The 57,671-nt window shown below is 44.5% G+C and carries 58 protein-coding genes and 2 pseudogenes (3 of these 60 only partly in view); 2 read left to right on the top strand and 58 right to left on the bottom strand.

Translation table 11 applies throughout. The features are described 5' to 3' along the window. Positions 1-25 carry the 5' end (the start) of a DNA translocase FtsK gene (locus tag DW085_RS01300; protein ID WP_243033879.1) on the bottom strand. Its footprint begins 2,255 nt before the window's first position, so the window shows 25 of its 2,280 coding nt (coding positions 1-25); its start codon is at positions 23-25; its stop codon lies beyond the left edge, outside the window. Further along, positions 1-267, bottom strand: partial view of a hypothetical protein gene (locus tag DW085_RS19480; RefSeq protein ID WP_243033878.1) — the 5' portion only. Its footprint begins 33 nt before the window's first position; 267 of the gene's 300 nt are visible here — the first part of the coding sequence; the start codon lies at positions 265-267; its stop codon lies off the left edge, out of view. The genes DW085_RS01300 and DW085_RS19480 overlap by 58 nt, the downstream gene beginning before the upstream one ends. Continuing rightward, positions 264-1,040, bottom strand: a complete 777-nt coding sequence (locus DW085_RS01295; RefSeq protein WP_243033877.1) for a DNA translocase FtsK 4TM domain-containing protein — start codon at positions 1,038-1,040, stop codon at positions 264-266. Before DW085_RS01295 ends, DW085_RS19480 begins: the two co-directional genes overlap by 4 nt. A gap of 139 nt (positions 1,041-1,179) precedes the next feature. Next, entirely contained in the window at positions 1,180-1,986 is an 807-nt protein-coding gene (locus DW085_RS01290) for an ATP-dependent Clp protease proteolytic subunit (RefSeq protein WP_106999969.1), read from the bottom strand. 324 nt (positions 1,987-2,310) lie between these two features. Further along, a complete protein-coding gene (locus tag DW085_RS01285; RefSeq protein WP_118482179.1) occupies positions 2,311-3,990 on the bottom strand; it encodes an SH3 domain-containing protein in 1,680 nt (559 codons plus the stop codon). Between the two features lie 15 nt (positions 3,991-4,005). After that, positions 4,006-5,685, bottom strand: coding sequence for a C40 family peptidase (locus tag DW085_RS01280; RefSeq protein ID WP_106999971.1), 1,680 nt, complete (start codon positions 5,683-5,685; stop codon positions 4,006-4,008). A 379-nt stretch (positions 5,686-6,064) separates the two neighbouring features. Next, entirely contained in the window at positions 6,065-6,862 is a 798-nt protein-coding gene (locus DW085_RS01275) for an ABC transporter ATP-binding protein (RefSeq protein WP_117795542.1), read from the bottom strand. Beyond that, positions 6,862-7,778, bottom strand: a pseudogene (locus DW085_RS01270) (ABC transporter permease). The gene DW085_RS01275 and the pseudogene DW085_RS01270 overlap by 1 nt, the downstream one beginning before the upstream one ends. A gap of 130 nt (positions 7,779-7,908) precedes the next feature. Then, positions 7,909-8,931, bottom strand: a complete 1,023-nt coding sequence (locus tag DW085_RS01265; protein ID WP_106999973.1) for an ABC transporter substrate-binding protein — start codon at positions 8,929-8,931, stop codon at positions 7,909-7,911. A gap of 182 nt (positions 8,932-9,113) precedes the next feature. Next, on the bottom strand, positions 9,114-10,049 hold the full coding sequence (locus tag DW085_RS01260) for an ATP-binding protein (RefSeq protein ID WP_347474942.1): 936 nt from the start codon (positions 10,047-10,049) through the stop codon (positions 9,114-9,116). After that, the gene (locus tag DW085_RS20330; protein ID WP_347474941.1) at positions 10,049-10,513 is read right to left on the bottom strand and encodes a hypothetical protein; all 465 of its coding nucleotides are present in this window, start codon (positions 10,511-10,513) and stop codon (positions 10,049-10,051) included. The genes DW085_RS01260 and DW085_RS20330 overlap by 1 nt, the downstream gene beginning before the upstream one ends. A gap of 7 nt (positions 10,514-10,520) precedes the next feature. Further along, entirely contained in the window at positions 10,521-11,249 is a 729-nt protein-coding gene (locus DW085_RS01255) for a response regulator transcription factor (RefSeq protein ID WP_118472683.1), read from the bottom strand. Next, the gene (locus tag DW085_RS01250) at positions 11,249-12,922 is read right to left on the bottom strand and encodes a Na/Pi cotransporter family protein (RefSeq protein ID WP_022358706.1); all 1,674 of its coding nucleotides are present in this window, start codon (positions 12,920-12,922) and stop codon (positions 11,249-11,251) included. The genes DW085_RS01255 and DW085_RS01250 overlap by 1 nt, the downstream gene beginning before the upstream one ends. A gap of 166 nt (positions 12,923-13,088) precedes the next feature. Beyond that, positions 13,089-14,189, bottom strand: coding sequence for a tRNA-dihydrouridine synthase family protein (locus DW085_RS01245; RefSeq protein ID WP_118491174.1), 1,101 nt, complete (start codon positions 14,187-14,189; stop codon positions 13,089-13,091). Between the two features lie 5 nt (positions 14,190-14,194). Then, positions 14,195-14,761 (bottom strand): precorrin-6Y C5,15-methyltransferase (decarboxylating) subunit CbiT, encoded by a 567-nt coding sequence (gene cbiT, locus DW085_RS01240; RefSeq protein WP_118490816.1) that lies wholly within the window; start codon positions 14,759-14,761, stop codon positions 14,195-14,197. A gap of 39 nt (positions 14,762-14,800) precedes the next feature. After that, positions 14,801-15,763, bottom strand: coding sequence for a hypothetical protein (locus tag DW085_RS01235; protein WP_243033875.1), 963 nt, complete (start codon positions 15,761-15,763; stop codon positions 14,801-14,803). Between the two features lie 2 nt (positions 15,764-15,765). After that, a complete protein-coding gene (cobK, locus tag DW085_RS19475; RefSeq protein WP_243033874.1) occupies positions 15,766-17,904 on the bottom strand; it encodes a precorrin-6A reductase in 2,139 nt (712 codons plus the stop codon). Further along, the gene (gene cobJ, locus DW085_RS01220) at positions 17,897-18,580 is read right to left on the bottom strand and encodes a precorrin-3B C(17)-methyltransferase (RefSeq protein ID WP_117795792.1); all 684 of its coding nucleotides are present in this window, start codon (positions 18,578-18,580) and stop codon (positions 17,897-17,899) included. The genes cobK and cobJ overlap by 8 nt, the downstream gene beginning before the upstream one ends. A gap of 29 nt (positions 18,581-18,609) precedes the next feature. Continuing rightward, positions 18,610-19,850, bottom strand: a pseudogene (locus DW085_RS01210) (cobalamin biosynthesis protein). Positions 19,851-19,971: 121 nt separating this feature from the next. Next, the gene (cobM, locus tag DW085_RS01205; protein ID WP_022358712.1) at positions 19,972-20,745 is read right to left on the bottom strand and encodes a precorrin-4 C(11)-methyltransferase; all 774 of its coding nucleotides are present in this window, start codon (positions 20,743-20,745) and stop codon (positions 19,972-19,974) included. A gap of 23 nt (positions 20,746-20,768) precedes the next feature. Next, entirely contained in the window at positions 20,769-22,001 is a 1,233-nt protein-coding gene (gene cbiD, locus DW085_RS01200; protein ID WP_118490810.1) for a cobalt-precorrin-5B (C(1))-methyltransferase CbiD, read from the bottom strand. Positions 22,002-22,324: 323 nt separating this feature from the next. Further along, positions 22,325-22,558 carry a hypothetical protein gene (locus DW085_RS01195; RefSeq protein WP_022358715.1) on the bottom strand — a complete coding sequence of 78 codons (234 nt, stop codon included), beginning with the start codon at positions 22,556-22,558 and terminating at the stop codon, positions 22,325-22,327. 127 nt (positions 22,559-22,685) lie between these two features. Here DW085_RS01195 and DW085_RS01190 point away from each other — a divergent pair, with 127 nt between their 5' ends. Beyond that, positions 22,686-24,101 (top strand): alanine/glycine:cation symporter family protein, encoded by a 1,416-nt coding sequence (locus DW085_RS01190; protein WP_118472688.1) that lies wholly within the window; start codon positions 22,686-22,688, stop codon positions 24,099-24,101. 65 nt (positions 24,102-24,166) lie between these two features. Here DW085_RS01190 and DW085_RS01185 read toward each other — a convergent pair whose 3' ends face one another. Both DW085_RS01185 and DW085_RS01180 read right to left on the bottom strand, forming a co-directional pair. Further along, a complete protein-coding gene (locus tag DW085_RS01185) occupies positions 24,167-25,345 on the bottom strand; it encodes a phosphoribosylaminoimidazolecarboxamide formyltransferase (protein WP_118490808.1) in 1,179 nt (392 codons plus the stop codon). Between the two features lie 300 nt (positions 25,346-25,645). Further along, the gene (locus tag DW085_RS01180; protein WP_117795557.1) at positions 25,646-26,359 is read right to left on the bottom strand and encodes an IMP cyclohydrolase; all 714 of its coding nucleotides are present in this window, start codon (positions 26,357-26,359) and stop codon (positions 25,646-25,648) included. A 568-nt stretch (positions 26,360-26,927) separates the two neighbouring features. On the opposite strand from DW085_RS01180, the gene upp reads away from it, so the two are divergent. Next, positions 26,928-27,557 carry a uracil phosphoribosyltransferase gene (upp, locus tag DW085_RS01175; protein WP_022358719.1) on the top strand — a complete coding sequence of 210 codons (630 nt, stop codon included), beginning with the start codon at positions 26,928-26,930 and terminating at the stop codon, positions 27,555-27,557. 347 nt (positions 27,558-27,904) lie between these two features. Here upp and DW085_RS01170 read toward each other — a convergent pair whose 3' ends face one another. The 34 genes from DW085_RS01170 to DW085_RS01000 all read right to left on the bottom strand — a co-directional run. After that, a complete protein-coding gene (locus tag DW085_RS01170) occupies positions 27,905-28,423 on the bottom strand; it encodes a hypothetical protein (protein ID WP_118472690.1) in 519 nt (172 codons plus the stop codon). Positions 28,424-28,435: 12 nt separating this feature from the next. Beyond that, positions 28,436-29,587 (bottom strand): AAA family ATPase, encoded by a 1,152-nt coding sequence (locus DW085_RS01165; protein ID WP_118490806.1) that lies wholly within the window; start codon positions 29,585-29,587, stop codon positions 28,436-28,438. A gap of 97 nt (positions 29,588-29,684) precedes the next feature. Further along, positions 29,685-29,906, bottom strand: coding sequence for a hypothetical protein (locus DW085_RS01160; protein WP_118490804.1), 222 nt, complete (start codon positions 29,904-29,906; stop codon positions 29,685-29,687). 188 nt (positions 29,907-30,094) lie between these two features. Further along, positions 30,095-30,367 (bottom strand): hypothetical protein, encoded by a 273-nt coding sequence (locus tag DW085_RS01155; RefSeq protein ID WP_147353135.1) that lies wholly within the window; start codon positions 30,365-30,367, stop codon positions 30,095-30,097. Positions 30,368-30,478: 111 nt separating this feature from the next. Continuing rightward, on the bottom strand, positions 30,479-31,252 hold the full coding sequence (locus DW085_RS19470) for a hypothetical protein (protein ID WP_243033873.1): 774 nt from the start codon (positions 31,250-31,252) through the stop codon (positions 30,479-30,481). Position 31,253: 1 nt separating this feature from the next. After that, complete coding sequence (locus DW085_RS01145; RefSeq protein WP_118490802.1) at positions 31,254-31,637, bottom strand: VOC family protein; 384 nt, start codon at positions 31,635-31,637, stop codon at positions 31,254-31,256. 177 nt (positions 31,638-31,814) lie between these two features. Next, complete coding sequence (locus tag DW085_RS01140) at positions 31,815-32,102, bottom strand: hypothetical protein (protein WP_243033872.1); 288 nt, start codon at positions 32,100-32,102, stop codon at positions 31,815-31,817. A 53-nt stretch (positions 32,103-32,155) separates the two neighbouring features. Continuing rightward, positions 32,156-33,031 carry a hypothetical protein gene (locus tag DW085_RS01135; protein ID WP_118490800.1) on the bottom strand — a complete coding sequence of 292 codons (876 nt, stop codon included), beginning with the start codon at positions 33,029-33,031 and terminating at the stop codon, positions 32,156-32,158. A 38-nt stretch (positions 33,032-33,069) separates the two neighbouring features. Then, a complete protein-coding gene (locus tag DW085_RS01130; protein ID WP_118490798.1) occupies positions 33,070-34,227 on the bottom strand; it encodes a P-loop NTPase fold protein in 1,158 nt (385 codons plus the stop codon). Between the two features lie 162 nt (positions 34,228-34,389). Beyond that, positions 34,390-35,007, bottom strand: coding sequence for a VanZ family protein (locus DW085_RS01125; protein ID WP_347474940.1), 618 nt, complete (start codon positions 35,005-35,007; stop codon positions 34,390-34,392). Continuing rightward, positions 35,008-35,913: a sugar phosphate nucleotidyltransferase gene (locus DW085_RS01120; protein ID WP_347474939.1), complete on the bottom strand. Its 906-nt coding sequence runs from the start codon at positions 35,911-35,913 to the stop codon at positions 35,008-35,010. Positions 35,914-36,076: 163 nt separating this feature from the next. Beyond that, entirely contained in the window at positions 36,077-36,304 is a 228-nt protein-coding gene (locus DW085_RS01115; RefSeq protein ID WP_207663886.1) for a DapH/DapD/GlmU-related protein, read from the bottom strand. Between the two features lie 275 nt (positions 36,305-36,579). Further along, complete coding sequence (locus DW085_RS01105) at positions 36,580-38,046, bottom strand: oligosaccharide flippase family protein (protein ID WP_118491166.1); 1,467 nt, start codon at positions 38,044-38,046, stop codon at positions 36,580-36,582. A 14-nt stretch (positions 38,047-38,060) separates the two neighbouring features. Further along, complete coding sequence (locus DW085_RS01100; protein ID WP_347474938.1) at positions 38,061-38,789, bottom strand: glycosyltransferase family 2 protein; 729 nt, start codon at positions 38,787-38,789, stop codon at positions 38,061-38,063. Positions 38,790-38,828: 39 nt separating this feature from the next. Then, on the bottom strand, positions 38,829-39,227 hold the full coding sequence (locus tag DW085_RS01095; protein WP_118490792.1) for a capsular biosynthesis protein: 399 nt from the start codon (positions 39,225-39,227) through the stop codon (positions 38,829-38,831). Further along, positions 39,220-40,866, bottom strand: a complete 1,647-nt coding sequence (locus DW085_RS01090; RefSeq protein ID WP_118490790.1) for a capsular biosynthesis protein — start codon at positions 40,864-40,866, stop codon at positions 39,220-39,222. The genes DW085_RS01095 and DW085_RS01090 overlap by 8 nt, the downstream gene beginning before the upstream one ends. A gap of 15 nt (positions 40,867-40,881) precedes the next feature. Further along, on the bottom strand, positions 40,882-42,018 hold the full coding sequence (locus tag DW085_RS01085; protein ID WP_118490788.1) for a WavE lipopolysaccharide synthesis family protein: 1,137 nt from the start codon (positions 42,016-42,018) through the stop codon (positions 40,882-40,884). Between the two features lie 3 nt (positions 42,019-42,021). Continuing rightward, positions 42,022-43,278: a hypothetical protein gene (locus DW085_RS01080; protein WP_118490786.1), complete on the bottom strand. Its 1,257-nt coding sequence runs from the start codon at positions 43,276-43,278 to the stop codon at positions 42,022-42,024. A gap of 20 nt (positions 43,279-43,298) precedes the next feature. Then, a complete protein-coding gene (locus DW085_RS01075) occupies positions 43,299-44,438 on the bottom strand; it encodes a glycosyltransferase (protein ID WP_118490784.1) in 1,140 nt (379 codons plus the stop codon). Continuing rightward, positions 44,435-45,664, bottom strand: a complete 1,230-nt coding sequence (locus tag DW085_RS01070) for a Coenzyme F420 hydrogenase/dehydrogenase, beta subunit C-terminal domain (RefSeq protein WP_118490782.1) — start codon at positions 45,662-45,664, stop codon at positions 44,435-44,437. Before DW085_RS01070 ends, DW085_RS01075 begins: the two co-directional genes overlap by 4 nt. Positions 45,665-45,676: 12 nt before the next feature. Continuing rightward, complete coding sequence (locus DW085_RS01065) at positions 45,677-46,828, bottom strand: polysaccharide pyruvyl transferase family protein (protein ID WP_118490780.1); 1,152 nt, start codon at positions 46,826-46,828, stop codon at positions 45,677-45,679. Beyond that, positions 46,825-47,889, bottom strand: a complete 1,065-nt coding sequence (locus DW085_RS01060; protein ID WP_118490778.1) for a glycosyltransferase family 4 protein — start codon at positions 47,887-47,889, stop codon at positions 46,825-46,827. Before DW085_RS01060 ends, DW085_RS01065 begins: the two co-directional genes overlap by 4 nt. Then, a complete protein-coding gene (locus tag DW085_RS01055) occupies positions 47,886-49,256 on the bottom strand; it encodes a sodium:alanine symporter family protein (protein WP_118490776.1) in 1,371 nt (456 codons plus the stop codon). The genes DW085_RS01060 and DW085_RS01055 overlap by 4 nt, the downstream gene beginning before the upstream one ends. Positions 49,257-49,275: 19 nt before the next feature. Next, positions 49,276-50,151, bottom strand: coding sequence for an ATP-grasp fold amidoligase family protein (locus DW085_RS01050; protein WP_118490774.1), 876 nt, complete (start codon positions 50,149-50,151; stop codon positions 49,276-49,278). A gap of 2 nt (positions 50,152-50,153) precedes the next feature. After that, positions 50,154-50,651: a PssE/Cps14G family polysaccharide biosynthesis glycosyltransferase gene (gene pssE / locus DW085_RS01045; RefSeq protein ID WP_118490772.1), complete on the bottom strand. Its 498-nt coding sequence runs from the start codon at positions 50,649-50,651 to the stop codon at positions 50,154-50,156. Beyond that, positions 50,652-51,116: a PssD/Cps14F family polysaccharide biosynthesis glycosyltransferase gene (gene pssD / locus DW085_RS01040; protein WP_118490770.1), complete on the bottom strand. Its 465-nt coding sequence runs from the start codon at positions 51,114-51,116 to the stop codon at positions 50,652-50,654. It lies immediately after the preceding gene. Between the two features lie 23 nt (positions 51,117-51,139). Next, positions 51,140-51,466, bottom strand: coding sequence for a serine acetyltransferase (locus tag DW085_RS01035; RefSeq protein ID WP_118490768.1), 327 nt, complete (start codon positions 51,464-51,466; stop codon positions 51,140-51,142). Further along, the gene (locus DW085_RS01030; RefSeq protein ID WP_118490766.1) at positions 51,439-51,690 is read right to left on the bottom strand and encodes a hypothetical protein; all 252 of its coding nucleotides are present in this window, start codon (positions 51,688-51,690) and stop codon (positions 51,439-51,441) included. Before DW085_RS01030 ends, DW085_RS01035 begins: the two co-directional genes overlap by 28 nt. 10 nt (positions 51,691-51,700) lie before the next feature. Continuing rightward, positions 51,701-52,948, bottom strand: coding sequence for a nucleotide sugar dehydrogenase (locus DW085_RS01025; protein WP_118490764.1), 1,248 nt, complete (start codon positions 52,946-52,948; stop codon positions 51,701-51,703). A 717-nt stretch (positions 52,949-53,665) separates the two neighbouring features. Next, positions 53,666-55,126 carry a sugar transferase gene (locus DW085_RS01020; RefSeq protein WP_118490762.1) on the bottom strand — a complete coding sequence of 487 codons (1,461 nt, stop codon included), beginning with the start codon at positions 55,124-55,126 and terminating at the stop codon, positions 53,666-53,668. 113 nt (positions 55,127-55,239) lie between these two features. Beyond that, complete coding sequence (locus DW085_RS01015; protein WP_118482116.1) at positions 55,240-55,875, bottom strand: hypothetical protein; 636 nt, start codon at positions 55,873-55,875, stop codon at positions 55,240-55,242. 37 nt (positions 55,876-55,912) lie between these two features. Further along, the gene (locus tag DW085_RS01010) at positions 55,913-56,941 is read right to left on the bottom strand and encodes an LCP family protein (RefSeq protein WP_118482117.1); all 1,029 of its coding nucleotides are present in this window, start codon (positions 56,939-56,941) and stop codon (positions 55,913-55,915) included. Beyond that, a complete protein-coding gene (locus tag DW085_RS01005) occupies positions 56,938-57,657 on the bottom strand; it encodes a CpsD/CapB family tyrosine-protein kinase (RefSeq protein ID WP_118472777.1) in 720 nt (239 codons plus the stop codon). Before DW085_RS01005 ends, DW085_RS01010 begins: the two co-directional genes overlap by 4 nt. Next, positions 57,585-57,671, bottom strand: the end of a protein-coding gene (locus tag DW085_RS01000) for a Wzz/FepE/Etk N-terminal domain-containing protein (protein WP_118490760.1). It continues 783 nt past the right edge of the window; only the last 87 of its 870 coding nucleotides appear in the window; the start codon falls outside the window, past its right edge; it ends in the stop codon at positions 57,585-57,587. The genes DW085_RS01005 and DW085_RS01000 overlap by 73 nt, the downstream gene beginning before the upstream one ends.

Below are 57,671 nucleotides of genomic sequence, written 5' to 3'. Positions count from 1 at the left end.
TCCCTCTGCCGGAACATCGGTCCAATCATCATAAGCCGCGGCCTCATCCTGCAAGTTTTCCTGCCTTCCATGCATCTCACGAAATTCCTCCGGTGCATCCTCCGGTCGCAGCACGGTTCCCTCCGGGACTCCTTCCGAGAAATTCCGCATCACTGGCAGCTCGGTCAGCTTGGCACCCTCGAGATCAACGCCACGGACCCGCTGCTCCTCCCGCAGACGGCGTTTTTCTTTCTTTTTCTCCTCATGTATCTCACGGCGGCGGCTCATATCTTCTTTCGCATACTCATATGCCCTTCCGCTGCCCTGTTTAACGAAGTTACCAGGGAACGCTCCGTAATGCACACAGCACCGAGTGCCAAAAGCACCAGCAGAATCAGAACTGCTCCGATCGTTCCCACTGTTCCGCACAACAGCAGCATCAGAATGCCACCGATAAAGCCGCCTCCACCTGCCTGCGCGTAATAATCGCCCAGATTCCAGTCCAGATGCTGACCGCCTCCCATGAGAAGCTGGGAAAGTCCGCAAAATGCCAGAAGCACCTCGCCAACCGCCACCAACTTGGCTACGGCTTTCTGGTTGCCTCGGTTTGAAAGATAAAAACAAGTTCCCATAAATAAAAGGAATGGCACCAGATACCCCATCACGCCGAATACGCCAAGCAGAGTCGATCGCAGAAAACTTCCGACAAAGCCGCAAAGCCCGAAATTGCTCAAAAACAAAAGTACCGATATTGCAAATGATACAATAATCGCCACTTCCGTTCCCATAAATGCCCCTGTACCACTTTTCTCCACCGGCTCCGGCGCCTGGCTGGCGCGGCTTCGGCTTCCTGTTCCTTTCGCGGTGCCTTTTCCAGACGAAGCTTTCTTCTTCCCCCTACTCTTTTTCTCGTTCAGCGTCTCCTCCGCTTTCTTCGCCGCAGGGGACTTTCTGGATCGCCCGGCTTTTTTCTCTGTCCCAGCTGTCTCCCCGGCACGCTCTGTACTCTGTCTTTTCCTGCTTGTATCTGCCACCTGTCTCATGCCTCCAACATTTCCCATGTATCTGCGGTTCCTCCTGTTTCACAAAATACAGCCTCCCGCAGACTGCTTTTCTCATTTTACATTCTTATTATCTCATTCAGTATACCCAAATTCAGGGAAAAAAGCAACGCTTTCCTAAAATTTTCGCACGTATGTTCTACTTTCTTTTCAGATTTTCACTAAAATCCGTCTTCGTCATCCGGTCGTGTGCATCTATTTCCTGTTTCTTCCCATCGATCGCCCGGTTCAGCCATGCAAGCGCTTCCCGGATCCCGCCGCATTCATCGATCAGTCCCTCCTGGACCGCCTCCCCGCCAACCAGGACCGTTCCCAGATCTTTTGTCATCATCTCCGTATTGAGCATCAGGCTCCGGAGGCGCTCATAGGAGATCTGACTGTGTCCGGACACAAAGCTTAAAATACGATCCTGAATCATTTCAAAATAATCATACGTCTGCACGGCACCGATCACCATCCCCGTCATCCGTACCGGATGTACCATCATCGTCCCGGTCGGGACAATAAAAGAGTGATCGACCGCCACTGCGAGCGGCACACCGATCGAATGGCTGTCCCCGATGACCAGTGAAACGGTCGGTTTGCTGAGCGAAGCAATCATCTCCGCGAGCGCCAGTCCACAGCTTACATCGCCGCCCACCGTGTTAATCAGAACTAAAACTCCCTCCGTCTCACCGCTCTCCTCGATCTCCGCCAGCTTAGGCAGAATATGCTCATATTTCGTCGTTTTCGTATTGCCGGACAAATTTTCATGTCCCTCTATCTCTCCGATGATCGAGATTAATTCAATGTGATTGCCATTCTTTCCCGTAATATCCGTCTGTCCATTTTCACGCTTCTGAATCGGATCCTCCTGCGCCTGTTCCCGGCTTTCTCCCGCCTTATCTGCCTGCTTGTCCCACGCTTCATTTTCCCATTCCCTGTTTTCACGATTTGCCCGAATCATATTTTCCTCTTTTCTGCGCTCTTTCCATCTTACACGCGGATTCAATGTTTTTTCTCAACTGCCTAATTCATTCTTAGTATTCTGTCTTCCTATTATCTTTATTCACTGAAACCGCTTTTTATACAAACAAGGATGTGCCTTGGCACATTCGGGCGTCTCGCGCGGTCACTTGCGACATGTTTCTGCTTCGCGCGAGTGAGCATCCCCGCGGAGCGTTTTTTATTTCATAGGACACAATTTCCTATGAAACAGAAAAAGAGAGCTGGGAAAAGCTGCCTTTTCTCCCTGCTCTCTTTCAAATATTTTTTATTAACTTTCCATGAATTAATCGCCCAGTACATTGACGATCTTCGCCGGGGTACGGTAATTCCAGGTGGAAATCTTGATACCATCCCTTGCATTCGATGCATGGCACACGCGCCCGCCGCCGATATAGAGTGCTACATGGTTGATCGTTCCACCGCTGTTTGTGTAGAAGATCAGATCACCCGGACGCATCTGGGAAGAACTGATACTTCTTCCTGCTCCCGCCTGGGAACCCGAATGATGCGGCAGGCCGACGCCGAAGTGTGCCATAACCGACATCGTAAATCCAGAACAATCCGTACCATTTGTCAAGCTGGTACCGCCCCATACATACGGATTCCCAAGGAACTGAGTCGCGTAGTTTGCGATCTGCGCACGCTTGGAGGAGCCGCTTGAAGATGCTTTCTGGCTGCCAGAACCACCGTTACTGCTGCTCTTGCTTCCAGAGCCTCCCTTGCTGCTCGCCGCCTTGGTCTCAGGCTCCGGGGTCTCCTCAACCGGTGTAAACTCGATCGCCTCATTTAACGCATACCGGACATCGACAAATTCAGTCGCTACATAGGCACTCGTCTCATCCAGTGCAATCTGCACCCAGCCATCCTGCTGGCTCATAACCGAATACCGCTCGCTGTTGGAAATCTGCGTCCAGATCGGCGCGTCCGTGTTCGGCTCCGTACGGGCATTCAGACGGTCAGTTGATACGATCGCCATCAGCTGTGCAACCTGCAGTGCCTCCTGCTTCGCCGCATCTCCAGTCAGAATAAATTCGGATTTAACATAGCCAGTAACCGGACCGGACTTGATCTTATACCAGCCGCCATCCTCGGTCGTTTCCAGAATCTCACCACCGGACTTGCTCGTCATCTTACCGATGATCTTCGCATCCTCCTTCGGCTCCACGCGGATATTCAAGTAGTTATTGACATTGGAAATACCCAGATTGTCATACATATTGAGAACCATCGTCCGCAGATCCAGCTTACGCGCTTCATTTAACGCATAGCGCACATCCACATAATCCGCTGAAATATAGCCCCCGCTGATCTGAATCCAGCCGTCCTGCTCGCTGACAATGGAATAACGCTCATTTTTCAGCGCCTGTTCCAGCACCTGCGCGTCCTCACTCGGCTCACTCCGGATATTCAGCTTGTCAGTCGTGATGACCGCCATCTTCTTGACCAGCTCAAATGCCTCTGTTTTTGCCGCCTCGCCGGTCTGTACAAATTCTGAACTGATGTAGCCCTCCAGACCGCCGGAAGATATCTGATACCAGCCTTCCTGGGAATCGTCCAGAATCTCGCACGCACTGCCGCCCATCAGTTTGCCGATGACATCGGAGGTTGTACTGGCGCTCTCACGCATATTAAGATAACCAGATACATCCACAATACCCAGATTCTGGTAGGACTCGACTACATTTTTCTTTTCTTCGTCCTCTTTTGCCTGTTCCTCATCCTCCGGCAGCGTCTCTCCGATCACGGTTTCCTGCACCTCTGCCTCGGATGCCGATGCCACCCGGGCGTTTCCAGAACCTCCGAACGTGCCGCCCTGTGCCAGCTTCACGATGATAACCAGAGCCAGCACCACAATGACAGCACAGCCTCCGATCATGAACCAGTGCATCGGATCTTTGCCATTTCGTCTCTGACGTACTTTCTGCAGGCGTTCTTTATAATCTTCTGTCTTTTGCTCTTCCATCTTATCCTCTCCCTATCAGTCTCCCAGCATATTGACAATCCGGTACGGATTCCGGTAATTCCAGGTAGAAATCTTGATGCCGCTTCTCCGGCTCGCCGCATGGACGATCTGACCATTGCCAATGTACATCGCCACATGGTTGACCGTTCCCTTGCGATTCGTATAGAAAATCAGATCGCCCGGACGCATCTTCGAAGAATCAATCTTCGTACCCGTCCGCGCCTGTTCCCGGGACACCCGCGGCAGGGACACGCCCGCCACATGGCTGTATACATACTTTGTAAAACCAGAACAGTCCACACCCGAATGCGGGTCATTACCGCCCCAGACATAACGGTTTCCGACAAACTGAAGCGCATAGTTGACAATCTGGGTCCGCAAGGATTCCTTTTCTTTTAATGGGGTAAATGGGATCGCCTCCGGCAATGCATAACGCACATCTACGAAATCAGTCGCCACATACGCACTCGTCGTATCGAGCGCAATCTCGACCCAGCCATCCTGCTGGCTTATAACGTCGTAACGCTCATTGTTAGAGATCTGCGTCCAGATCGGCGCATCCGTGCTCGGCTCCGTGCGGGCATTCAGGCGGTCGGTTGAAACGATCGCCATCAGTTCTGCAACCTCCATCGCCTCCTGCTTCGCCGCATCTCCTGTCAGGATATACTCCGCCTTCACATATCCAGTGACGGGACCCGACTGGATCTTATACCAGCCGCCATCCTCGCTCGTCTCCAGAATCTCTCCGGCAGACTTGCTCGTCATCTTACCGATGATATTGCCATCCTCACTTGGCTGATCGCGCACATTCAAGTAATTATCCACACTGGAAATACCCAGATTTTTGTATAAATTCAGCACCATCGCACGCATATCCAGCTTCCGCGCCTCATTGAGTGCGTATTTGATCTCCGCATAATCCGTGGAAATGTAACCGCTCGAAATCTGAATCCAGCCATTCTCCGGCTCACTCTCGACCACATAGCGCTCATTTTTTAATGCCTGACCGACAACCTCTGACTCCGTGTTCGGCTCTTTTCGGATGTTCAGGGAATCTGCCGTGATGAGCGCACGCTTTTCAACCAGTTCCAACGCTTTTTTCTTCGCCTCATCCCCGGTCAGAACAAACTCTGAGCTGATATAACCGGAAATACCGCCAGATTCGACCTGATACCAGCCTTCGGCTGAATCATCCACGATCTCACACGCACTGTCGCCCATCAGCTTGCCGATGATGTTGCCATCCGTGCTCGCCGTCTCACGCATATTCAGATAACCGGACACCTGCACGATACCCAAATTTTTATAGGAAGCTACCACTGCTTCTTTCTCTTTGATCTCCTCCGCTCTGGACTCTTCGGATGCCTCGTCCTTCGAAAGCTCTGATGCTGTCGCCGCCCCATTCTTTGCAGTTCCGGCTCCCGCCTGACGGCTGAGCAGGGACTTGCCTGCAAATGCTGCAACTGCAAGAGCAATCACCACCCCTGCTGCTATCACTCCGAAGCGCAGATTCTGACTCTTATCTTCGCCCTGGCGCCTGCGCGAATGTCCCGCGGATTCCCGGACCGGATTTGGTGTCTGATCCTGAGCTGGCTCTGATTCCTGACTCTGAACTGCTTCCGGCTCTTGAATCCGCTCCGCCGCTGGCACTTGTTCTGACTCCTGCGTTTCTTTTTTGTTTTCTTCTTCTAACATATGGATCGCTCCTGATTTTTCTTGAAATTATGACTTAATATCTTAAACGTAATTTTTATTTTATCATATTCGTAGGGAATTGCCAAGGAAGGATGTGGAGGAAAAAATGAATTTTCTATGAATGAATTATTACAGAAGTGTTAAGTTGTAGATAAACGGTTAAGTCGTGAAAGGGGGAATTAGTTGGAAATATGGGAGAGGAGAATGCACGACTATAAGTGAGAAAGAATGCCCTCCGACCGCTCGCGCCGCCGGAGGGCATTCTTTCTCACTTATAGTCGTGGTTTTTAATTTGTTGACCCACTTTTCATTCCGTATACTTTTTGTCTGTTATTGGTTAATGATTTTGATAAAAGCCTTCAAATCTTATAACCCCTGCTTATTTGGCAAGCATCATACGGTCATTCGCAAATTCTTCTCCGCTTACCTTTTCAAATCTCTCTAACAGGTCTTCTACCTGCAGATTCTTCTTCTCTTCCCCTGCTACATCGTAGATAATCCGACCTTCGTGCATCATAATCAGACGGTTGCCGATCTGAATCGCATCTTTCATGTTATGGGTAACCATAAGCGCGGTCAGATTTTGTTCGTCTACGATCTTTTCGGTAAGATCGAGGACTTTGCGGGCTGTTTTAGGATCGAGGGCGGCGGTGTGTTCGTCTAAGAGAAGGAGCTTTGGCTTCTGGAGAGTTGCCATCAGAAGGGTGAGCGCCTGGCGCTGTCCGCCGGAGAGTAAACCCACTTTGCTGGTCATACGGGTCTGAAGCCCCAGATCGAGCTGTGCCAATGCCTCACGGTAGAAGTCCTTTTCATTCTTTTTGATGCCCCAGCCGAGTCCTCTGGATTTGCCGCGGCGCAGTGCCATGGCAAGGTTTTCCTGTATCTCCATATTGGCGGCAGTGCCGCGCATCGGATCCTGGAAGACTCTGCCGATATATTTAGCGCGTTTGTATTCTGGTTCTCTGGATATGTTTACGCCGTCGATCTCGATTTTACCGGAATCGATCGGATATACGCCTGCGATCATATTTAACATAGTGGATTTTCCAGCACCGTTTCCGCCGATGATCGTCACGAAATCGCCCGGTGCCAGGTGTAAGTTGATACCGTTTAAGGCTTTTTTCTCATTAACAGTTCCTTTATTAAAAGTTTTCTTTACATTTGTTATCGTCAGCATTACTCCTCGCCCCCTTCTGAATAATCTTTTCTCAGCCGATATTTAGCGAGTGCTACCGGAATACAGAGTGCCAGTGCTACAATGACAGCAGAGAGCAGCTTCATGTCGTTTGCGTCCATACCCATGCGGAGTACAACCGCACGGATCACAAAGTAAATGACCGAACCGACAACCACGGAGGTCAGTTTCCAATAAAAAGAGGTCAATCGTCCCATCAGACTTCGCCGATGACGATCGCCGCCAGACCAATGACGATCGCACCCGTACCACTTCCAACATCACCATATTTCTGGCTCTGGCAGACGAGTGCGCCGGAGAGAGCGACCAGGCCGTTGCTAACCATCAGGGATAAAAGCTTCGCCATACGAGTGTCCACGCCCAGCGCACGCACCATATCCTCGTTGTTACCGGTTGCACGCATCGCACTTCCGATCTCGGTTCCGAAGAACCAATAAAGAAACAGAATAGCCGCCACCGCCAGCACAATTCCAACGATCATCGATGCCTGTGCCTGAGTCATCCCGAAGGAAGTAGCCAGACCACTGATAAGTGTCTTGACTTTCAGAAGCGGCAGATTGCTCTTTCCTCCCATGATCCGGAGGTTGATCGACCAGAGGGAAATCTGGGTCAGAATTCCTGCCAGAATCGCTGGTATCTCAAATACAGTATGAAGAATACCCGTTACCGCACCAGCCACGACACCGGCTGCCACTGCAACTAAAAGTGCCAGCACCGGATTTACTCCTTTGTTGACTACCAGGACTGCACAAACGCAGGCACCCAGCGCGAAACTTCCGTCTACCGTCATATCCGCGATATTCATCAGGCGGAATGTAATGTAAACTCCCAATACCATGATTCCCCAAAGAACGCCCTGTGCGACCGCGCCCTGCAGGGATACTAATAAACCGCTCAAACTTTTACCTCCCCGTGTTTCGTATTTTCTTCACCTGATTAACTGTAAAGACTGCCAGATCGGCATATTTATTTTATGCTTCTGATCTGACAGTCCATCTCATTTGAAGTTTAGGTCTTTCTAGTACTCTTTATTTCTCAAGTCCAGATACATCGATTCCCAGCGTCTGCGCTGTCTCTTCATTGACACTCAGCTCGCACTTGGAAGCGTCCAGATAACCGATCGGCATCTTAGAAATATCGGCGCCCTCAGTCAGGATTTTAACGGCCTGCTCACCGGTCATGTAGCCTAACTGGTAGTAATCAATACCGTAAGTAGCAAGACCGCCTGCATCTACCATGCCTTTCTCGCCGCAGATAACCGGAAGTTTATTCTCATTTGTTACCATCGTTACGGTTGCCATACCAGCCGCGATCATGTTGTCGGTTGGTGTGTATACACAGTCTACATTGCCAACCATAGATTCTACAACGGTAGGAATCTCATTGGAATTGGAAACGGTGTAATCTTCATACTCAATACCAGCTGTATCAAGTGCTTCTTTCGCCATGTCAATCTGAAGAACGGAGTTTGCCTCCGCGCTGCAATACAGAAGTCCGACCTTTTTTACATCTGGAATAATCTGCTGCATCAGATCAATCTGCTCTTTAACCGGAGTCAGATCAGAAGTACCCGATACGTTGCCGCCCGGAACCTCGTTGCTCTCTACCAGACCGGAAGCCGCCGGATCGGTAACAGCGCTGACAAGAATCGGAATCGAATCCGTCACACCTGCAACTGCCTGTGCTGCCGGGGTTGCGATTGCAAAAATCAAATCATCTTTATCGTTGACCAGTTTCTCTGCGATCGTCTGGCATGCAGACTGCTCGCCAGCTGCATTCTGCTGGTCGATCTCGTATTTGATGCCTGCATCGTCCAGCGCTGCCACGAAGCCCTCATTGGTCTTATCCAGTGCCACATGCTGGGTCAGCTGTAATACGCCAATCTTATAGGTCTCGCCGTCTGCTGTCTGCTCTGCCTCTTTGCTTTCTTCTCCGTCTGCGGACTCCGCTGCTGTCGTGTCCGTACTTGCTGTCTGTCCTCCGCAGGCTGCTAGGGATGCCGCCATCGCGCCAGCCAGCATCAGGGCTGCTAATTTCTTTGTCTTTCTCATAATATCATCCTCCTGAACCTTTTCAACGTATGTAACAGATTTTCCTCTTATGCATCAAACCATGATTTATTTTTCGCTTTAAAGAGCTGAACTGTTACGCTTTAAAGCAATCATACTACAAACTCCAAAAAGAGTCAACCTAAAATTCCGCTATTTTATAGGGAATTTAGGTTGACTCTTTTTTATTTTGCTTCCGCGATCTGCAGTTTCACCGTAAACGTTGAACCTTTTCCGACTTCCGACTCTACCTTCACGCTTCCATGATAAAAATTCACGATATGCTTGACGATCGAAAGACCAAGCCCGGTGCCGCCCTGTTTGCGGCTGCGCCCTTTATCCACCCGGTAAAACCGCTCAAAAATACGGCTCTGGCTCTCCGCCGGGATGCCGACGCCGGTGTCGCGGACCGTCAGTATCATATCCGCGCCCCAGTGCTTGACCTGCACCCAGATTTCGCCGCCCTCGTTGTTATACTTGACCGCGTTTGTCAACAGATTGTTAAACAGCTCCTGCATCTGGCGCAGATCGGCACGAATCGTGAAATTCTCGCACTCTTTATGGACTGTGATGCCGCGCGACGCCGCCTGCGCGGCAATCGAAGACAGGCTGTCCTCCAGCAGTTCCACCGTGCGGATCGTCACAATATCTGCTTTCGCACCGCGGGATTCCAGACGGGAGATCATCAAAATATCATCCACCAGGTTCGTCATCCGCATTGCCTCTTTTTTTATGCGTCCCAGAAAATCACGTGCCGTGCCCGGATCCTGTGCCATGCCGCTTTCCAAAAGCTCGACGTAACCGCGGATCGAAGTGATCGGTGTTTTCAGCTCATGCGATGCATTGCTGAAAAACTCCTGCCGGATCTGTTTTTCTTTCTCAATGCGCTCCAGATATTTCTTCATATTTCGGGACATCCGCGTCGTCGTGTTCGCGATGACATTTATCTCCTCATACGGGCATTTTTCAAACTGAAAACGCGTGTAGTCGTCATCCATCCGCACCATTTCACTGGAAATTTCCTGCAAAGGACGCGTGATGGACTGGGAAAACCGTTCCGCCTCCATTGCCGATGCAAAAAAAGCTATTCCAAAGCTCAAAAAAGCGGCCGGAATCAACATCAGGATATATTCACCCAACCGGTTGAACAGGCAGAAAGGCGCAGTATGTATTTGCCGTCCGATGAACGGATCGCCGCGTACGCCATCTGCATTCCTAACGTTCCGGAGCGCCGCACCGAATATCCATATCCCGTCGCCAGCGCATCCTTCACTTCCTTGCGCTCCAGATGATTTTCCATCTGATTCACCTGCGCTACTTCCGTATCAGCCACCACCGTGCCATCCATCCGGATCAGCGTATAACGGCTATTATTGTCGTTCGTAAGGTCGCTCAAATCCATCAGCTGTTCTTCCACATTTCCCGTATAATCCAACATACGGTCAACGGATTCCAATGCAAAATGCATGTCCTCCCTTGACCGTTTGAGCAATACACTGCTGGTAACCACCAGAGCGATAAATGTATTCAGAACCAGCGCCAGGAATAACAGATGAATAAATTTCGTCAAAATCGCTTTTCGCATCGTTTCATCACTTTCCCGCTTCTTTTTCCTTTAAAAACCGATAGCCCACGCCGCGCACTGTCTTGATCTGGGCTCCGGCGTCATGCAGCTTCTGCCGGAGTGTCTTGATGTGCATATCCAGCGTTCTCGTCTCCCCATCATAGTCATAGCCCCAGATATGGTCGAGAAGCTCGTCGCGCGTCACCACCCGGTTGATATGTTCCATGAGATATGTTAAAAGTTCAAATTCTTTGAGCGTCAGCTCCGTCCGGTCGCCGCAGGCAATCACCTCTCGCGTCTCCCGGTTGATGCTGACTTCACCGATCGTCAGGCTGGAAACCTCCTCTTTTGCAGGTTCCACCCGCTTTAAAAGGTTTCTGACGCGCGCCGAAAGCTCCAGAATACCGAACGGTTTCGTCATGTAGTCGTCAGCACCGTTGTCAAGTCCCTGTACAATATCCATCTCACGATCCTTTGCCGTCAGCATCAGGACCGGGGCTGCGGAAAAGTCCGGCATCTCCCGGATCTTGCGGATCGCCGCCATGCCGTCCATCCCCGGCAGCATCCAGTCGAATACAAACATCGCCGGATACTCCCGCTGCGCCTCCCTGCCTCTCCGAAGCAGGGCCGAAAGGCTGTCAAGCGCTTCCTCTGCCGTCTCAAATCCGCTGGCGCAGTAACCGAAGTTTTCCAGTGCCACGCAGATCAGATTCCGGATATTTTCATCATCCTCAATCACATATATCCGATATTTCATTACTGCATCTCTTCCTTTACGTAGCCAGCTACATTCTTGGCATGATCCGCGATTCTCTCATAATTTGCCAGTGCATCCAGGAAGATAACACCGCCCTCAATCTTGCATTCTCCATTGGAAAGACGGTTCATATGGCTCTCGCGCATCTCCTCCTCCATATTGTCAACCTCTTCCTCCCAGCGGGCAGTCTGACGTACTTTCTGCATGTCATGCGCCTGACGCGCCTCCACGGACGCCTCGACCGATTTAAGCGTTGCATCTGCAATCGTCCGCAGCTCTTTCAGCGCCAGATCCGAGAAATCAATATTCACATTCTCAATCCGTTTCTTGGCAAGCTCTGCTAAGTTTTCACAGTGGTCACCGACACGTTCAAGATCACCGATTGTATAATACATATTCTTAACGAGAAGATGCTGTTCATCATTCAAGGAGAGGTTGTTGATCTTTAAGAGATATTCGGTCAGCATTTTCTCCATGCGGTCGATCGTCTCTTCATTTTCAAATACCTGTTCACAGAAATTATCATCTGCATCCACTAAGGCTGCTGTCGCTATTTTCAGGTTGGCAACCGCTACCTTACCCATGTTGACAACCTCGTTGCACGCCGTCTCAATCGCAAAGGACGGAGTTTCGAGGATACGGTCGTCTAAGTGACGGATCATCTCGGTCTCGACACTGTTTGCCGACCACTCTTTCTCTGTCTCCTTCGGCTTCGGAACAATCACATCCGATGCCTTTACCAGGAAACCAGCAAACGGGAACATAATGCAGGTGTTGACAACGTTAAATATCGTATGGAAAATCGAAATTCCCACACTGTCCGCACGCGTCATCGCAAGCTCCGGATTCATCATAAACACGATGTATAAAGCGACGCCAAATACAACTGCACCCGTCACATTGAACAGAAGGTGAATGACCGCCGCACGCTTTGCCGTACGGGTCGTACCGATACAAGATAACAGCGCGGTCGCACAGGTACCGATGTTCTGTCCCAATGTAATAAAGACTGCTGACTGCCAGTTTACCATGCCGTTGATCGCCAGCATCTGTAAAATACCGACGGACGCGGAACTACTCTGGATGATTGCGGTAACTGCCAGACCGACTAAAATACCTAAAAGTGGATTCTGTCCCAGTACCCGGAAGGACTCGGAGAAGATCGGCGCATCCCGGTACGGCTCAATCGAACCAGACATGAAAGAAAGACCGATAAACAGGAGTGCAAAACCGATCAGGACTTCGGCACCCTCTTTTTTCTTGTGGCTTTTCGCAAACATCGTGATGAATGCGCCGATACCGAAGAGAACCGGTGCAAAGAACTCTGGCTTTAACACCTCGCCCCACTCACTCATCGACACAATCCAGCTCGTCACAGTCGTACCAATATTGGCACCCATGATGATGCCGGTTGCCTGCAGAAGATTGATAATTCCGGCATTTACGAAACCAACGACCATAACCGTCGTCGCGGAACTACTCTGGATGATCGCGGTAACGCCCGCGCCCACCAGCACGCCCAGCAAGCGGTTCGAAGTCAGGATCTCAAGCACACGTTGTAAACGATTGCCCGCAAACTTCTGCAGACCATCCGCCATCGACTCCATTCCATACAGGAACATTCCCAGTCCTCCAATGAACTGAAAGAGTGTTCCCAAAGTACTAATAGACATACATATTCTCCCATCATCTTTTGATCTTTACAGGTAGTATGTCTTCACTATATCAAATAAATGTAAAAATAACCAGCAGGAAATGTAAAATCTGTGTAAAATCTAATATTCGCAACACTGTACTGCCAGAATGAGAGGATGGTTACAGGGCAGCCCGGTACCAATCCTATGGTGCCGGGTTGCGAAAGCCATCTTCCACAAACCGCCCGCTCGCAAACATCGCCTGAACAGCAGCCCGGTAGTCAGATAGCTTCTGTGCCTTCTTAATCTTCTTCAATTCTTTTTCACATCCTGGAAAATGGCACTGGAAATAATACCAGAGTTCCTTCATTTTAAACAAAGTATTCCGGTCGCCAGACATGATTTCTGCATAACCGGTCAGGAGGCGATCGTGGAATTGCTGGAAGGATTGGAGATGAGTCGAGGATGGCAGATTCCGCATCTCTCCAAAAATCCACGGACTTGCAACCGCCCCACGCCCAAACATCAACGCGGCTAATTTCGTTTTTTCCTGCGTTTCGCCTTTGTCAGACGGTTCATCTTGTCCTACAATTTCTTCCATGAGCGCAGACGCATCCGCCGCCGAAAAAAGATTTCCATTATAGCTGACCGGGCAGCGGCTCTGCTCCAGCGCATACGCAAATGATTCCATCCGTATTTTCCCCTTATAATAGTCCTCGCGCACTCTCGGATGCACAATCAGTTCTTCCAGCGGATAGTGATTATAGATAGCAAGCAGGCGTGGAAATTCAGACGCTTCTTTCATGCCGATCCGGGTTTTGATCGACAAACGCACCGGCTTTCCATCCGACGCGTGGATTTTTTCCAATCCGTTGCAGACTTCCTCCAGAAACAAGCTCAAATCTTCCGGCTCGGCTAAAAATCCCGCGCCCTTTTTCTTTGTAACCACCGTCCCCGACGGACAGCCCAGGTTCAGATTAACCGTCCTATATCCATACTCCGCCAGTTCCTCGCAAACCCACAGAAAATCTTCCGCCGAATGCGTCAGAATCTGCGGGATCAGGCATAATCCCTGATTATGCTCTGGAAGAATATCGTTCCTCTCCCTGGATGTCAGCTTATGACTGGAACCTGGTGCAATGAACGGACTGTAATACCGGTCAACGCCCCCATAAATGACTGCATGCGCCTGCCGGAATACGTATCCCGTGATTCCCTCCATTGGTGCAAAATCTAATTTTACACTCCTTGCATCGTTCGCGCTTATACGATTCGCGCCCACTTTTAATGCCTCTGGCTGAATCATTTTCTTCACGCTTCATTTCCTCCCAGTGATATGATATAGATCGGATTCTGCCCTTTCATCAAATGACTGGAACCAATCTTCTCCGCTTTTGCAATCTGCATGGACAGAATCTCCGCCTCTATCCTGCGCTCTTTCAGGTAACTCATAAGCACTGTCAGAGACTCCAGCGCAATCAGGTTGATCACAATCCGGATATCTGGGTTCAAGCGGAACAATTCATCCAGAATCTCGCGCATCTGTCCGGTTGTTCCCCCGATAAATGCCCGATCCGGTCGGTGAACATTTACCTGTGCAAATGTCTCCGGCGCCTTTCCCGGCACGATCGTGACCGCCTCTGTTCTGGCTTTCTCACAATTTGCCCGGATCAGTTCAACCGCCTCTTCCTTATATTCAAACGCACACACATGAATCCCCGGACAGCTTACCGCCGCTTCCACACTGACAGAACCCGTTCCCGCGCCAATGTCCCAGAACTCACAGTCCTCAAACAATTCCAGCTTGGACAATGACACGGTCCGCACCTCACTCTTCGTCATCGGGACCTTGCCCCGGATAAACCATTCATCTCGCATTTGCTACTCCCCATTTTCTAGATTCTCATATAAATTCACTCAATTGATATATTTTTGCTGACTCCCTTTGGCACATACATCCAGCCATTTTCGCAAAAAGTCTGGACAGGATACATAATAGAGATGCGGAAATCCGCCAATCTGTCCTCCCTTTTCATGGATGCAGCGCCAGCTTCGGTTTCCGGTCGGTTTGACTGCCTCCCAGTCGGTGCCTGGATCTTCGCTCTCCCAGTAATGGAACTCATGCCCGTGAATTTCCTGACCAGATGAGGTCAGCAGACGCACATAGCCAAACCGGCGCAGGCGGTTCGTCCGGTAAGCGTCAAATGGATAAACGCCAGCCATTTCCCAGTGTTTTCCATCGCTTCCTTCAAGAGTACGGTGTAAATATAAAAATCCACCACATTCCGCCAGAAACGGCATTCCCGCCGCAATCGACCGCCGGATACTCTCACGCATCGCCGCGTTCTTTGCCAGCTCCCGTGCATAATTCTCCGGATAACCACCGCCAAATAAAAGCCCATCCACTCTGTCCGGGATTTTTTTATCCCTCAGTGGACTGAAATAAACCAGCTCCGCACCCATCTGTTCCAGAAGGTGGAAATTTTCCTGATAGTAGAAGCAGAATGCCTCGTCACGGGCAACACCGATGCGGACGCGCGAGGTGACTTTTTGCTCTTGACATGCTGGGAATTTCGCTATACTTTCCGCCTCCATTGATTCGTTTTCTGCTTTTTCTTTCTCTTTGTTTTCTATCCTCAATGGAAGCATCCCTGCCACTTCCAGCACCTGCTCCACCGCGATCGACTTTTCCATCTGATCTGCCAATCGCCCGATCCGCTCGCGCAGCCGATCGATCTCGCCCGGCAGAAAAAGTCCCAGATGGCGGCTTTCCATGCGGTATTCCTCGGATTCCGGCAGATAACCAAGCACCGGAAGCCCCGACGCCTCTTCCACGGCTGCTGCCAGCCGCTCATAATACATCGAAGAAACCCGGTTCAAAATCACTCCGGCAATATGGCTTTTTTTCCGGAAATGTAAAATCCAGATGCCATTGCTGCCGCCGACAACGATGCGCCCTTACAGTCCAGCACCAGAATCGCCGGCGTGTCTGTGATCTCTGCAATCTCCCAGCTGCTGGCGGACGTTTCTGTTCCGCCCAAGCCGTCATAATAGCCCATGACACCCTCTAAAACTGCGATTCCCGCCTGTTCTTCCCGCACTGCATCCACCAAAACCTTCCGCACGCCTTCCGCCGGCAGAAAAAAGCTATCGAGATTTCGCCCAGGAATGCCGAGCACATAGCGGTGAAACATTGGATCGATATAGTCCGGTCCACATTTGCACGCGATCGGATTCAGACCGCGGCGGCGAAGGATTTCAAGCAGTCCGCAGGTCAAAAGAGTTTTTCCACTGCCGCTTTTTGGGGCGGCAAGCATGATACGTGGAAATACTCCGACAGAATCTGCAGGAAGCAAACGTTTATCTTCTTGTTCAAGCCTTTTCAGCTGCTTTACATTCTTTATTTCATCCGTGACTTCCAGCAGCATCAAGCTCAAATCCGCAAATTCCAATTTTCTCATTTCTTCCGCGGTTCCGCTCCGGATCTGCTCTTCCGGGTACGATAAGTTTTCACCAACCGTCACCTGTACATTTCCATATCCCGCCTGTGTCAGATGTTCACAAAACTGTCCAGCTCTATTTTTGCCGCCCATGAGGATAAACGCACGCTTAGCCGGTTCTTCTGGATCACACAGACGTTTCATCACCCGATCGACAGACAATTCTCTTCCATGTGCGGAATAAATCGCCGCATCTTCCCAGTGCGTCCCCAGGCGTGCCGCCAGATAACTGACACAGGATGTACCCGGATAGACGGTAAATGGATAACCAGCTTCCCGCAGCCGCTCTGCCATCCTGGATACCCCGCTGAAAAAGCCGGTATCACCCGAATACAGGATGACCGCCTGCTTCCATTCCGGGTGCTTCGATACAATCTGTATCACATCGTCAGGAAGATATGCTTTATAGCACTTCGTTTCTTTTTCCACCGCAGCCGTTGATTCCTGTCTGTTTTCAGCTTTTTCTTCCTTGCTAATCAGCAAATCATTCTGCAGCGCTCTCTCCGCGGATTCCAGCATACGCACCGCGCCAATCAAGGCGTCACTCTCTCGAATTGCCCGAAGGACTTCCCCTGTCATCTGGGACGGCTGTCCCATGCCAATTCCCGCCAGAATCAAATGTGTTTTTAACTCTCCAACATTCCCCTCATCCGCCTTCTTCAGCACCTCCATTGCCTCTTCCAGCGAAATACCATCCTCCTCCGGTCTGCGGATCACAACCACTCTGGTTCCATTTTCACGCGCCGCTTCCACCTTTTCCTGAAATCCGCCCGCACGCCCGGAATCTTTCGTCAATAGCCACTCCGCTTTTGTCTGCCGGAGAAATAGCGTATTCATTTCGGTGGAAAAAGGTCCCTGCATCGCAATCAGATGGCTGCCAGTTATCCCCAGTTTTTCACATTTCTTCAAAACATTCGAAGTTGGAAGCACTCTCGCATACACCCGTTTTTGATAATCTGGTATCTGGCACAGGGCTTCCAGTTCTTTACTGCCGGTTGTGGCAAAAATCACGCCGGAAACAGAAGAAAGAAATGACACTGCCTCCTGAATGGAATCAACCTCGACCCAATCACGTGCTTTGTTTTGTTCGCCCTCTGCGCGCAGGCACCGTTCCAGGCGGACACCGGTCCGTCCGCACGCTTCCTGGATTTCTTCTGAAACAAGTCTGGCATGCGGATGGGTTGCATCGATCACAAGATGAATCCCCTGGTTTCGGATAAATTCTTCCATCTGGTAACGATCCATCCGTCCACGTAAGACTTTTATCACTGAGGATGCCTGAACCGTTTTCAAGCTTTTCTTTGCAAAACAAATCTCTTTGTCAGCGCATTGCCCACTTTCCTTCGTATTGTGGTTCAAATCTGGATTCCCTGCATTCCCAGATTCCATCAGCTCCTCCTGCAAAAGCTCCTCTCCATACTCCGAAGCCACGCTGACCCACGCCTCAATCTTTTCCCGGCTGCAATATTCCGCCAGCAGGCGCCCTTCTGTCGTTCCTCCAAATATCCATATTTTACACATCGCGGTATCCCCTCGGTGTCACCAGACATCCATTTAACATCTGCGTTTCCTTATTTCCAATAAATACGGTCGTAAACATATCCACCGGCGTCTTTTCCAGTTCTGCCAGTGTCAAAAGGTGCACCGCCTCGCCCTCGCGGCCAATATTCTGTACATATCCGCAGGCAGTCTCACCACTTTTATACTCTAAAAGAATCCGGCAGGCACGCTCCAGATAATCGTGGCGTTTCCGGCTGGATGGATTGTAGAGGCAGATAATAAAATCCGCTTCCGCCGCTGCACGCAGCCTTTTTTCGATCACTTCCATCGGCGTCAGAAGGTCACTCAGGCTGATCACCGCAAAATCATGTCCCAACGGTGCACCGAGAATGGCTCCGCCTCCCAGCGCTGCCGTCACTCCTGGAATTACTTCCACGTTCACATCCGGGTACGCCTCTGCCATCTGCAGCACCAGCCCCGCCATGCCATAGACGCCGCTGTCCCCACTGCAGATCATTGCTGTTTTCCGACCATCCTGCGCCGCTTTTAATGCCATCTCACAGCGTTCCTTTTCCTGGCGCATCGGCGTTGTCAGAAATTCCGCCTGTGGATAAAATTCTTTTACCAGGTCCACGTATACCGTATAACCGATGATCACCTGGCTTTCCCGCAAAATGCGGTCTGCCCGGACCGTCATCTGTTCTCTCGCCCCCGGTCCAATTCCGATCACGTATAATTTTTTTTCTTCCACTGCTGCCTCCTTACTTGCTCCGATGCCGGAACCGCTACTGCTGCCGTTACACCGTTAAATGCCATTTTCTGTACTCTCAGATCGATCGCAGGCAGATTTTTCTCATCCATCTCCCGTTCCCGGTAAATCCGGCGCACCCCCATGACGGCTGCACGCTCACAAACATTTCCTACCCCTACTGTCTTCCGCACAAACGGCGATTCTGCAAACTTCGTACCGGCACTCTCCAGCTCTTCCGGGGTAAAACTCCACAGTTCCACATCCCACTCCTTCGCAAGCGCCAGAATGCCATCTCATTTTTCTTCCGATCCACCGTTGCAATCGCCCGCACCGCACTTTTATCAATCATCGCCCGCGAAAGTGCCACTCTTGCCATCTCCCGGACAGCATTCAGGGACGAATCCCGGCGGCATCCCATTCCAAGAACAACCGTTCGCGGATACAGGCGCAGAAGTTCCGGCGTACCTGATTCATTTTCCGGCTCATAACTTTGCTCTTTCTTCTGCTCACTTTTCTGCCCAAGCGATCCTATATCGGATTTTCCGACAGACATATCTATCTCAGCCGCCTTCGCCGAATCGCCGGTTTCCACTGCCACTACCGCCGCTGCTTTGGCTGCATCCCGCTGTTCCTTCTTCTCCTGCAGCCCAATCACCATATCCCGGCGCACCAGAGACGCTGGGGCATTTTTCGGGCATCCGCCCTGTTTCAGCGTCACATAGATGTTTTCCTTCTGCCATACGCCCGGAGTAATCTCTGCCGGAACGATTCCATCTACTGGATAATCACTGAAAAAGCCAATTTTTTCACCGCGCAGCTCCGCCGCAGAGATTTGTTTCGCCAGTTCCCGGTCACTGATCACCAGCTCATTTTCCGCTGCAAATACATCAACTGCAAATGCCTGCCGCAGATCCGTTGCCGTCGTAATTACCGGTTCTGCCCCCAGAATCTGCGCCGCTGCCTCTGCCAGTTCATTGCATCCGCCCACATGTCCAGACAAAATCGGGATCGCATAACGTCCCTGCTCATCGATCACCAGCACCGCCGGATCTTTCAGCTTATCCTGCACCCACGGCGCAATCAAACGGACTGCAATCCCCGCCGCCCCGACAAACAAAATTGCTTCCTTCTCCTGAAATGCTTCCTTGACCACCTGTTTCAGCGGTTTCGAATGTTCGGATCCTGTATAATCTAAAAAGTCAAACGCCTCTTCCATCTGCTGGCTTAATTTCTCCAGCAGGCGCGTCGCCGTTTCTTTTCCCTGTGCAGTAAAGCAAATGCAGATACCGTTCCTGACCCGAAGTTTCAACTGCTCCATTTATAACAATCCCTTTCTATTACTCATATACAAAACCATCCGTCCCCTGACGGAATTCAGTTGTGAATTCTGGCGCATATAAACGTGAGCGCTCGTATCCCGCCTGGGCAGTCACATCCCCGACGATAATCAGAGCTGTTTTTTTGATATTTTCCCGCTCTGCCGCCTCTGCAAGCGTGGCAACCGTGCAGACAACCCGCTTTTCATCCGGCCAGGTCGCTTTGTACACGATCGCCGCCGGCGTGTCCGCCTCATATCCGCCCTTTATCAGCTCTTCCGAAAGCTTCTTCAGCATTCCCGTGCTTAAAAATATAACCATAGTCGCATGATGCGCTGCAAACGACGCGATGCTCTCCCGCTCCGGCACCGGTGTCCGCCCCGCCATCCGGGTGATAATCACGCTCTGTGAAACGCCCGGCAAGGTATATTCCAGATTCAATGCAGATGCCGCGCCGCAGAAAGAGCTGACGCCCGGGCATACCTTATAAGAGATATTTAACTTGTCCAGCTCGTCCATCTGTTCCCGGATCGCACCATACACACAGGGGTCGCCTGTGTGAAGCCGCACCGTCATCTTACCCGTCGATTCCGCTTCTTGGATCTTTTCGACCACTTCTTCCAGCGTCATTTTCGCACTGTCATAGACAACGGCTGATTCTTTTTTATAATCCAAAAGCTCTGGATTGACCAGAGAACCTGCGTAAATAATCTGGTCTGCCTGATTCAAAAGGCGTGCTCCCCGCACTGTGATTAAATCTGGCGCTCCCGAACCTGCTCCGACGAAATATACCATATATGTGTTTTCTCCTTTTTTATTTAATATTCGAATCTCAACTTTTCGTAATTTATGATTCTTCTATCTATCATTACTTCCATGCCTCTCTCCATCTCCAGCAGCTCCCGCACATACGCATCCGCCCCAGCTGTCCGCGCCATCAGTCCATAATTGCTCGAAAATAGCATTACCTCCGTCTGAACGCCGCTCTCTTCTTCCAATACCGCTTTGACCTGATTCGCTACCTGCTCCATGACCTGTTTCAGATATCCATGTTCATATAGGAAATCTGCCGCTTCCTCAGTCGTATTCATCGGCAGCAGGGCATCTGCCTCCGGAAATCCAACGGTCCGCGCGCATGCAGACAAAATCTCCATCCGTCTGTCACCATACCGGGAATGTGTATTCATCACACCACCTGCCACTTTGACCAGTTTTCCAACATGCCCTGCCAAAAGCGCCTGGTGAATTCCTTCCTGTGAAAGCATTTTAAAGCTGGTCCCGATAAAATTACTGCACTTGATGAAATTTTCCATCGAAAGCCCGGTTTCTTCTTTTAAAAATCGTTCTCCATAATTGCCTGGCGCCACTGCCAGCAGCGAAACATCCTCCTGAGCGTGCACCCGGATATCCAGCCGGATCGTCTCAACCAATGCCGCCTCACTCATCGGGTTCACAATCCCAGTTGTTCCAAGCACCGAGATACCACCGATGATCCCCAGATGCGGGTTAAACGTTTTCTCCGCCAGCTCCCGCCCGGCAGGGATAGAAATCTCAATCCGCAAAGGTAACTCCGGCATGCCCGCCTCCCGGCGTGCCAGAGCCGCCTCCCGGAAAATAGCCGTCCGCGGTACCGGGTTGATCGCGTAATGCCCCACCGGACACGAAAGACCGTCCCGCGTCACCATGCCGATGCCCTCGCCGCCGGTTACCTCAATTCCCGGATACGCCGGATCTGTGTAACCGCTTTCAGTTATGCTATCATGACAAGCCAGGACGGCCCGTGCACAAACCAATGTCCCATTCGTCACATCCGGATCGTCACCGGAGTCCTTCTGTACACCGCATACTGCGCTATCTTCCTCCCGCTCTGCCCGGACAATCGGCAGAATCACCCGGACGCCGGAAGGTGTCACTGTCTCTGCCGCCGCAGGTGCTTCCCCTGTGCAGAGAAACAACACCGCCGCCCGCGTACACGCCGCCGCGCAGGTTCCGGTCGTAAATCCGGTTCGAAGTTCCTTTTTTTCATCTGTCTGTTTCTTTTCCGTCTCCATCTGCCTCCCTGTATGCCATTTTCTGCCTGAAGATTCTTCTGTCCATTATAGGAGATTTACACCCGACTTTCAACTTATTACTATTTATCTTTAATTAAAATTCCAGTAACAATCCCTCATTTTCCCCTTGCACTTTCCTCAACTGTGCGGTACAATACGGAATATAAATAAGTAGATTTAATTACATATTCAAGAAATAGTTATTATAAACGTGCAAGGACAGCTAACATGTAAATATAAAAAACCGGAAAGATCTTCTCTTTCCGGCATTTTAAGTCTCACACACTTTAAAACAATACAGTTTTAAACAACAACGTGAAACATTATTTGGTACGGACAACCAGATGGGCATTGACATACTCCCAGGAGTATGTACCCGCTTTGCCGCCGTCCTCAATGAAAAATGGAGTTACCATCTTGTAGCCTTCATCCATCATCATGGTTGCAGCTTCCAGACATGATTCCTCTTCGTTTTCAAAATCAACATTAATGCATGGATTCTCTTCCATGGAAGGATTGTCCTCATTCGGATCTAAATGTGCAATTGCGTACTGCATATGAATTCTCCTTTTCCTATGATACTGAGAGTCTGAAAACTCCCTACCACTCATTATAACTATCTTTCAATCAAGCGTCAAGCACCTGCGGGCGCACCTTTACTATATAAAATTTTGGGGTGAAAACATGAATACAATTATCAATTTAATCGAAAAAACCTACTATTTCCTCTGGGGTGACTGGATTCATCTGCCGCTTCCTGGCGGAACAACCATCAACCTGCCGCTTCTGGTTCTTCTGCTCGTCCCGACCGGTATCTTCTGTACTATCCGGACGCGGTTCCTGCAGATCCGAATGCTTCCGGATATGCTGCGCGCGCTGCTGGAAAAGGCCGAAACCGGACACAAAGGTGGCTCTCTCTCCGCACTCCAGGCACTGATCGTGTCAACTGCGACCCGCGTCGGTATGGGAAATCTTGTCGGTATCGTTGCCGCTCTCTCCGCCGGAGGCGCCGGTGCGTTGTTCTGGATGTGGGTAACCGCGCTGCTCGGTTCGGCAACCGCTTTCATCGAGGCGACCTTAGCCCAGCTTCACAAACAGCCGGATCCGCTCTACGGCGGTTACCGCGGCGGTCCTGCTTACTACATTCACGACTGGATCAACAGCAAACGCCAGAAACAGGGCACGCCGGTTTCGAAGAAAAATCTTCTCTCCGTACTGTTTGCGCTCTCCGGTCTGATCTGCTGGTGCGGTATCAGCCAGGTCATCAGTAATTCCGTGACCTCTTCTTTTAAGAATGCATTCGGCATCCCGCCGATCTACTCATGCTTGTTTTTAGTTCTCCTTGCGGCAGTCATCGTTCTTCGGAAAAATGCCTCCGTCAGGGTTCTGGATCTGCTGGTTCCGATCATGGCAGGCATTTACATTATCCTGACCCTGTTTTTAATTATCGTGAACTTCCGCCAGCTTCCAGGCGTTTTTGCCCGCGTTTTTGAGGAAGCACTCGGTCTGCGCCAGGCAATCGCAGGCGGCTTCGGCGCCGTATTGATGAACGGTGTCAAACGGGGACTTTTCTCCAATGAAGCAGGAAGCGGTTCCGCCCCGTGTGCGGCAGCGACGGCAGAAACCTCCCATCCTGCCAAAGTCGGACTGATGCAGGCGATGGGCGTTTTCATCGACACGCTTCTCTGCACCTGTACAGCCATGATCATGCTGCTGGTCCCGGCTGATAAAATCTCCGGTCTGGAGGGCATGGATCTGCTGCAGGCGGCAATGAGCTGGCATTTCGGGGAATTAGGCGTCATTTTCATAGCCGTAATCCTGTGGCTGTTCAGTTTCACTACCTTCATCGGCATCCTCTTCTACGCCCGCTCCAATGTGAGCTACCTCTTCGGAGACACCTGGGCCGCCCAGACGGCGTACAAGATTCTCGCCCTGATCATGATGTTTGTCGGCGGACTGACCGCCTACACCTTTGTCTGGGATCTCGGTGATGTCGGTGTCGGTCTGATGACCGTCTTCAACCTGATCGCGCTGATTCCGATGTCGAAAGAAGCACTTGTAAGCCTGCGGGATTATGAGGCAAAATATAAGAAATCATAGCCACTTTATTTCGAAATAAAAAGGGCGTGTGAAAAAACTCTCGTTTTTTCACACGCCCTTTTTCATTAATGATGGAACAGACGGATTCCCGTAAATGCCATTACAATGCCATATTTATTGCAAACCTCGATTACATTGTCATCACGAACCGATCCGCCCGGCTGTGCGATGTACTGAACGCCGCTCTTGTGCGCGCGCTCAATGTTGTCGCCAAATGGGAAGAATGCATCAGAACCAATGGTTACACCCTTCATGCCGTCCAGCCATGCGCGTTTTTCCTCACGGGTAAATACCGGCGGTTTTACCTTGAAAATTTTCTGCCATGCGCCCTCTTCCAGCACATCCATATATTCTTCTCCGATATAAACATCGATCGCATTGTCGCGGTCTGCACGCTTGATTCCATCCACAAACTGAAGATTTAACACCTGCGGAGATTGGCGCAGATACCAGTTGTCGGCTTTCTGACCTGCCAGACGGGTACAATGTACACGGGACTGCTGACCTGCGCCGATACCGATCGCCTGTCCATCCTTCACGTAGCAGACAGAGTTGGACTGTGTATATTTCAGGGTAATCAAAGATACGATCATGTCGATCTTCGCGTTATCCGGCAGCTCTTTATTCTCAGTCACGATATTCTCCAGCAGCTCACGGTTGATTGCCAGATTATTTCTACCCTGCTCAAAGGTCACGCCAAATACCTGTTTGCGCTCCACCGGAGCTGGTACATAATCCGGATCGATTTCAATGACATTGTACTTGCCATTTTTCTTTGATTCCAGAATCTCCAGAGCCTCCTTGGTATATCCCGGAGCAATCACGCCATCCGATACTTCTCTCTTGATGATGCGCGCCGTATCTGCATCGCAGACATCCGACAAAGAAATAAAATCGCCGAAGGAAGACATGCGGTCTGCACCTCGTGCTCTGGCATATGCACACGCAAGCGGAGATAAGTCTCCCATATCATCGACCCAGTAAATCTTACGCATCGTCTCGTCTAACGGAAGTCCTACCGCTGCACCTGCCGGCGAAACATGTTTAAAAGAAGTTGCCGCCGGAAGCCCGGTTGCCTCTTTCAGTTCTCTTACCAGCTGCCAGCCATTGAACGCATCCAGGAAATTGATATATCCCGGTTTGCCGCAAAGTACCTTGATTGGAAGCTCACTGCCGTCCGCCATAAAAATGCGGGACGGTTTCTGGTTCGGGTTGCATCCATATTTTAACTCAAGTTCGCTCATCTTCATTCCTCCTGTATACCCATTTAAACGCATGATTCAAATGCTGTTTCAAGTCGAACGTCCGTGAGACTTGGCGCGTGATTCTGGTCAGCGAAGCTGACATATTCTTTACAGAATCACTGCGCATCCTCGCGGAGCGTTTATCTCAGTCGGAGAATGGACTCCCACTGAGACAAACTTGCTATTACTCACCACCTGAAGAGGTGGGAGTCTTCTCGACTGAGATAAACAATTTTGTCTCTGACCTGTTTTCATTTTCAGACGGTTTTTGACTTTTTTTAACTATTTTCCAGTCTGTTCCTACTTATTTTTATTAATGATCTTCGTCTGTGTCTCTCTGGTCGCAATATCAATATAGCGCACAAACAGAGATACCTTATTATCCGGGTTCAGATTCTCCCAGAGTGTCGCTGCAAACTCATCCAGGCTGTCCGGAATCTCGATCTTTTTCGGCTCACCCTCGAAGCTCGGAAGCGGATTGCCGTCGTGCATATAGGTGTGGATGAAATGTCCCTCGCCTGCAACCGGCTTCTCATACGCATATGTATAACGATGGCAGGAATCCGGATTGCCGTCGTTGGATTTCAGAATCGACAGCGCATAGTTGTAACCGCCATCCTCGATATGCAGGATACCGGAAATACGAGGCGTGTAGTTCGGCGCATCCGGCTCGAACTCGCGGCTTCTGAGGGACTGCTCAAAGGTCATCTGACGGTCCATTCCCTCATAAATCGTATCAGTCTGATCGCCGTTGGTCACGATCGTTTTATTTCCCAGCACACGGACCGGTGCATAGATAATCAGGCTCGGATCTTCCAGCTTCGCCGGGTCAAATGCCTGTGTGCGGATGCCCTCACCTTCTTCTACAAACACACGGTTGCGGCTGTTCTCGCTTCTTCCCATGATAAAGTAAGCCGTAACCGCCTTCTTTCCGTCCGGCGTCCGTCCAATGATAATTCCGCGTCCCGGATAAGAATTGTTTTTCAGTTCCTCTGCTATCGATACAGTCTTCATAATGGCAAAGCTTCCTCCTTCATTGTTGTGCAATAATTCACTACTTTATATTTTACCACATTCTATTCTCATTTCCAGTTAGATTTATTGATTTGTTTTCAGAAGTATTGCTTATATATAATGCTGGTATTATTTTTTATTCTAATAAACATATAAAAGCACCTGCATTCTTTTACAAATGCTCTGCACTACTTCACGACAAACCGCGTTACTGTTCACGCATACGTGCCCAGTAACGGAATTTGCCGTGGCTTCGCATTTAAATACGGCAAATTCCTGCTGCCACCACGTTTTCTTACGGCACTTTCAGTTCCAAAAGTGCCTACCCCGGAACAGTAACTTTACCGATGCTTTTTAACAAAATACATCATAAAACAGACTGTTCAATCTGTACAATTCGGTGTATAATTAAAGAAAATATGCCATCAGGACGATACATTTCACATATGTATACAGATTTTGGGAAATGACGGCATGAAGATAGCACAAAATTAGCAAGCGGTCTGCGCTATGCACCGTTACGAAAAAACGTTCATCATCAAAATTCAAGAAAAGGCAGGTTATGAATATGAAAAATGTAACAATTCTCGATCACCCGTTGATTCAGCACAAGATCTCGCTCCTCCGCAACAAGAACACCGGAACCAACGAATTCCGTTCCCTGACCGATGAGATTGCGATGCTGATGGGCTATGAAGCGCTTCGCGATCTTCCGCTGGAAGATCAGGAAGTAGAAACTCCGATCGAAACCTGCAGCACTCCGATGCTGGCTGGTAAAAAACTTGCCGTTGTCCCGATCTTACGTGCCGGTCTCGGTATGGTAAATGGTATTCTGGCACTCGTTCCGTCCGCAAAGGTTGGTCACATCGGACTCTACCGCGACGAGACAACCCATGAGCCGCACGAATACTACTGCAAGCTGCCAACCCCGATCGAACTGCGTACTATCGTTGTCACTGACCCGATGCTGGCAACCGGCGGTTCCGCAGTGGAGGCAATCGACTTTATCAAAGCACGCGGCGGAAAGAACATCAAATTCATGGCAATCATCGCTGCTCCGGAAGGATTAAAGAGACTGCATGAGGCACATCCGGATGTCCAGATCTATGTCGGTCATGTAGATCGCTGCCTGAACGAAAACGCTTACATCTGCCCAGGTCTGGGTGATGCAGGGGATCGGATTTTTGGTACGAAATAAATCAGAGTTGCCAACCTTCTCGGCATATCAGCAGACGACCTTCTCGTAGACAGTCTGACACACTCGGCTTCCACTGCCGATTCCGAGATTCACCGTCTGCTTTTGGACTGCAACACACTTGAGCAGGAGATTCTCACCCGAATGGTAAAGGAACTGAAAGCGATTTTATACGGATTGGGAGTATGATTTTGTAACCCGTTGACCACATAACACAAAAACCCGCATAAGCCACAACTGCACTTCGGAGCATGCCGGGGTGCTGTCTGTGGTTCATGCGGGATGAGGCAAAAAAAGAAGCCCACCAGCGCACTATGTAGGATTTACACGGTACGCCAGTGGGCAAATCTTTATTTTAACAGATCTGATAAACTATATTCACCTTTAGGAATATTTGCGGTTCTACGGTACTCTTTTATTGCATTAACTAATGTCAGTGGATTACTAAAATAATCTTTTACAAAATCATACGATTTCACATTATGCATACGAAGATCTGATTTACAGAATTCACTCGGTTTCTTTCCTGAACGCTTAAATCGCTCATAAGCTCCTTCGCTATGAATAATCAGCATCTCTATCTCCGGAGCAGTAATAACATTGATCACATCAACCTTCTTCTCATAGGCTTTGCTAAGCCTAAACTCTTCTCTCCGAGAGTCAAGAATCCTTATAACAGAAATCTGATCTTTAAATCCTTTACGTAAGAAGCGTTCCTCAAATGTCTTAGCACTCCTGCAGCGAATAACATTTTCTTCAAGCATATCTTCTCTTGTAAAAATCAAAAGATTATTATCCACTAGAACATCAATAATTGCAGCTTCTGCTGATCCTTCACATACACACGCTATATATGGTGCTAACTTCATCCTACCGCCCCCTTATTTAATTGAAGCGGCCAGATTTTTCTTCAAACGCATATATGCTTCATACGCTGGAGTTGTTCCTTCCAGAAATCCGCTTTGATATGCATCGCTCTTCTTAATGTCATTGCGCTTTAGAATATAGCTCAAGTTTTCCACTGTAATGCCATTTCGATTTCTTACAATACAAATTCCATCATTTCGGTCATATTCATCCAGCAGTTCCGGATAATGCGTTGTAAAAATCAGCGTTCCGCCTCTCTTGTTAAGTCGGCTATCCATGAAGAAACGCATCAGAGTCGTTACAATTTCTTTATTAAAATGATTTTCAATTTCATCTACCAGAAGGTATCCTCCAGATTGAAGAACCTCTTTCACCATCGAAAATGTAATAATGCCCTTAATTGTACCAGAAGACAAATACTGCTCAAGATCTACCGCATTATTCAAGATAATCTCATCTTCATCTCTAAATTTCAGATGAATAAATGTTTTTCCTTCCGCCTGCTCAAAACATAGCTTCTCGATAGTCGGGTCAAGAAAAGTAATTACTTCCAGCGGAATATCTTCTGTAAAAGGCAAAACATTCACATTCGTATATGAAAGAAGGCTAAACACCTCAACGGTGTCATTTACCTTTTTATTATGAGCGATAATAAAGCTGACATCATCTGAAAGGTAAGCTTCATTACTATTACGTGTGTCAACAGGCTCTATTCCATCGAAATCCGTCAAATATTTTTTCGACTTAACGCCTGCAATCGGCTTTTCCCATAGTCTTTCAGACAAGATTGAATACACATACTCGCCTGTCTTTGCCTTTTTCGCTGTAATCACGGTTTCAAGACAGCAGATATATTTGCGCTTATCATAAAAGTATGTGCGAATCGCAGCTTTCTCTGACCCTCCAAGAATGGTTTTTGCCTCCACATGATTGATTGGCTCATTCTTTATAATGTTCAGTGCTAAATTTATGACTTTCAGCACAGAGGTTTTGCCAGAAGCATTGATTCCAATAAACGCACATGCAGAATGAAGGTAATAGTTGTCAATCAGATTATACAGATTATTCCTGTCATCTTCACTCACACGCTGCTGAGTGTAAAAGCAAATATCCATGTCTTCCTTAAACAACGGAAGCCCTTGTGCTGTAATACGAAGTATTTTCATGTACCGCTCTCCCTTTCAAAAACGGATTTCGCGTTTTTATTTTCCATCAAGTTCATTATACCCTATTTCCTAGAAATTATCAACGCCTTTCTCGTTTTTATTTTCCGTATTTCAAACTCCGATACGCATCCAGCACAAACTCCAAAAACTGGGGACTCATCTGCTCCAACATGCTCTTTCCATCCACATTCCCCAACATGGTCACACCCGCTTTTGACAGGTCATCTTCTCTCTTCCCCAACTCCATGATGCTGTCTGCCACGGCCGCATCGATGAACGCCGCGAACTTTGCTCCGTCAACATTGCTTTGTACCGGCATCGGTGCACTTGGCGAATAAAAATGAAATAGAGGAATTGCTCAGAATACAGGCAGAAGATAATAACTGACCAGCGCCCCAATGTGTATCACACACAGCGAGGGCTTTTTTGAACTCCAGAAGTTCATTTTATTTCCGTTACAAACTATATACTTCCATCATAAGCCGTATCCCGACTTTCAGACCTTCCTCAAAAGCAGTCTTCTCCCATGCACAGCACACTGTTCCCTGCCGGTCCATAATCTTCTCCCAGAGGGGAATCTTTATCTCCGACATAGTCATCTACGAGCCTATTCATACCTTCCAAGCCACGCAGCCACTCTTCCAGTTCCTTTTCCTTGACCTTTGCGGTTTTCCCGGCAACTGTGTTTTTCTCTACTGGATTATTCTCCGTGTAATGTTCGTAGATCAGATCAAGCAGATTCTCCACTGGCGGATAATACTCTGGTTCCGTTTTCCTCAAATACTCCTCCAGCATTTTCTTCAATTTTTCTATAATGCTACCATCCTTCCCAACTGAGATTCACATCCTCAGTTATGGCACATATTACCGTAGACTTCTGTACATAGCAACCTATTTTTTGCGGTTTTTCGGATGCCCCATCTTCTCCTTTACTTCATCCGGCACATCGATCAGCCCGAACCGATAGAATATCCCATAAATGTAAGTCACGCCCCGGATATCGCCCAGAGCTTTCGGGCGGTCTACCACTTCTCCTTTAATATTCTTCAGCGCCAGCAGCACTGAACTCCACGCTAGACTTTTACTCTTCTCCTGGCGGTCGATCCACAGCTCTTTTGTGTACTCACCGTTCCTGCCTTTTTTAATTTCGTAAGAGAATGGCAATCCAGAGTATGTTTTAAATCCTACCCCGGCATAGGACACAACCATGCCCCAGAAGTTTTCTTCTGTCGGATCACCCCTCCACCGCTTCATTGCTCTGTATCTCCGCTGCCGCTCTGCTCCGACACTGATCTTCCCTTTTTCTGCTGTGCTTGGGAAGTACACACCTTTCCGATATGGCAGGTACGAGGTGACGGAGGCTTTGGAAAGTTTCAGAGTGTTTGCAGTTGAGAGTATGGAGGTTTTGTAGTCTTGTGTTTCACGGTATTCTTGAAAGGTAGCTTGCACCTTCTCCGCCACTTCAGATTCATACACACCGGCCGTGATGAGCAGCTTTCTTACTTTGATTGGATTTAATCCCAGTTCTTCGCCGATGGCCTGCAAGGACATCTCAGAATCATAAAGTGCCACAGCACTTTCCATCTGCTCTTTCAGATTTTTCCCAGCATCGTACTCTGGCTTCAACTTCTTCCGGCCACCGCCTGGTTTTCTTGTTTTCTTCATTTTACTCATGCAGCTCCAACGGCAGTCCGTCCGGGTCATGGAAGAAAGTCATCTTCTTGCCGGTGTAATCATCCACACGAATTGGCTCACATTCAATTCCTACCTCTGCCAACTCATTCACTGTCTGCTCCACGCTCTCCACACAAAATGCAAAGTGACGCAGCCCACAGGCCTCCGGGCGGTTCACACGCTTCGGCGGGTTTTCTTCTGCAAAAATCTCCAGCTCTATGTGTTCGTTAACACGCAGATCCAGCTTCCAGTCTTTACGCTCTGGGCGATAGTTTTCTCTGATGACAGAGAATCCCAGCTTGTTCACATAGAAATCCTTAGCTGCTTCGTAGTCAGATACGATGATTGCAATATGATGTATTTTTGATAAATTCATTTTATGTCACACTCCATTTCTTTTATTTCCGTTATAAACTATATAGCGACCTCAAAAAAACCGTGTGCGCTTTCCAGCTCCCGGAGGAGCCTGTGTTCCTCACACGGCATTTATTTTCTCTTGGATTCTTGTTTTATTTCAGTTTTTCCAGAATCTCATCAGCGCTCATACCGCTGGCTAATAATCTCTTAACCACACTCTCGGCTTCAGCTTCTTAGCTTCTTCAGCAGCCTTAGCATCTGCCTTTGCCTTCTTCACTTCCAGGGATGCCACTTCTTTTTCGACCTTCTTCAAAGCAGTCTTCTTCTCCTTCAAATCAGCCTTCAAAGTGTCAATGTTAGCGGTGATGGAAGCGATCTCAGTATTTAGAGATGCAACAGTCTCCTGCTTCTCTGCGATCTGAGATGCGTAGTCTTTGGTGGTATTGATTTTGGGACGGTTTTTGCTACCTTTGGTTCTGGGCATAGGTGATAACCTCTTTCTTTTTTTAATGTTTTAAGTATAGCACTGCAGAAATATTATTTCAACTTAGCGAGAATATCATCAGCACTTACACCATCTGACAGCATCTTTTCAATCACATCGTCTATCTCAGATTTCTTTGCTTGTTCCGCTTCTTGTTTCTCTGCTAATGCCTTTTCCTCAGCTTTTATTCTATCTTCTTCCTCTTTATTTTGAATTTCTTGTAGCTTTTGCTTCTGTTCAACAATCAAATTATCGATTACTTCAAGAAAACTATTTGCATGTGCCTCAGATATTGGTAAAGATTCAACTCGGCATTTATCCAAAATCTGCAATACACGCCGTTTTAAGGTTTGGAATCCCTCTTCTGGCAACTTAATCTTATAGTCCTGTGTGCATATATTAACCTGCCACATTCTCTTAAAGTAATCTACAAAGCTACTTTTTTCTGCATTTGTCACCTTTTCGAACCCATCCGCTGTGGCCTCGGCCATCTCGACATCAAACATATCAAACCGCTTATTCTGCGTTTGAGCCAGGGCATTCAAGGGTTTTTTCTTCATCAAGCTCACATAAAGAGCTTTGTTCTTTTCAAACATCAATGTGTTGGAACTCAAAAATTCATTAATTATTTTATATGCATTCCATTCTTCCGGCAAAAATAAATCCTTATTGTCATCACCAATAATCATACGGTGGCGTGGTTGCTCTTCTCCGGTATGAATCATTTTCTCAATCTGCTTATGAATCCCATCGCAAATTTTTTCCCACTTAATGTCTGGAAGCTGAATATTATACTTTCTAGCCCAACAACTATTGTACAGCAAATTCACATAATCATTTAACTCCAATGTGCCAGTATATGCTTCTTCCAAAAGTATCGGGTATCCGTCTCTTATATCAACTTCATCTAAATCTAAAAGTCTATTCATTCGCACTTTTTCTTCCGGGGTAATAGCTTTGTCTCTATTTATGACATAATCAAATTCTGCATCAAGAGTATCTTTCGCCCACTCTCCATGCCAAATCCATTGCTTAATTCCACCCGTAATGAATTTATCATCATAAAATCCAGGTAAAGTATAGACACCTTTTCATCAGAAAAAAGCGTTCCATATCGTGCACTTTCTGGAATCAATCCCGCCCGGAAACACAATACATATGAAAGATATGTAAAAAGCCATTTTTCTCTATTATCAATATGCTTTTCATTAAGTAATATATATATTCTTTTAAAATCTTGAATTGCGCATTTAAGGCTTCGGATGTTATGCGGTCTATGTTTAAGCAACTCCTGAATTTTGTCTTTTTCACTTTCGAGTTCTGCCCTTGAATTTCCAGAATATTTCTTTGAGATCAACTGTTCTAGTGGTATTCCTTCTACTGATGCACCTGAAAAAATAGAACTAATAATTTCCTTATATTTTACAAGGAGTGCTTTGTATTCTTGAGAAACCACATCATCATCCTTACACTCTATACTATCAATTACATTAGAAACCACTGAAGAGTAATCCGGTACATAATGTATCGTTCTTTGGATAATTTTTTCCTTTATTTCACTATACTTAATTTTATCTTTTTCACTTGACTGTATTTTTTCCTCATTTGCCACTACGATTGTATTAATATGAAGATTTTCACAATAATCGTTGATACAGCCTAACAAATCAGACGTTGGAATATCAGTACGCTCCAAATCATCAAATATCAAGATTACTCTTTTATCTCCCATTTTAGGTTCGACTTTTACGAAATCAATAGCATTAAAAGATAATACTCCACTCACAATGCTTTTCCAAGGCTCTGGAAGGTGTTCAGCACCTTTATCCGCAACTGTCTTAAAAACTCCAGTATACTTTTGAGCCTTTTCAACCCATCCAGACGCTGGAGTATTTAATTCAGCTACGGTTCTAAGCCAACATTGCTTTACTTCTTTCTTTACCTCTTCTATCGACGCCATGCCAAATAGACTCACACGCAAAAACACACATTTATCCTTTAGCACATTTGATAAACTATTATTTAATAAATATGTTTTTCCACATCCCCACTCACCAGTGAGCATCAGTGCTCCCACAGGTTGTGGTTCATCACAGTAATATTTCAGTTCTTCTAAAGTATCCATATCGTAGCTCCTATGAGGTCAATCGCTCATTCTTCACATCTCAGCCGATTATCGAATTCCTGATTCTTAGATCGTTGCCTGCTGCCCACCACGGAGAGGTGTGTGATTATCAGAGCAGCGTAGGGAGCTACCGCTCCCAGTATATCACAATTTCATCCAATTTTACAGATGCTTTCTTGCCTTCATCACTGCACAATACATCAATCCGCCAATCATTCCACCTACTGTATTATAGAAGATGTCTGATAGCTGAAACGTACCTAGACGGAGCAATAACTGCAACATCTCAATGCTCACCGAAAAGATAAATGCTATCTTCCCGCTTTGCCACAGGATCTTCTTCCAACCGTTTCCTATCTTTTCTTCGAATGTCCACATCACTACGGCAGAAAACGGCACCATCATGATCACATTCTCAATACACTCCGTTGTCAGCTTCTGTTCGCCGTTCACTGTCTCCCAGATGCCCCAGCCGCCCATGACATCGGATAAAGGATTCATCCACAGCTGACGGTTTAACAGGGTTCGGAACAAAATAAGTGAAGTCACAAAGGCCAGGAAGAATAGTTTCCGAAAGAACACACTCTCCTTGAATTTCTGATACCACGTCACTATGGCACTCTTCCAACCTTTGCCTGCTGCGGTAGGCTCATACGCATACAGGTAGAAAAACATAGCAAGAAAAGAAAGCAAGAGTGAGAATCCAAACGGCTCATACAAAGCAATCAGGATGTTTGTGAGGATCTTTCCGAGTAAATCAATCGTTTCTTTCATCGTCATTTACAGATCACTGAACAAGTCAGCCTTGTACACACCATTCTCCAGCATCTCCTTGAAGCTGTCCTTTACAGCTGCGACATCCTCATGATAGGTCATGCCATACCATGTATCATTGGTTTTCAGAACCTTTACGGACATCCTGCCTTGCTCTAATAGCTCACCGATGAAGATAGGGATTAGATATTCTGCCTTCATAGGATTGCCGGGTACTTCTTTCTCAAAGAACTCTTTGAAGCCTTCTTCCAGCACACCCAGGAAATCAGGAGTTAATCCCCACATATTCATAGAAACAAGTGAATTAGCGTCGATCACCACACCATCTGCCTCTGCTCCAACAGCAGTTTTTACGATGTTCTTGGTCTCCATAACCTCTGTCAGGTTATGCTCCTCATCCATCTTGCAGACACCACGGGTTACACCGCCATAATCGGACAGAGTATTCTTCAGAACAAATCCCGCCATGCAGGACTCGCCGCCATTCACCAGATACTCATGAACAGCCTTGAATCCTTCTTTACCATAGTAGTCATCTGCATTGATAACTATAAACGGAGTCTTCAGCAATTCGTTAGCTGCCAGTACCGCCTGACCGGTTCCCCAAGGTTTTGTACGACCTTCCGGAAGTTCTCCTGGAATATCGTTAATATCCTGGAAAGCGTAATCTACAGTTACATTATGAGATGAGCAGATAGATGCAATACGGTCACCAATGACCTCTTTGAACTCCTTCTTGATATCCTTACGGATGATAAATACTACATGGTTGAAGCCAGCCTCAATCGCATCATGAATTGAGTAGTCCATGATGATATGGTTCGCATCATCCACCGGCTCTAACTGTTTAATTCCTGTTCCGAAGCGGCTGCCGATACCAGCTGCCATAATAAGTAATGTTGTTTTTATCATTCACTTTCCCCTCATACTGTTTATGTTTAACGCCGTACTAGCTTTATGCGATATATCGTGTTATCTATGTTTTTGTTCTCCTAGCGCTATTGAATATCAACATTCAATCAGGTTTTGAGTTTAGGTGGCAAAAAAAAATAATTTTGTTATTAATGTGTCCCACTTATAATTCTTTAATTTTTTTAGCAGGAACTCCACCGTAAAGACAATCACTTTCGCAATCTTTTGTCACAACAGAACCTGCTGCAATAACAACGCCATTACCAATAGTAACCCCTGGCATAATCAATGAATTTGCGCCAATCCAACAACCGTCGCCAACAATTATAGGCTTTGGATGATACATACCTGCCCTGCGCTCAGAATCGGCCACATCATGATCACTATTCATAAATGTTACATTCATTGCGATGTTGCATTTATTTCCAATAACAATATCTGCACCTAAATCAAACCAGCATTCATAATTAACAAATGTACCCCCCCATTTTCAAATGGCCTTTTCCCAGTCCCAAATAACATCTTGGCTTTATTTCGCAATCCGCTGGAATTTCCGCACCATATAAACGATAAATTTTCATTCTTAACCGTCTATGACATAATACTCCGGCCGCAATTGAATTCAAAATAAAATCCTTAATTATTCCCTTCATCCTCATATGCTCCTTATCTATTTTCTTGCAAAACTTTTTTTAGGTAGTTCATAATAGTATCACGCTTAACAAAAGCCATCACTATAGCAATACCAATCAACATATATTTTAACCACAGGATATTATTTACAGCCATTATTGCGAATCCACCGATTATAACCCCTATGGACAATATTAAAATAAATTTAATATCATAAATCTGAATTCCGTCAAGTAGTTCCTTGCACACTTTCTTATAAAACAAATAGTGAACAAAGCAAAAGAATAAGTAGCAAAAAAATGTTGTATATGCCGCTGCTTGATATCCGAAAATATTAATAAAAATATAGTTCAGTATCAAATTTAAAACTGCGCAAAAGATAGATGGAATAACAACTGTAAGCTTTCTCTCATAATATTCTTGAAGTCTTGCAAATAGCTGAAACAGGTAATTAAAAAATACACCTATACAAATCGGCACAATAACAGTAGCACTTTCAATGTATTTTTTTCCTCCAAAAATCAGAACCACTTCTTTGCTAAACAGCATCAAACATCCTAACATTATTGCCACAAACAATAAGACTTGATTAGCTACATTTGATAAACGCTCAAAATTTTTTGCTTTAATTTGTTGATATTGATACGGAGCAAATGATGAATTCAGAGCTCCTGTTATTAAATTAATTAGCGATCCTACTGAATAAGAAACACTATATATTGCCACATCGCGTGCGCCACTCATATAATTTATCATCAATTTATCGGAACTTTGTAATACAAACTCTGACAAGTAATGCGGCAGCAAACTAACACAAAAAAACAATGCAAATGACCACATTTTTTTATTATAAACTGTATGGTTGTGCTTAAATATTGATATATATATTCCCAATCCAATAATCGCAGTTACTATGCTTTGTGGAACTAGCCGACCTTCAGCAGTATCAGATACGAAAAGTACACACAATACTCCTAGTAAAGACGAAACCGCAGTGAGAAGGATCGTAACTATAATCAGGCTTCGATATTCATATGTATACCTTTTATAAACTTGCCAACAGTGAATGCCTGCTTGGGCAATAAAAGTCGCAAATAGGCATATAACCAAGGTTTTTGACATTTGCATCCATCTGGATATCTGATCTACAAAAGCTAAAGACACAATAAACCATACTAGTGTAAGAATTAAACTAAGTCCGCTTACTGCTGATAAAACTTGTTCTTTATTGTCATATTTGACATAGAGGTTCATCATTGCCTTATATAAAGATAATGTAGTGGTTAAAATCAAGACATTCTGCCACGATGTAAAAGTTGACACCAGACCGTACTGTTCTTCCGACAATACTCTGGTAAATATTGGTGTCGTTATCATGGTGATACCACGTTGCATGAAATTGCAAATGGTAAACCAAAAGCCAGCCTTTACCGGCAATGACATATTTTTATATTTCTTCTGAAATGTTTTCCATATATTACTAACTCTATTCACGGTCATGTGGGCTACCTTCTTCACATCTTTTCCTTTAAGAAAATTTGTAGTTCCTCCGGTGTCCCAAGAACATGAACTTTATCAGAATCTACAATGCTGATAGTAACATCCATGCCCTTCTCAATCATATAATTATAAAGAGGTGCGATATATTTTTCATTTTTTTCCATGTGCCTGTCATCCACATAGTATTCTTGATATAAATCTTCATAAAGTTTGGCCGAAGAAAAATAATATGCTCCTAAGGTGCAGTTGTCGGAAATTCTCACTTTCTCCCGCACTTCTATGACTTTTCCAGCATTGTCAAGTTTTGCAAAACTCCAGTGGTCACCTTCTGCATGGAAGCATGGGATGTGTCCATCTCCCGAAATATCCTCATATTTCATTTCACCAGGCTCAACATAAGTGTCAATATTATAAACCACAATTGCATCATTTAGATTACAATAAGGAATTGCCAACATACATGTAGTTGCCTGCCCATCTGTCATACGATCAATTTCCACAATTTTCACATCATGGATTCCGTATCTCGCGCAATGTTCTTTTATAAACGCCTCTGCTTCATCTTCTTTTCTTACCACAAACACATATCTGCTTACAATTTTGTTATATCCAATCAAACTATCCATTGACCAATCAAAAAGTGTTCTCCCTTTTGCGTCAATCATATATTTAGGACAGTTATATCCTGCCTTGCGGAATCGACTGCCTAAACCAGCCATCGTGATAATTATAGTCATGCCCATATTTTATTCCTCCATCAGTAAAATCTTCATTGATACTACTTAGTTGCTCCGTTCCCTCGATTTATTACAAATCTCATTCAATTCGTCTACAGAACAATTAAGGAATTCATCTGGCCTTACAGTTCGATCATCAACATAAAATCCCATATGTCCTGGCCATGGTTTCCCATATAAAATTTCATCGTATGGAATTTCCCATTTATCTAGCCATGAAAGCAACACTTTTGCCGTGCTTTTATTTATCAATCCCATATTTCCATTGTAGGAATTCATGTTTCTAGATGTAAAAAGAATAATTTTAGCTCCGTGATCATGGTAAAATCTTAATTTTTCTACCATTTCCTTATAAGGAACTAAGTCTTCATACTTTTCATTCTTTTTTTTAATCGGACACAATGTGCCGTCTATATCAAAGACAAATGAATATTCATCAAACATTCTTTTTTTCTCCTATCTGTATATCAATTACTCTGTTTAGAATTTCCAATCCAGTGCCAAGCATAACCATTTGATGCCTAATGCTCTCGCCATGAAGCGGAATCATACTCAAGAAAAGAAGAGCCTCAATTAATTCAATTTTTTTCAAGTCACTATCAATTTCTGTAGCGAATGTACTCAAAAACACCTTATACAAGTCAAATTCCCTTTTTCGATCCTGAATACGGTAATTAATGCACGCTCTCTCCGAATTGTAATCAAGGTCAAAAAGATCTTTTATAATGAAATCATATTTTCCATCCACACTATGGAACAGTTTTGCGAGTTCATAACGAAAATCACCAAAAATATCGTAGGTGCCAAACTTTCCTCGCGGATCAATCACTTTAATAAACGAAAAGTTTGAATCCACCATAATATTTGCAAAACATAAATCTCCATGAATGATATTAAAAGTATCTACATCATACAACATCTCAGGTATCGCCTTTTCCAGTGCTATGATAATTTCATTTAAAGGTAGATACTTTTTTCCATTCAATTCTATTGGTGACTCAAAAAAAGCTAAAAATCGTCCATCCTTTTTCATTTTTTCAAAACGCTGCAAAGTTTTTGTCAGGTACATTTCTTCTAATGCAGAGTGGATATTAGTATCCTTCACCGTGTAGCGTTTAAAGTCATCACATACAAAACGAATTCGATTAAAAATATCCACCCATTGCTGCAATGTCAAATCGCCATAGAGGAACAACTCATGAACGGTATGATACGCATAATATTCCATAGAAACATATGGATTAACATAAGATGTCGAATAATCAAAAATTCTGGGTCTGACATACTCAACGTCTGCTGGCAATTTTAAATACCATTTAATCTCCCCAATAAACTTATCCTTATCATCGCTTGTCTTTTTCAGAATGCCACGGTTTTTATCAATTGTAATATGGTTGAATTCTCTAGCACGTACCTCTAGTTTTGAATTATAGTACTTATCCTCATGACCAATATCGAACCAGTTATTCGCCAGTACTGCTTTCATGGGATACATTTTACTATACTCTTGTAAAGCATAATAAAAGGTACTCATCTGTAATGATTCTTGTTCAAAGGCCATTTCTAGGCATCTTCTAAAATAGACAGCATCAGTGAATTGAAATACACCAACAAATAGCTTCTTCTTTATTTCTTCCTTTACAGGTTCTTTATCATAAATCTGTACAATGGTACCGTCTTTTTCATCAAAATATGTCCAAGTATCAGACATATAGTCTTCCTGGCAAAAAAAAGCATTTCCCTTGATTCCTGTAACGCTATCTAAGACAATTGTATCTGCAAAATTAATAATAACTGTACCTACAGCATCTTTTAATCCAAAGTAAATAGTATGCCCTAAATCACTTAATTCTGGAAGAATCTTAATATTCACTTTTTTTCCAAGATAATTCTTCAACCTTCTTTGTACTTTATCTGCATTTTCATAACATATAATATCAATAGAATTCGTCTTTTCTTTATACTGTTCATACAAATAATCAAAGGTAATTCTCTGATTTATTGGGTAAATGATTGCCGGAAGTTTCCCTAATTTTTGGAGCTCTTCTGGAACCACTTTAGCAGATGGTATTATTAGCCTCATCAGATTTTTCCTCCCTTATATCTTCAAATTAAGTTTGTCACAGGTCTGCATATAATATTTTTCAAATTCTGGCTTGTATTTAAAAAATCCCTGATTGAGCAACAGCCAGTTCTGAAAAGTCCAATTATATTGCAGATATAAATCTGTATTGTCATTTTTACTATATGTTCGAAAAAGTTTACTTTCATTATATCTATCGTATTTCGGCCAAAACAATCCTATATCATCCCAAGAAACTGTAATTAGATAATTGCTAACAAAATCCCAGTACTCCTTCACTGTATCTTCCAAATTCTCTGTAATATATTTTTTGATATAATTTTTTACAATTTTAATTTCTGGTGCAGTAATATTATAATAATCTCCAATTCTTGGATTACTACTTAATAAATCTCTCAACCATATTCTTCGCTCGTCTTTTGTTCTATTTGGGCTTACATCCAACTCTATGTCAAAAAGATTTCTGATATCTTGTACCGTTCCAAAATACAAGAAATCTGCAATGAAATACGGAATAAACATTCCACCTCCAACTGTTGTTTGGACTGCTATAATTCGTTCCTTCTGTTTTGCACTGCCAACTTCTTGCTTTATCGGAAACTGATCGATTAATGTTTTAAAATATTCCAGCATGTGCGGTTTATAAATTCGCTGATCTGAGCGTGTCTTTAGAATATACCCAGCACCTGCATCATCTGCACATTGAATGCCGCCTTTTGTGGAAACAATTTGGAAATTCATATTTCCCAGTCCAAAAATGTCCGGCGCTGCATTTAACACTATATCTGCTCCTGCTGTCTTTAGACTATCAATTTCATTCTTATTAGAGTCGTTCCATGTAGAAACAATGACCTTACATCCGGGATAGTAACGTTTGTAAAGTTTAACCGTATTTAAGGTAAAATGATTATCTAAAATTAGCGGTCCCTGTATCACGATTGCGACATCGCTCATGTTTGAGAGCATCCCTGAATGCACAATCAAATTTTCTGCCGAACCTGATCTTTTTCTATAAGAACAGTAATCTCCTGTTTCTTTTTCATAAGACATACAGCAATCCCGCATTAAAATATCTGCATAATGTCTATCTTTTTTTGTTACAATTGAAAAGAAAAAATCCGTGATTCTTTCCACCGTATGTTTTATTTTCATTGTCTATTTCTCCTCGTCCAACTCATCATTCAATTTGTGTTCCATATAGCACATAAGAAAGACCATACCCAATGTCCAACTTGGCTTATTCCACCAAAATGTAATATTGTATAGCAAGATTGTCAATGAAATAACAAAGCCAAGAGGCCAATATATATTTTTTATCTTATATAATTTCCAAGCACTTTTATATAATTTATAAAACCACTTGATAACAACACTTGCTCCTAGCAATCCATAAACATATACAAAAGCGAAAATCCCATTGTCCACCAACCCGATTCTTTCGTTTCCCACCGCAATATATGCTGTTGATGCAGTGCCAGAATATCCAATATTAGGATATCCGCATCCAAAAATTAAGGTTGCAGGACTTTGTTTAAGCTGTCTCACAAATTCATCTCTAGCTACTTTTCGGATTGCCATCGTGTCAATACCTGTTGTAGTATTATAAAATTGCATCTGCAAAGCTTCATTAAAACGTTCAAAAAATGCACTATTAATAAATACCACAACTGCAATAACACCAATCAAAATCATACATATTTTTCTAAATGAAAGCCTTTTCATCAGTAATATCATTACTGCATATCCAAGAACTACTGAAGCTAATTCCAATCTTGATTGTCCAATAATCAATTCGTATACAAGTTCTATCGCCACAAAAAACAGATATTTTTTGTTGTTCTCTTCCAGATATTTGCTAAGGCCCAAGAATCCGATAATAACACACATAAAACTGTCTACATATAAGCGTGTCACTCTTGCTGCCTTATATACATGCACAAACTGAACATAATCAATTAAATTCACTTGAAGCCAATAGATTATGACAGAAAGAACTCCACAAAACAGCAGACCGTTAACCACTGTATTGATATCGATTTTATCTAAAGCAATTAGCTTTCGGATAGTAAAATAACTTACTAGTATAAAGATATAATTTCGTTGTGGAGCAAATCCCATTGATAACGGTTGACCAATAAGAAAATTACATTGAACGATTGATATAATCGCCAAAACAATCAATGCACTAACATCGGATGAAAAATACATCCGAACAGATTTTCTATTTAACCTATATCGAATATATAAAAGAACAATTCCTGCCATAAAAAGCAGAAACCAAGTCATCGCATAATTAAGAAATATGATCCTAAATGTATCTGTATTGATTAGATAAAAGCAATGTTCCATCAACACAAAGACAAAGATTATAAAATATGAGTTTAATGATTTTGTTCCCACCTTAATTTCCATAAATTACTTTCCTCTACTGTTTATATTCGCGCAGAATGAACATAAAAATTCTCTAGTTGTTGAGCTGTATTTTTAATGTCGTATCCTGCATCTATTACTTCTGCTCTGCAATCCGAGCGTTTATCACAATCTGGCACAACTTTCAGCATTTGATCTGCCCAATCATTTGGATTCCATCCATGTACACGAATAAACTTCGGTGTAATATCAACTTCATCAACAATAGTGTCTGCACAAATCGTAGGCAATCCAGCAGCTTGTGCTTCTATTGCAACAATTCCAAGACCTTCAAATCTTGATGGGAATATGAACATATCCATAGCCTGTAATATGCCCGGAATATCATACGTCACACCATAGAAAATCACAGAATCTGCAATTCTCATATTTTTTGCCTTATCTTGAATGCTTTGAAGAAGTTCACCCTCTCCAACAAGCAACAATACGCTATTCAGACAGTGTTTGTGAAATTCCGCAAATGCTTCCAGAATAAAATCATGGTTCTTCTGATATACAAAACGACCTACATGACCTACTACAACCTTATCCTGTATACCAAGTTCTTCCCTGATTCTTTTTCTGGCATCTTTATTGTAAGCATACTGCTCAACATCAATACCATTCTTTACTAAGGTATAGTTTCCACTTTCGTACACAGATTTAGGAAACATGAATTTTGCTGACTTTTCTGAAATTGTGAAATAATCCGTTACAACTACCTTCATCAGCAATTTATAAATTGGGATAAAAGCATCTCTCAACGGCTTTTGACTTTGGAAATTATCATTATGCGAGTGCATGACAATCGTTGGAACGCCAGCGATTTTAGCTGCAATCGCTACCATGACATCATATGGTGTTGAAGCATCCACATGAACAACATCATATTGCTCCCGTTTGAACAGGTTGACCATGGCTCTCATTTTGATAAAAAATTTCAAAAAATCATTCTTTATGTTCGCAACATCAATTACCTGTTTTTTTCCACCAAGAGAAATTGCTTTATCCTCTAAAAATTCTTTTTTATTTCTAAAAACCAGATAATCAAATTGAATATTATCTGCTATCAGCTCATTGATCGTAACTGTAAGTTTTGAGATACCTCCGCTTCCCAGAGGTGCCATATGTATAACTTTTACGGTCTTTTGATTATCATTCATTTTCTTTTTCTCCTGTTCATTCTTACCTTTTTCATTGTTCTAAAGAAGAAATGCGAAAATGGCATCTTATGGATAATCGGCTTCAAAGCAGTCGCCATTTTGTCTTTTCTCGATGCAGGCAAATATTTTTGAATCAAATCATCATAAGACATTCGCCCAGAATCTTCAAAAAATTGCGATCTATTTTTCGGTATTTCAAAAGTATAATCTTCTTTATAGATTTTGCTTTTCAAATCATCGTTTTCTAATGTCTCAACATGAATCTTTTTAATCTTTTCCGAACCAATATCATGCAGAAAATCTTCACCTTTTCTTGTATTGATCTGTACAATGGATGTTCCTCTATCATCATCCATTTGCTTAGAGTAGTCACCAATCTGCCAGAAATCTCCAATCGTAAAATCTGACATCTTATTTCTTCCACGATAAACACACTTATAACAGGACGGTCTCAATCCTAGTTTGGAGAACATTGTCTTTGTATATGTTTTAACATCAACAATATCTTCCAATGCCTGTCCATTTTGCAGCATTACCTTAATATTGACACCTGCATATCCATATTTTTTATCGCGGAAATATACTCTTGAAACTTTACTGCCATGTTTTTGAGCAATATCCTGAATCCATTCTTTGTAAAGCCCTGGTGACGGAACACCATAGCAAACCAGATCAACCGTAAGCAAGTGTTCTTTTTCTTTTTTGCCAAGATAATATAGTAAACCTTCTACCTGGCATGGAGTACCTACAAACAAAACTGTTTTATCGCTTGTAATTAGTTCTTGTCTGATTTTTTTGAATGTGTCTTTCAAATCTGACTGAACATATTTCGAGCCATACAAATCATTCAGCTCATCAAACTCCCTTGCTTCCTTATGCACAACAATGGCTGTATCATCAAATCCTGCCGCCCAAATTGTGCCACCTGAAGAAATCACCTGTTCTGCCAACAAACCAAACATACCGCCACTTGTACTAACTTTGCGAACATTCTCATTTATGTTCTGACAAGCGATATATTTAACACGATCTGTTCGTTCTTCCTCATGTTCTGATAACTGTGAGCATACTCTCTCACACAGACCACAATTCACACATGAATCAGCATCAACTACCGGATACAGAAATCCTTCTCCATCACATTGCATTGATATGCAATTTTTCGGACAAACACTCGCACACGCGGTACAGCCGCAACATTTTGTTTTATCAGATATCTGTATCATCTTCTATCTCTCCTACTTCAGAGCTGTCTCCAAGTATTTAATTGAGTCTGCTCTTAATTTTTCCAGTTTTTCTTCAACAGCGTTGTAATTGATGTCCTTTTCGACATTCATAACGTCTCCGCTGTATCTTCTCTCACTAAGCCCCAATAAGGTACAAAGGCTATCAATTCTACTATTTCTTGAATTTGCTCCTGCATTAAAGCGGTTAAACGTCATAAATTTTTTGTGATTCAGAATGCTGAAAACAGAGCCGTGGAAAGAATCTGTCAAAATATACTCAGCATGACGAATCAAATTCACAAAGTCTACTGCATCCATATCGAAGAGCTGAATATCGCCAAAACTCAAATCACATTCCACATAATTATCCAAGAACGGACAAGTAATCAGTTTCAGCCCTGTCTTGTTTTTGAACTCATTAGCAAACTTTCTATGCTCTTCATTTGTTCCCAAAAAATAGCAGAACACATACGGTTCTTCTACAACTTCTTTTTCCGGAAGCATTTGTTTCCATCCCTCTGCGTCAAACAACAGAGTGGGATCGCATACTACCTGCGCTGTTTTCCCTGTTAATTCTTTAATGATTTTTTGTCCAGCAAGTTCTCTGGTACTCAAATGCTGAAAACGGTTCAAATATTTTGCGGTAGCCTTTTTTTGAGAATTTGGAATTTGGCTCACTCCAAAGCTCGTTGCATATGCAATCTTGGGCTTATTATCGGGTGCAAACTCAAGCGTGTAGAAATGGCTTCCCAGATTATTCGGCAGCCAAAGCTGGTCACTTCCACAAAGAAATGCATCATAGTTTTTCTTGCATTTTGCCACAAGTGTTTCCCAACCACCATAAGATTCCGAAAACAATGGAGCAAAATACTTGTCTACAAAAGCATCAAAACGTTGATTTCGTTGTTGCACTTGTGCCTGATAAAAAGGTTTGCTTTTTAGTGCATTATCTTTTTGGTTCCCAGAAAGTTTCGATTTCAAAAACGAGATATTAAATAATCTAGGAATTGTTTGAACAATAAAAGTTGGCGTTATTTTTTTTTTATAACGAATTATTTCCGACTTATAACCAAGCTCCTCAACTTTTTTTACTGTGGCAAGCACCTGTAATTGACTTCCGAAATTTTTTGTGTCATAGCATACTGCTAATCCGATTTTTTTCATACTCTTTTCTCCTGCATCACATCAATATAATATTGAGCTATTTCTTGATGCATCGCGTCCATGCTGTACTTTGTATGAATAAGCGCAATATTATTTTTTCCTATTTTTTCTACTGTCTCTTGATTCATACAATATGTTATTAAAGCTTCTGAGAGCTTTTCAGTGTCTCCTGGCTCTATTAATATTCCATTTTCTTCTTTCACTACTTCTGGAATTGCGCCAACCGTTGTGCTTATAATAGCCTTTCCACAAGCCATACCTTCCAAAATCGCCATCGGAAGTCCCTCATTATAAGATGGAAGCACTAATACACTAGATTTTTTTAGCAGTTCTAATTTTTTATCAAAATCAGCCCATCCCACAATAAAGATATTGCTCTTGAGATTTTTTTCCTCAACGATCTGCTTGCATCTGTCAATATCCCCATCGCCAGCCAAATAACATTTAATGTCCGGTATTTGACCCTTAACTCGTTCTATTGCTTTGATGAGGTCATACGTTCCTTTTCTTTCTCCAAGTCGCCCAAGAGATACAAAAGTATGTGGATGATCTTTGACACTCGTTATAGCGGGTTTCAATCTCTCAGTGTCTATACCATTTTCAAGAACAACACAATTTTTTAATCCAAATGTTTCATCAAACTTCTTTTTCCATTCGGCAGACAACGCAATAACCTCATCTGCTTCTTTCAATATTGAAACAATCTTATCCTTTTGATTGCTTTTTTCATAAAAGAGCATATATTCAGCACCGTGAATATGTAAAATTACTTTTTTGCCCCACTTTTTCGCGGCATGAACATACAAACCTTTTCTGAATGTACTTCCGTATGAAGCTGCATGTATATGGTAAATATCATAATTTCTTTTTGTGAAATAAAACCTAATAAATGAAAATAGCGAAAAGAATAAAACCTTTAATTTATTTCCGTCAATATAGGATTCATAAATATCTATATTAAATTTAGAATTTAATGTCTTATCTTTTTCAATTTCTTCTATAACCGTTGCCATTCCACCCTTTGATCTTGTCGGACTTGGCCCAACTACCAAAATTCTCATTTTTTTATTTTCTCCACATTGTCTCTCTTAAAATAATCATTTTTCATTTTAACGGCTTCATTACTCAACAAAATAATACCAATAAGATTAGGAATTATCATCAATCCGTTAAATGTATCGGCCAAATCCCATGCAAAGCCGAGTGTACTTTGTGATCCAATTAGAATAATAACAACCCATAACGCCTTGATAATCGGCTTTATCTTCTGTCCAAAAATATATTCTCCAGCTCTTTCTGCATAGGTGTAATAACTAATCAAACATGAAAATCCAAAAAGAACAACCGAAGCCAGACAAATAAATCCACCAATTCCGCCAGGTAAAAGTGAATCAAAAGCTCTCATCGTCAGCACCGCACCATCAAGACCACTACTCCATAATCCCGAAAGTACAATTGCAATTCCGGTTACACTACAAATAAATACAGTATCAAGAAATACTTCAACTGGTCCCCATACAGCTTGTTCAATGGGATCGTTTACTTTTGCACCACAATGCACCATTGCCGCAGTTCCCAACCCAGCCTCATTAGAATAAATACCTCTCGCAATACCATATCTCATGCATACAAATACCGAACCCACAATTCCGCCAGTTGCCGCTTTCGGATTAAATGCTGCTGTAATAATTTCTACGATTGCTCCCGGAACCTGAGTAATATGAACAATCATGATTAGCAGCCCAGCAAGAATATACGCTCCGCCCATAAAAGGTGCAACAACCTCACAGACATGACCAATTCTTCCAATTCCACCAAATACAATAATCCCGACCAATACTGCTAAAATCACTCCAGTTACTACTGTCGGGATACTATATCGTTCATTTAATGTCAATGCAATTGTATTGGTATCAACCACACCAGATATAACAAATGCAAACGGAATAACCAAAATCGAAAACAGAATACCAAGCCATTTTTGGTGCAAGCCGTCTGCCAAATAATACATTGCACCGCCGCTGACCGTCCCATCCTTATGTATTTTACGATATTTAATACCCAGTGCAATCTCAGCAAATTTAGTTGCCATACCGACAAAAGCCGCTAAAATCATCCATACAAGTGCTCCCGGTCCGCCCATAACAATTGCCGTTGCTGCACCTGCAATATTTCCGGAACCAACTATCGCAGATACCGATGTCATCGCCGCTTGAAAACTCGTAAGTTCGCCTTGTGCGGTCGGCCCTTCATCCTTTTTCTTAAAAGCCTTTATAATTGTTTGCTTCACAAGCCATGCTGGATGGCGAAACTGCATAAATCCGAATCGGACTGTATAATAGACACCAGTTCCAAGAATCAGAAGCATAATGGGAACGCCCCATACAATTCCATTCACAAAATCATTAATCTTAATAAGTGTTTCCACAATAAACCTCTCTTAAATTTTATTTTTCCTGTAACACACGGTCCAATTTAATTCTTTTAGCCATTTCAAGATCAAACGAGCGTGGGGTAAACGGATCAGATCCTGCTCCATCTGTAAATGTCAACTCACCAAAATAAATGTGGTCGTTTGCCATGTACAAATCCACCCTTACAAACTGGAATGGTTTTGCCAGCTTTCGTACCACATCTATCATTTCAGGAAAATTTTTCCCTTGTGGCAGAACATAATCACTATTTTTTACTCCACCGTTAATAATACCCTCTAATTTATTTCCGTCCATATCGTACATATCAACAGTTTCATCTGTATAACGGTCTGTAAAAACGCCATAATAGAGAGGTTCTCCATCATAGCAGTAAAACTTATAATCTCTTAACGCTCCCGATTCATCTTCCAAATATTCTTCTGCAATTATTCTATTCTTCACGCCTTTATATTGTGGTTCTTTTTTCATCTTGTAAAAATCATCTTTCAACCACTTATTCATCGTAGTAGCGGCATTCTTTTTATTAAGAGAATTTTTATCTTTGCAAATAAGAACCGCACCACTTCCATTTGTGCACTTAAGTACAAATTTATTAGGCAACCTATCATAGTTGATTTCATCCGATCCGTTATAAACGCCATACAATTTATTCAAGTACTTATTCCCAACAGTTTTCTCTACAAAATCTCTGACTTCATATTTATCAACATACCGACTTAGCTCATCAAGATGCCCGTATAATTTCAACCACTGAATTTTTTCGCCAAAATACTGCGGATTTTTCAAATTCAGTATTTTTTTATATCCTCTAAAGTAAATCAGGTAAAGAGCCGGCTTATCCGGCAAAACACGCAGAATATTTCTATATAAATTTTTCGCAAATCCCATAATTATCTCCTCAATGTTTCTATATAATTTTCAATGCTTTTTACGATAGTATTAGTATTCGATTCGTATTCCGAATACTCTGTATGTTTCACTGTTTCTATTGCCTCTGCTAATTCATTTGTGTCTCCGCACGGACAAATCAGATTCAGATCATCAAACTGTTTAACCAACTGAAGCTGGTGGTCATCAACGTGTTCTCCATATTTTGCAAGACGTGGAACAGCAATGACTTTCTTTCCTTTTTTTACTGCACCAATAATCGCACCCGTTCCACCATGAGTAATCACTATATCCGCTTTACCCATTTCCACGCTAAATTCTTCTCTGTCCATGAAATTATTATAGCGATAATTTTGGGGAACATAATCGCTGTAACCAATCTGCGCAAATACATCTTTTCCGCAAATGATTTCTTTTTCACACAGCTTATCCACAGCTATAAGCAATCTATTGAATTGAAATTTCTGGGACCCCAATGTTATAAAAATTTTCTCTGCCATTTAATAGATTCCTCCTAAATATATCGCTTTAGGATAGAACTTCAGCATCGGTTTCCACTGCACATAAAATTGATCGGCAAACTTGTAAAGTAGCTTTCCTGTTTCAGTGGGCGAAGTCACCTTTGCAAATGATTCTATATAAATAAGCTTTTTCCCCATAAGTTTTGCAATAAGGCAAATTGGAATCATCGCCAGAACGCCCGTACAGATAACCACATCTGGCTTTTCTTTCCTATAAATACCAATGGACTTCCATGTATTTACAATCATTTGCCAGACAAAATCTTTTTCCCGGCGGTTCACTTGATTCATGTAGTATGTTTTTTCGCCTTTTGCCTTTGCGCTATAATCTGTTTTTTCGGTTATAACAAAACTGTCATATTTTTCCATCAAAGGTTTTAACATCATTAGCTGCTCATAATGTCCACCCGATGAAGCCGCAAAACATATTTTTTTATCTTTCATACTTCATCTTCCAAATTTCTATATTATTCTCTAAACCACACATTTCCGTGGTCACTTACTCGTATTGCAGGATTTCCCGCTATTGTACAGTTACCCTCTTCAAACGATTTATTTACGATTGCACCAGCACCAATCATCATATTAGCGCCAAGAGTTATCTTGCCAAACATTTTGACACCTGGTCCAATCCAAACATTATCTCCAATTACCGGAACAGAGCCTTTTTCGATATTTTGTCCAATGTTCACACCTTGGTGAATATCACACCATTCTCCAATCCTTGCCAACGGATGCACTACAATCAGACCATAGTGATTTATTTTCAGCCCCCCCCCCCGAAACAGTTGCATGGAATTGAAAACCCCAATTTTAATCCTAGCTGCTTATGTCGCCATTTCCAAAAAAGTCCAGCCAATTTGTTCTTTTGAGTATTTCTATAAAATTCATCCATCCTCAAAGCGATTTCAAATTTCCATACTTCATCTCCAATAATGGACGGTCTGCTTTTCTTCATCCCCAAAGCTCGTTTATCTTTATCCAAACAATCTTGTAAATCATCTCGTGTTTTTATCATGACTTTTTCCTCAATCTCTCTGGAAAATATCTCTCGTGTAAACTTTCTCTTTTACATCATCCAGGCACTTGTCATAGCGGTTCGCAATGATGGCGTGGCTCATTTCCTTGAACTTTGCCAGATTGTTGACCACCACAGAGCCAAAGAATGTCTCTCCGTCCTTCAGAGTCGGCTCATAGATAATGACTGTTGCGCCCTTTGCCTTCACACGCTTCATAACCCCCTGAATAGAACTCTGACGGAAGTTGTCGGAGTTAGATTTCATCGTCAAGCGGTAAACGCCAATCGTGACGGATTTCTCCTTGTCCTCATCGAACTCATTCTCTGCATCATATCCATAGTAGCCAGCCAGCTTCAGAACGCGGTCTGCAATAAATTCCTTACGAGTACGATTAGATTCCACGATTGCTTCAATCAGATTTTCCGGCACATCGGCATAGTTAGCCAAAAGCTGCTTGGTGTCTTTCGGCAGACAATATCCACCATAGCCAAAGCTTGGATTGTTGTAGTGACTACCGATACGCGGATCAAGGCAGACACCATCAATGATCTGCTGGGTGTTCAGTCCCTTGCTTTCTGCGTAGGTATCCAGCTCATTGAAGTAAGCCACGCGCAGAGCCAAATAGGTGTTAGCGAACAGCTTGACCGCCTCGGCCTCAGTGAAGCCCATGAACAGCGTGTCAATGTTCTCCTTGATTGCACCTTCCTGGAGCAGACCAGCAAACTCATGTGCGGCTTCCACCAGACGTTCATCGTTCGGGTCAGTACCCACAATGATACGAGAAGGATACAGGTTATCGTAAAGGGCTTTAGATTCACGCAGGAACTCCGGGCTAAAAATGATGTTCTTGTTGTTGAACTTTTCTCTTACACTTGCCGTATAACCCACAGGAATCGTAGACTTGATAACCATAATGGCATTAGGGTTATACTCCATGACCAACTTGATTACAGCTTCAACCGCAGACGTATCAAAGTGCTGGGTCTTGCTGTCATAGTTAGTAGGTGCCGCAATCACAACAAAATCCGCATCGCTATATGCTGCCTTTGCATCCAGCGTTGCGGTCAAATTCAAGTCCTTTTCTGCCAAGTATTTTTCAATATAATCATCCTGAATCGGAGATTTCTTGTTGTTGATCATATCGACCTTAGCCTGCACAATATCGACTGCAACCACCTGATGATACTGGCTCAGAAGCACTCCCAGCGAAAGCCCTACGTATCCCGTGCCGACCACAGCGATTTTATAATTTCTCATAGTTCTGTTCTCCCTCACCAATTTTTTATTTGATAAAACAGCAAACAAGCCCACGGCGGATTGCTCAATGGCAATCCACCGTAGGCTCGATTCGTTCTCCTTATTTTTTTACTTGCTGCTCATTTTGTGGGTCAAAACAGAGCTGCACCAAAACCTCCCACCTATAACCTCTGGATTTCAGCTTCTCCGCAGCCTGTCAGCAAATAAACACTTTTGTCGAACGAGTCGAGCCGCCAAAACCCTTTATTTATCGTGGTTTTTCTTGGTTGACCCTATTATATCTCCATCCCCAGTGCCAGCAACAGCGATTTTGAAATTCTTCATAATATTTACTCCTCCGGTCTTCTTTGGACCTAATTACCTCAAAAGGTGTTTTTATCTATGTACACGTATTTCTTGCCAATCGTATACTTTTACCCCCTCAACTTACTTCACAGCACAACAACAAGCCTGTATACAGATTGCAACAACAATCTATACGCAGGCTTGTCCTCGTACCTCCTTATTCTGTTTTCTGCTCTATCAGCTTTCGCTGTGATGGGTTAAGTATAGAGCGCAACCAGAAGCCATTAACCCCTGAAAGCACGCTGGCCGTAACGCACCGTGACAAGCAGAAATAAGTTGAGGTGAAAAGGTCAAGCCGCGCAAACCCGCATGAAATCAGGCTTTTCTCTGCTCTCAATCGAAGCATTCCACTTATGGATAACTTGTCCCCCCTTACACCGCCCCATCTCTCCTCAAAACTACCATCACCGTCTTCATCAGAATCTTTATATCCATTCCGATATTCCAATTAGTGATATACTCCCGGTCGAGGCGGACAACTTCTTCGAAGTCCGTGATTTCACTTCGACCGCTGACCTGCCACATACCGGTAATACCCGGCTTGATCGCCAGTCTGGCTTTATGGTGCAATTCATAGAGATTGGTCTCTGAAATCAGCGGCGGGCGGGTGCCTACAAGCGACATATCTCCTTTCAGCACATTGAAAAACTGAGGAAATTCATCCAGACTTGTCCGGCGGATAAATTCACCGATTCCGGTCTTATGGCTTCCATCCGGCATGATTTGATTTCCGATCACGCGCGGGTCAAAATCAAGCTTGAACATCTTTCCATCGCCCAGCTTATTTTCTTTCATCAGCTCATCACGGCGTGTTTCGGCGTCCATGTACATACTTCTGAATTTGTACATTTTGAACCGTTTTCCGTTTTTTCCAACTCTTTCCTGGGTAAAAAAGATCGGTCCCGGTGATGACAGATAAATCGCAGGTGCAAGAAATAAAAAGAGTACCGCCGTCAATGCACAGCCGATCAGTCCGCCTATGACATCCATCATCCGTTTGAGAAAAAGCTGGAAAGACGACGCATAATTGATGCTCGTTGTCAGCACGGTATACGGTCCTATTTTCTCCACAAACTGTCTCTTTCCCGGCACACTTGTCACTTTTGCCAGGTTCAGATGCACCGTTACGCCGGTTTCTGTCAGCTGGTTCAGCAGCTTATCCGGATATGGCTCCATCTCTGAGGTTATAACAACAACCTCATCAATCCATCCCTGGCAGACATAATGGGGAAGTTCTTCCTCCTCCACTATCACAGGGATTTCTTCGATTTTCTCTCCTACATGCGATTCGTGGCATCCGATCAGGCAGACCCCCGCAATCATGTATTGTGCATAATTGTTTTCCTTGATCGTTTTGACCGTCCGTCCGGCTATGTCCTCATTTGTCACAATCAGCAGAACGCGCTTGTTTCCATCGACTGTTTTTTTTCGCTGCAGATGCCATTTCCAGCATTCACGCACAATATATGCGATTCCGATATAGAAGACAGCCGTCAGCATCAGTGCCAGCCTGGAATACCTCTGCCCTTCCTGCAGAAGGAACAGATATAAAAGAGCACTGCCTTCTATCAAAACGGCCTGCTTGACAGCTACTATAAATTCCACAAAATGGTCTCTTCTTATGACTCCCCGCATTGTCTCCCGGCAAACCAGCAAAATCAGATCCATCAGTCCTAAGAAAATCGCCATATTCCGATACAAAATCGGTGTGTATATATCCCATCCATACCCACTGCATGCATAGGCAAGTATTAATACCGCCTGCAGAGAAATCACATCCAGGATGATGAAATCGATATGCTTCATCCATCCGCCTGAATCTCTTCTGTACATATCTACCGCTCCCCCGTCAATGCCTATTGCAATCGACTTTGTAAATCAGCCTCTCAAGGTACCGGCAGGTACCTCTCTTACCAGGTACCTGCCGGCTTCCGCGGCCTTATCAATTAGTTCTTATGAACCAATGTAAAGACTGCATTGCCCGGAATTGTTACATTAACAGAGTTTGTTGCATGATCAATCCCGTTGACCGGAGCTAATTTCCACTTATGATCGGTTTCACTGTAGTAGTAGATTTCTACATTCTGAACATCGCCCAGAGCTGCTACTGCAATATTTACCGTGACCGGATCACTCACTACACCGCCATTTGCATCGGTTGTCATGAGCTGCTGTGCCGGCATAAGCGGAGAATATCCAACCAGTGCCGGATCACCCGTTACACGATACAGCGGAACACCTGCATTGATCTCAAACACTTTTTCTGCAACAGCCCAGCTATTGCCGTCTTTGATCTGCTGATCGGATGCGAACCCAACCGAACTGCCATTTGCAGTATTTCCCTGCGAAACAGTAATACCGTTGGAACCATTCTGACCACTATTCTTGATACCCGTAGATGTCTTGTTGGTAATGGTTCCCGCATTTACATTGAGACCTGCGCTCTTGGAAGAGGCAGAACCTGAACTGCTTCCTCCGTGACTGACTGTCGCGTTTGTGTTCGGGCTCGCTGCCATTGCCAGTGTGCCCGGCACTGCCATGATTGCTACTGCCATCATGAGTGCTGCGTACTTCTTTTTCATTTGAACCTTCCTTTCCGGCTTTCAAAGCCTTTGCTTTTTAAGCTTTTTCTTTATAAAAAAGATTGATGACAATCTCTTTTAGCTCATCCATATCTGGGTAAAACTCTTCGAATTTTCCCTGATATATTTTTCCCGACAGTTCAATAAAATCACCGTCTTCCATGGCATCCGGACTGTTCAAAAGCGCCAGTCCCATGTCCATGTACTGGTCCTTTGCCATGTTGGTGATCGCCAATTTCTGTATTCCATCCACCAGCCGAGTTATGGTGGTTTTGTCTGCCGCCTGACTTTCCTTTGCCTTCTGAATAAACGCTTTCAGATATCCTTTCTGCCGGTGAAGACGAATACTTGCGGAACCCTCTTCGTCCACATCCCGGAAGCGGACATATTTTTCTGTCAGATCTCCGGTCAGGTTGACTGTTTCTCCCATCTTGAAATCTTCTGGATACTGGTTTGCGACCATCTCATCATCCACAGTAACCGGCACACCACCGACTGCATCATTGAAATAGGGAATCGAATCCATATTGACTGCAAAGTATCCGTCGATCTTAAGACCAAATAAAAGTTTAGAAAGGGCTTCTGCTGTCAGTTCACAGCTTTCTTCCCGCCCGTCTCCAAACGCATACGCCAGCGTCAGCTGCTGTGTCTCGGTCCCCAGAGGTTCCCCAAAATAGTCAAATACCTCTATCTCCGTCATTGTATTTCTTGGAATCAGAACAATCTGAGCCTGATCTCTGGACGCGTCCTCGGCGATCAGAAAGATGGCATCGGCATCGCCGCCTTTTCCCGAAACTACCTGTGATGCCATCTCGCCCTTCGTATCAATACCCATACAAAGAATGGCTCTCATCGCTGTATTCCGGCGATATTTCTTTCCATTCCAGGTCAAAATCCCATTTTTCTGGTCTTCTGCATCCTTGTTTTCCTGCTGCCCGCGTGCTTCCATCTCCTGCACGGCTGCTTCTCTCTCTTCATATCTGTAATACGCATGGATACCGAATCCCACGCAGGCGATTCCCAGCGCCGCTCCGGCAATCCATCGAATCATATTCTGCTTTTTCATTTATCCGACTCGTTTTCGTAATATTTACTATATTTGGAATATTTTCCATAATATCTATGATAGTATCCGCTGCCTGCCATATCGACACGATTCAGTACGGCTCCTAAAATCCGGCAGCCCGTCCGCTCAAGCTGGTTTTTTGCTTTCTGCACCAGGCGATAACTGAGCGCCCCGCTTTCAACTACCAGGATAGCTCCGTCACAGCGCTGGGAAATAATAGCTGCGTCAATGACACTTCCAAGAGGCGGCGTATCAATGATGATCGTGTCATATTCATTTCTTGCCCATTCAACCAGCCGCGCAAATGCGTCTTCTCCCAGCAATTCCGCCGGATTCGGCGCCATCGGGCCAGAGAAAATGATGTCAAGATTTGGCAGATTGGTATGATACAGAATATCCCCCAGCAGTTTCTGTCCTGTCAGGTACTGCGTCAGACCGTAAATCTGCTGCCCGAATCCGAAGCGGGATACCAGCACGGATTTACGGATATCGGCATCAATAAATAAAACTCGTCCCTCTGTCTGTGCCATTGAAATCGCCAGCTGGGAAGATGTCTCACTTTTTCCCTCATCCGGCATCGTGCTGGTCAGCATGATCACTTTCAATCCACTGCCCGAAAACTGAATGTTGGTACGGAGTGTTTTCATTGCTTCCTCATATTGATAGTCTTTTTTTTCATCCTGTGTAACCGGGATGAACAGATTCTGGTTTGCCATGCTCTCCTACCTTC

It is taken from the genome of Clostridium sp. AF50-3, assembly GCF_003477445.1.
Lineage (GTDB): Bacteria > Bacillota > Clostridia > Lachnospirales > Lachnospiraceae > Otoolea > Otoolea fessa.
The sequence above is the reverse complement of the archived record's forward strand: the minus strand, read 5'-3'. Positions and strand labels throughout refer to the sequence as shown.

What these genes read in the sequence shown, in the direction of transcription:
- upp (WP_022358719.1), top strand. Translation starts at nt 26,928, where the DNA reads ATGAAAAATGTAACAATTCTCGATCACCCGTTGATTCAGCACAAGATC.
- DW085_RS01085 (WP_118490788.1), bottom strand. Translation starts at nt 42,018, where the DNA reads ATGAAAATAAAACATACGGTGGAAAGAATCACGGATTTTTTCTTTTCA.
- DW085_RS01080 (WP_118490786.1), bottom strand. Translation starts at nt 43,278, where the DNA reads ATGGAAATTAAGGTGGGAACAAAATCATTAAACTCATATTTTATAATC.
- DW085_RS01265 (WP_106999973.1), bottom strand. Translation starts at nt 8,931, where the DNA reads ATGAGAAAGACAAAGAAATTAGCAGCCCTGATGCTGGCTGGCGCGATG.
- DW085_RS01160 (WP_118490804.1), bottom strand. Translation starts at nt 29,906, where the DNA reads ATGCCGGTACAAAGCAATGTTGACGGAGCAAAGTTCGCGGCGTTCATC.
- DW085_RS01020 (WP_118490762.1), bottom strand. Translation starts at nt 55,126, where the DNA reads ATGTACAGAAGAGATTCAGGCGGATGGATGAAGCATATCGATTTCATC.
- DW085_RS01255 (WP_118472683.1), bottom strand. Translation starts at nt 11,249, where the DNA reads ATGAAATATCGGATATATGTGATTGAGGATGATGAAAATATCCGGAAT.
- DW085_RS01285 (WP_118482179.1), bottom strand. Translation starts at nt 3,990, where the DNA reads ATGGAAGAGCAAAAGACAGAAGATTATAAAGAACGCCTGCAGAAAGTA.
- DW085_RS01260 (WP_347474942.1), bottom strand. Translation starts at nt 10,049, where the DNA reads ATGTTGATTCCGGCCGCTTTTTTGAGCTTTGGAATAGCTTTTTTTGCA.
- DW085_RS01075 (WP_118490784.1), bottom strand. Translation starts at nt 44,438, where the DNA reads ATGAATGATAATCAAAAGACCGTAAAAGTTATACATATGGCACCTCTG.
- cbiD (WP_118490810.1), bottom strand. Translation starts at nt 22,001, where the DNA reads ATGGAGACGGAAAAGAAACAGACAGATGAAAAAAAGGAACTTCGAACC.
- DW085_RS01065 (WP_118490780.1), bottom strand. Translation starts at nt 46,828, where the DNA reads ATGAAAAAAATCGGATTAGCAGTATGCTATGACACAAAAAATTTCGGA.
- DW085_RS01030 (WP_118490766.1), bottom strand. Translation starts at nt 51,690, where the DNA reads ATGATAAAAACACGAGATGATTTACAAGATTGTTTGGATAAAGATAAA.
- DW085_RS01100 (WP_347474938.1), bottom strand. Translation starts at nt 38,789, where the DNA reads ATGGGCATGACTATAATTATCACGATGGCTGGTTTAGGCAGTCGATTC.
- DW085_RS01185 (WP_118490808.1), bottom strand. Translation starts at nt 25,345, where the DNA reads ATGAGCGAACTTGAGTTAAAATATGGATGCAACCCGAACCAGAAACCG.
- cobJ (WP_117795792.1), bottom strand. Translation starts at nt 18,580, where the DNA reads ATGACGGTCCGGGCAGACCGCATTTTGCGGGAAAGCCAGGTGATCATC.
- DW085_RS01165 (WP_118490806.1), bottom strand. Translation starts at nt 29,587, where the DNA reads ATGAAAATACTTCGTATTACAGCACAAGGGCTTCCGTTGTTTAAGGAA.
- DW085_RS01140 (WP_243033872.1), bottom strand. Translation starts at nt 32,102, where the DNA reads ATGCCCAGAACCAAAGGTAGCAAAAACCGTCCCAAAATCAATACCACC.
- cobM (WP_022358712.1), bottom strand. Translation starts at nt 20,745, where the DNA reads ATGGTATATTTCGTCGGAGCAGGTTCGGGAGCGCCAGATTTAATCACA.
- DW085_RS19470 (WP_243033873.1), bottom strand. Translation starts at nt 31,252, where the DNA reads ATGAAGAAAACAAGAAAACCAGGCGGTGGCCGGAAGAAGTTGAAGCCA.
- pssE (WP_118490772.1), bottom strand. Translation starts at nt 50,651, where the DNA reads ATGGCAGAGAAAATTTTTATAACATTGGGGTCCCAGAAATTTCAATTC.
- DW085_RS01180 (WP_117795557.1), bottom strand. Translation starts at nt 26,359, where the DNA reads ATGAAGACTGTATCGATAGCAGAGGAACTGAAAAACAATTCTTATCCG.
- DW085_RS01050 (WP_118490774.1), bottom strand. Translation starts at nt 50,151, where the DNA reads ATGGGATTTGCGAAAAATTTATATAGAAATATTCTGCGTGTTTTGCCG.
- DW085_RS01025 (WP_118490764.1), bottom strand. Translation starts at nt 52,948, where the DNA reads ATGAGAAATTATAAAATCGCTGTGGTCGGCACGGGATACGTAGGGCTT.
- DW085_RS01070 (WP_118490782.1), bottom strand. Translation starts at nt 45,664, where the DNA reads ATGATACAGATATCTGATAAAACAAAATGTTGCGGCTGTACCGCGTGT.
- DW085_RS01135 (WP_118490800.1), bottom strand. Translation starts at nt 33,031, where the DNA reads ATGAATAGACTTTTAGATTTAGATGAAGTTGATATAAGAGACGGATAC.
- DW085_RS01105 (WP_118491166.1), bottom strand. Translation starts at nt 38,046, where the DNA reads ATGACCGTGAATAGAGTTAGTAATATATGGAAAACATTTCAGAAGAAA.
- DW085_RS01130 (WP_118490798.1), bottom strand. Translation starts at nt 34,227, where the DNA reads ATGGATACTTTAGAAGAACTGAAATATTACTGTGATGAACCACAACCT.
- DW085_RS01090 (WP_118490790.1), bottom strand. Translation starts at nt 40,866, where the DNA reads ATGAGGCTAATAATACCATCTGCTAAAGTGGTTCCAGAAGAGCTCCAA.
- DW085_RS20330 (WP_347474941.1), bottom strand. Translation starts at nt 10,513, where the DNA reads ATGCGAAAAGCGATTTTGACGAAATTTATTCATCTGTTATTCCTGGCG.
- cobK (WP_243033874.1), bottom strand. Translation starts at nt 17,904, where the DNA reads ATGTGTAAAATATGGATATTTGGAGGAACGACAGAAGGGCGCCTGCTG.
- DW085_RS01295 (WP_243033877.1), bottom strand. Translation starts at nt 1,040, where the DNA reads ATGGGAAATGTTGGAGGCATGAGACAGGTGGCAGATACAAGCAGGAAA.
- DW085_RS01060 (WP_118490778.1), bottom strand. Translation starts at nt 47,889, where the DNA reads ATGAGAATTTTGGTAGTTGGGCCAAGTCCGACAAGATCAAAGGGTGGA.
- DW085_RS01120 (WP_347474939.1), bottom strand. Translation starts at nt 35,913, where the DNA reads ATGATAAAAACAACATTACTTATTATGGCAGCTGGTATCGGCAGCCGC.
- DW085_RS01195 (WP_022358715.1), bottom strand. Translation starts at nt 22,558, where the DNA reads ATGCAGTACGCAATTGCACATTTAGATCCGAATGAGGACAATCCTTCC.
- DW085_RS01125 (WP_347474940.1), bottom strand. Translation starts at nt 35,007, where the DNA reads ATGACGATGAAAGAAACGATTGATTTACTCGGAAAGATCCTCACAAAC.
- DW085_RS01005 (WP_118472777.1), bottom strand. Translation starts at nt 57,657, where the DNA reads ATGGCAAACCAGAATCTGTTCATCCCGGTTACACAGGATGAAAAAAAA.
- DW085_RS01245 (WP_118491174.1), bottom strand. Translation starts at nt 14,189, where the DNA reads ATGATTCAGCCAGAGGCATTAAAAGTGGGCGCGAATCGTATAAGCGCG.
- DW085_RS01280 (WP_106999971.1), bottom strand. Translation starts at nt 5,685, where the DNA reads ATGTTAGAAGAAGAAAACAAAAAAGAAACGCAGGAGTCAGAACAAGTG.
- DW085_RS01115 (WP_207663886.1), bottom strand. Translation starts at nt 36,304, where the DNA reads ATGAATAGTGATCATGATGTGGCCGATTCTGAGCGCAGGGCAGGTATG.
- DW085_RS01035 (WP_118490768.1), bottom strand. Translation starts at nt 51,466, where the DNA reads ATGCAACTGTTTCGGGGGGGGGGGCTGAAAATAAATCACTATGGTCTG.
- cbiT (WP_118490816.1), bottom strand. Translation starts at nt 14,761, where the DNA reads ATGCGAGATGAATGGTTTATCCGGGGCAAGGTCCCGATGACGAAGAGT.
- DW085_RS01190 (WP_118472688.1), top strand. Translation starts at nt 22,686, where the DNA reads ATGAATACAATTATCAATTTAATCGAAAAAACCTACTATTTCCTCTGG.
- DW085_RS01145 (WP_118490802.1), bottom strand. Translation starts at nt 31,637, where the DNA reads ATGAATTTATCAAAAATACATCATATTGCAATCATCGTATCTGACTAC.
- DW085_RS01015 (WP_118482116.1), bottom strand. Translation starts at nt 55,875, where the DNA reads ATGAAAAAGAAGTACGCAGCACTCATGATGGCAGTAGCAATCATGGCA.
- DW085_RS01290 (WP_106999969.1), bottom strand. Translation starts at nt 1,986, where the DNA reads ATGATTCGGGCAAATCGTGAAAACAGGGAATGGGAAAATGAAGCGTGG.
- DW085_RS01275 (WP_117795542.1), bottom strand. Translation starts at nt 6,862, where the DNA reads ATGCTGACGATAACAAATGTAAAGAAAACTTTTAATAAAGGAACTGTT.
- DW085_RS01250 (WP_022358706.1), bottom strand. Translation starts at nt 12,922, where the DNA reads ATGTCTATTAGTACTTTGGGAACACTCTTTCAGTTCATTGGAGGACTG.
- DW085_RS01010 (WP_118482117.1), bottom strand. Translation starts at nt 56,941, where the DNA reads ATGAAAAAGCAGAATATGATTCGATGGATTGCCGGAGCGGCGCTGGGA.
- pssD (WP_118490770.1), bottom strand. Translation starts at nt 51,116, where the DNA reads ATGAAAGATAAAAAAATATGTTTTGCGGCTTCATCGGGTGGACATTAT.
- DW085_RS01170 (WP_118472690.1), bottom strand. Translation starts at nt 28,423, where the DNA reads ATGAAGTTAGCACCATATATAGCGTGTGTATGTGAAGGATCAGCAGAA.
- DW085_RS01095 (WP_118490792.1), bottom strand. Translation starts at nt 39,227, where the DNA reads ATGTTTGATGAATATTCATTTGTCTTTGATATAGACGGCACATTGTGT.